The organism is Devosia psychrophila, assembly GCF_000971275.1.
Classification (GTDB): domain Bacteria; phylum Pseudomonadota; class Alphaproteobacteria; order Rhizobiales; family Devosiaceae; genus Devosia; species Devosia psychrophila.
This window is the reverse complement of sequence record NZ_LAPV01000228.1, coordinates 1-57671: the sequence shown is the minus strand read 5'-3', so window position 1 is coordinate 57671 and position 57671 is coordinate 1. Positions and strand designations below refer to the sequence as shown.

Here is a 57671-nt window from a genome sequence, read left to right as displayed (position 1 = left end):
AAGCGCTTTTTCTCGATCAGGAAGAACCGGCTTCCGAGACCACGAACAAAACTGCGATCGTGCGAAACGAGGATACAGGTCGCGCCGTGCGCGAGGATTTCATCTTCCAGAGCCTCCTGCCCCGGGATGTCGACATGATTGGTGGGCTCATCCAGCAGGTAGAAATTGGGCTGCTTCAGGCGAATGGCCAACAGACCTAGCCGGGCGCGCTGGCCAAATGATAGCTCCGTCATCGGACGGTCCTGCTTTTCCAGCGCAAAGCCGGCGGCTGCTAGCAGGCTCTTGCTGCGCTGATCGCCCTCATTGAAGCTGCTGGTGATGTAGCCAAGGGGCGACGCCTTGGCGGGCAGGAAGCTCATGGCCTGATCGACATAGCCCGGGACCACTTGCGGGCTGACGCGAATGCCCGGCGTTTCGGCGCCCTGCATGGCGCGGTGCACAAGACCGATGAACTGCGACTTGCCGGTGCCATTGCTGCCCAGGATGACAAGGCGGTCGCCCTGGAACACATGCAGCTTGTCGATGCGGAACAGCTTGTCGCCGACCGGGCTGGTGACTTCGACATTTTCCAGCGCCAGCATGACCCTGGCCTGGGCGCCGCTATTGCCCAGCTTGATTTCGCCGCTGCGCTCCTTGTGCAGCGACAGCACGGCGGTTTCAATCTTGGCGGCCCGTTCGCGCAGGTATTTCGACTTCACCACTAGCAGGTCGCTGCCCGAGTTGATGCCGATATTGGTCAACTTGGCGGCCTGCTTGCGCAGGCGTCCGACCTCCTTTAGGTCCTTTTCGCGCTTGGCCTCTGCCGCTTCGTCCAGTTCGGCCAGGGCGATGCGGGCCTTGCTGTAGGACAGCGGAAAATAGTGGCTGGCATCGGGTCGCAGGAACAGCGTGCGGTTGGTGGTGGCGTCGAGGAATTGCCGGTCATGGCTGGCGATGATGACCGGGATGTTGCGCGCCGCCTGATTGATCCAGTTTTCAAGCTGGAACAGCTTGCCGAGGTCGAGATGGTTGGTCGGCTCGTCGAGCAGCAGCGCATCCGGCTGCAGCACCCAGCAGCGGGCTATCAGGGCGATGCGTTGCCACCCACCGGACAATTCAGTCAGCTTGCGGTTACGCATGGCAGGCGGCGTTTCGAACTCGTCGAGCACCACGTCGACGCGCCAGCTATCGGTATCGCGGTCGGCCGGCGGCAGCGCTTCCAGCACGGCGTCGTAAAGCGTCAGGCCCATGCTGGCAGGCGGCATGTCCTGCTCGACATAGCCAACGGTCAGGCCGCGCGAGCGGGTGATGTCGCCGGAGGTCAGTTCGCCCTGCCCGGCCATGGCGCGCAACAGCGTTGTCTTCCCGCGGCCATTGCCGGCAACGAGGCCGACACGGTCGCCATCGGCGATGACGAAGTTCAAATTTGCAAACAGCGTGTCGGTGGCCACGAGGCCGGCGTTGCGGAGGCTGATAGAGCCCATAATCATATCTCACTAGTGCAGCGCGAAGGCGCCAAATGCCGTGGGGAGGCGGTCAAAACCGCCACGGAGGGCAAACCGATGGTGAGACAGAAATACAGTCGTACCAGTACCGGTCAGCCCTGCAGCGAAAGCCACAGGGCGCAGACAGGGCCACTTGAACGGCGCGTAAAAAGCAAAGTCATTCCGCGCCCTCCCTGAGTTTGTGTGCTGGCGTCAGCGATCCATAACCGCCGTAGGGACGGAAATCAATCAGCGCAGATCAGAGAAAATAGAACATGGTCGCGACCAGCGCGATAACCCCATAACGCGGGGCGGTGAACTTGGCCAACCGGTACGCAATACCTGATCCGGCATGCGGCCAAACACCGAAGACGATTGAGCCGGCAGAGATCGGATACGCAGAACTAGGATCCCGATCGGCTCGCATACGGAAACTCCAGACAAAAACCGTATGTGACGTTTCTAGCAGTCTGCGTTTAAGAAAGTGCTTTCAAGAGACAAACAGAACGTAAACCGAGCGCCCGATCTTGGGACGGGTTTGTATCTATTCCAGAAATTATGGGGCGCGGCGCAATTGCTGGCGTCCCTCGACGCGACCGGTGCAGATGTTGAAATCCAGCAGATAGACCACGCCATCACGGGTGGCACGCACCTGGATGTTCCGCTTCATCACGACATTGAGCGAGATATTGGTGTAGCCGAGGTCAGCTACGGCATCGCGGATTTGCCGGTCATTCATGCAACTGAAGCGTTCAGGAGCATAGAAGTCGCTTTCCTGGTCACCAAAGAACACCCCGAAGCCGGGCGACTGGGCCTGGGCCGGCATCGATAGACCGGTGCCGAGCAGCAGTACCGTCATGGCAATCATCGCAAGTCTGGACATTGTAGCCTCCTTGAAGCGGACCGATCGTTCATCTTCCCCATTGCGGCTTAACGCATGCGGAATTTGTCGTTCATCTTCCGTTCAGTTTTGTGGAGAACTCCGCATCTGTGGGCAGGTTCCCTGCCCGGCTCGGCAACCCTCTGCGATATGCTAGAAGGCGAAAACGCCTGATTCGGGCGCAAGACGGAATGTGCATGTCCAACGCAGAAGACCTTTTCGGCGCCGAACCCGAACGTATCAAGCCTGAGGCATCCAAGCCTGCGCCCAAGGCCGCGAGCGTACCAGGTTCGTATACGGCTGCAGATATTGAGGTGCTGGAAGGACTTGAGCCGGTCCGGCGGCGTCCCGGCATGTATATCGGGGGCACCGACGCCAATGCTTTGCATCACCTGTTTGCCGAAGTCATCGACAACTCCATGGACGAGGCAATCGCCGGCCACGCCACGCGGATCGAAGTGCATCTGGGCGAAGACGGCTTCCTCACCGTCTCCGACAACGGCCGCGGTATTCCAGTCGAAAACCACCCGAAGTTTCCCGGCCGCTCGACACTCGAGATCGTCCATACCGTGCTGCACGCCGGCGGCAAATTCGATTCAAAAGCCTATGAAACCTCAGGCGGCCTGCATGGCGTCGGCGTTTCAGTGGTCAATGCGCTGTCAGACAGCCTGATCGTCGAGGTCGCGCGCGAGCAGCAGTTGCACCGCTTGGCCTTCTCCCGCGGCAAGCCGCTGGGCGAAATCGAAGCCCTCGGCCGCGTACAAAACCGCCGCGGCACCACCACGCGTTTCCATCCCGATCCACAGATTTTCGGCGATCACGCCCATTTCTCGGCAGCCCGCCTGTACCGGATGACGCGCGCCAAGGCATACCTTTTTGCCGGCGTCGAACTGCGCTGGAGCTGCGACGCCACGCTGGTAACCGAGGACGCGCCGGCCAAGGCGGCGTTCCATTATCCCAATGGTCTCAAGGACTTCATGACGGCCCGTATCGAGAGCGAAACGCGCATCGTCGACGAGCTGTTCTCCGGCAGCCACGGCAAGCCCGGCACCCATGGCGCCGTCGAATGGGCCATCGCCTGGACGCTGGGCGACGGTGGTGTCTCTTCCTATTGCAACACGGTGCCAACGCCCGATGGCGGCACCCATGAGGCCGGCTTGCGCGCGGCTATCCTGCGCGGACTCAAGAACTATGCCGAGCTGACCAAGAACAAGAATGGCGCCCTGCTGACCGCGGAAGACGTGCTGGCCCATTGCAGCGCCATGCTGAGCGTCTTCATGCGCGAGCCGGAATTCGTCGGCCAGACCAAGGACAAGCTTGCCTCGGGCGAAGCCACGCGTATCGTCGACAATGCACTGCGCGATGCATTCGACCACTGGCTGGGCTCGTCGCCCAACCAGGCCGGCAAGCTGATGGACTGGGCGGTAGAGCGCGCCGAGGAACGCCTGCGCCGTCGCAAGGAAAAAGAGATCGACCGCGCCAGCGCCACGCGCAAGCTGCGCCTTCCTGGCAAGCTGGCCGATTGCTCGCAGGGCGCTAAGGAAGGCGCGGAACTGTTCATCGTCGAGGGTGACTCGGCCGGTGGCTCCGCCAAGCAGGCACGCGACCGCAAGAGCCAGGCCGTGCTGCCGTTGCGTGGCAAAATCCTCAACGTGGCCGGCGCCAGTCGCGAGAAGATGCAGGCCAGCCAGTTGATCTCGGACCTGATCCAGGCACTGGGTTGCGGCACGCGCGATCGCTACAGCGACGACGACCTGCGCTACGACAAGATCATCATCATGACCGATGCTGACGTCGACGGCGCCCATATCGCGACCTTGCTGATCACATTCTTTTTCCAGGAAATGCCGAAGCTTATCGATGGCGGGCATCTCTATCTCGCCCTGCCGCCGCTGTTCCGCATCACGCAGGGCGCCAAGACGCTGTATGCGCGCGATGAGCCGCACAAGGTCGAATTGCTGGCAACCGAGTTTACCGGCAAGGGCAAGGTCGATATGACCCGTTTTAAAGGCCTTGGCGAAATGCCCTTCGCGCATCTGCGCGAAACGACCATGTCCAAAAAGAGCCGCACGCTGCTGCAAGTAAAGGTGCGTGACGATCTCGAAGCCACCAGGATCAGCGTCGATCGACTGATGGGCACCAAGCCCGAAGCCCGCTTCGACTTCATCCAGGAAAACGCTGCATTCGTGACCGATCTGGACGTTTAAGACTGTCGCCACTGCCTCAAAGGGATACGCCGGGGGCGCTCGATAACCCTAACCGTGCCAAAAGCGTTGACAGACAAGGCCTTTGCGATATGGTCCGCGCCGCTGGAGCATTTCCTGCCGGACGGCCTGTTTCATCGAATTCAGCCTGTTCTCGCCGAATATGCCTCAGGGCCATTCCGTGGTTTCTCGCAGTACTCTCGCAGTTCCTGCAGTCGTCCGGTGGCCACCCCCAGTTGTGGATGCGTTCGCGTACCGACTTTCCGGTCCACTGCTGAAAACCCCGGCGCACCGTTCGAATGTCTCGGACTGGACTTGGCCCCGGGCCACATATCTGAGTGGAATTACCCAACTTGACTGATTTTTCCGCGCTTGGCCTGTCCACCAAAGTAACCGATGCCGTCACGGCAGCCGGCTACACGACGCCGACCGAAATCCAGGCCCAGGCCATACCGCACGTCCTCGAAAAGAAGGACGTCATCGGTATTGCCCAAACCGGCACCGGCAAGACGGCGAGCTTTGTGCTCCCGATGCTGCACTTGCTGGAAAACGGCCGTGCCCGCGCCCGCATGCCCCGCACGCTCATTCTCGAACCGACGCGCGAACTCGCGGCCCAGGTCAGCGAGAACTTCGAAAAATATGGTAAGAACCATCGTCTGACGATGGCGCTGATCATCGGCGGCGTATCGTTCGAAGACCAGAACAAGAAGCTCGATCGCGGCGTGGACGTATTGATTGCCACCCCCGGTCGCCTGCTCGACCAGATCGAGCGCGGCAAGATCATGCTGAACGGCGTTGAAATTCTCGTCATCGACGAGGCCGACCGCATGCTCGACATGGGCTTCATCGACGACATCGAAAAGATCGTCAATCGCCTGCCACCCCGCCGCCAGACCATGCTGTTCTCGGCAACGATGGACGCCCAGATCGAGAAACTGACCAAGAAGTTCCTCAAGGATCCGGTCCATGTGCAGGTGTCGCGCGCTGCTTCCACAGCCGATACCATCGACCAGAAGCTGGTCAAGGTCGGCTCGAAGCCCGAAGAAAAACGCGCCACCCTGCGGGACTTGATCCAAGGCGCCACTGCGCTGACCAATGCGATCATCTTCTGCAACCGGAAGCGCGACGTCGCCACGCTGGCGCGCTCGCTGGAGAGGCACGGCTTTTCGGCCGCAGGCCTCCATGGCGACATGGACCAGAAGAGCCGCACTGAAACACTCGACGCTTTTAAGGGCAATCGCCTGACACTGCTGGTGGCCAGTGACGTAGCCGCCCGCGGCCTCGATATTCCAGCTGTGAGCCATGTGTTCAATTTCGACGTGCCCGTACATGCCGAAGACTATGTGCACCGTATCGGCCGCACCGGTCGCGCCGGCCGTTCGGGCGTCGCTTACACATTGGTGGCGCCTGCCGATGGCAAGCATCTCGATTCGATCCTCAAGCTGATCCAGAAGCCGATCGACTATCTGGAAACGACCGGCAAGGCTGCGCCCGTTGCTGCCGCTGCCGCCACGGCAGATGAAGAAGGCTCCGCCGAACGCCCTGCCCGCGTGGCACGCTCGCGTCGCGGCGGTCCGCGCAACCGCACCGATGCCGAGGCGGCTCCCGCTCCGGCGACTCGTCCGTCGCGCACTCGTCCGGCTGCCGTAGCCGCCGTCGCATCCGAACCCGTCGAACCCTCGGCCGAGGAGGCGCCAAATGCGGCTCCGGCGCCAACTGCACGAAGCGGCCAGCGCAATCAGCGTCGTCGCGGCACGACACGGGCAGAAGCCGGAGCAGCAGCTGTCGCCGAGTCAGTTGAACGCGCCGCCGAAGTCGCTGAAGAAGCACTCATCGCTACTTCGGAAGCAGCTCCCGTCGAAGCCGCACCAAAGTCCGATCGTAACGCGCAACGTCCTCCACGTGCCCGTGGCAAGACGCGCGCCGAAGCCGAAGCCGATGATTCGGAATCGTTCAGCACTTCGCCGTTTGGCAATGACGGCCCAGTCCCGGCCTTCTTGTTGCGGCCTACGCGCATTTCCAACTAGATCTGTCTCGATTGACTGTGGGCTAAGCCGCTTTATTGCATTGATACAGTTGTGTTTTGTCGTGCCTGCGCGGTATCTAACAAATAGGGAATCGGTGCGCTGTTAGCGCATCGGGCTGAAACGTAACGACACGCGAGGGACGCAGTGTCTGATCAGGAATTCAATCGCGCACTGGGCTATGCCAATTCGGCATTCGACCTGCTCAAGCGCAGCGGAATCCCGCCTTACCCACAGTTCTACGAGCTGCTTTTCACCTATGCGACGGGCGTAAACCCGACGCTGAACAACCGTATCAACGCCATTTTCCGAGCCGGCAATACGCCCTCCGCCAATCTGGCCGAGACGCTGTACAACGAATTTCTGAAGTCCGACGTCAACGACCGGATGTCGGCGGTGTCCGAGCGCATGCATGCCCGGATCGACGCGGTGCACGAAGCCATCGATGGCGCCATGATTACCGCCAATGCCTATTCAGGCTCGCTGCAGACCGCGAGTGGCGATCTGGCACGCGATATCTCGCCAACGGCAATGAAGGCGCTGGCCGACCGCTTGCTGGCCGAAACGCGCAACATGCAGGAAACCAACGCCTCGCTAGAGGAAAAGCTCGAAGCGTCGCGCGACGATATCGCCTCGCTGCAGCGTGATCTGGACGATGTGCGACGCGAATCGCTGCTCGACCCGTTGACCAAGATCGCCAATCGCAAGAGCTTCGACGAGGGTATGGACACGGCAATCGCCGACGCCAAAATAACCGGCGATCCGCTGTGCCTGATGATCATCGACATCGATCACTTCAAGAACTTCAACGACAGCTTCGGACACCAGACCGGTGATCAGGTGCTGCGGCTGGTGGCGATGACGCTGAAGTCTAACATCAAGGGCAAGGACCTGGCGGCACGCTATGGCGGCGAAGAATTCGTGGCCATCCTGCCCTCGACCGATCTCGAAGGCGCCATCATCCTGGCGGAGAATATCCGCAAGGCGATCCAGGCCAAGGAACTGCTCAAGCGGTCCACCAATGAAAAGCTTGGCCGGATCACTGCGTCCTTCGGCCTTGCCGCGTATCGTCGTGGCGATACCGCAGGCTCGTTGATCGAGCGTGCCGACCGGTGCCTTTACGCCGCAAAGCATGCCGGCCGAAACAAGGTGTTCAGCGAGAACCAGCTGAGCGAACTGCAGTCAGCCCTTCCCGGCGTCTCCGCCGCCTAGGCTTTGGGCTGCAACTCCACGCCCAGCCCTGCCAGCATGTCCCAGTATTCGGGGTAGGTCTTGCCGGTGCAGGCGGGGTCCAGAATGGTGATCCCCGACAGTTTGAGGCCTGCGAGAGCGAAGCTCATGGCGATGCGGTGATCGTGATAAGTCACGATGCGCGCCGGCTGGCTGCGACTGGCCAGATTGGTATCCGATGCGACCAGCAGGTCATCGCCCTCCTCCGTGGCGAGGCCCGGCAGGATGCGGTTGAGTTCATTGGCTACGGCGCGGATCCGGTCGGTTTCCTTGACGCGCAGGTTGGCTATGCCGACAAAGCGGACCGGCGTGTTGTTAAAGGCGGCGACCACGGCCAGCGTCGGCACAGCATCCTGCATCTGCGAGCCGTCGATCACGGCAGGCATGTTGGGAAACTGCGCGATAACGGCCTGCGCCAAAGCGTCAGGCTGGGTGAAGGCGTCTGCAGCAACGCCAAGGTCGATCTTGCCGCCGGTGAGCGCCTGAGCGCCCCAAAGATAGGTCGCGGCGGAGGCATCTGGCTCGACCAGCAGGTCGGCGGCCTGGTATCCAGTGGGCTGGACCAGCCAGGTGCCGGCGTCCAGCTGCTGGACTGTGGCGCCGAAGCTGCGCATGGCGGCAAGCGTGAGGTCGACATAGCCGCGAGCACCGATGTCGCTGCCGGTGAGCGCGACGGTAATTGGGCCATCGCCCAGCGGCGCCGCCATCAGCAGTGCCGAAACATACTGGCTGGACAGTCCGCCATCGATCTCGACGCGGCCGGAGCCGAAACTGCCTTTGCCGCGAATCGTGACGGGCGGGCAGCCGGTTGGCGACGTTGCGTCGATGCCGAGGGACTGCAGTGCCGTCACCAGCGGTCCGATCGGGCGCACGCGCATCTCGTCGTCACCATCAACGATGACTTCCCCGTCCACCGTCGCTACGGCGGCGGCGAGGAAGCGCGTGGCGGTGCCAGCATTACCGAGGAACAGCGGACCGGCCGGTGCCCGCAGCCGGCCGGTGCTGGTGACGGTAAAACTGGTAGCGCCAGGCTCTTCGACGGTGACGCCCATCTGCCGCAAGGCTGCGGCCATCAGCGTCGTGTCCTTGCTTTTAAGCGCCCCTGTGAGACGGCTGGTGCCATTCGCCAGCGCAGCCAGCAGCAACGCCCGATTGGTAATAGACTTGGAACCCGGCGGGCAAACGCGCCCGACAAGCGGACGATTGGGCGGGACAATGGTGAGCGCAGGCGGGAGCGGGTTCAGCATGATGGCCGGATCAATGCATCATGGTGGGGCGCGGTGCAACTGTTGTTGGGTAACAGGGTACCCGCACCAGAAGCTACGCCGTAGCGCGCGCCTCGGCGATAGCCTTCAAGTCCGCCGCCTTCAGCGTGACGCTCTCGCCGCAGCCGCATTCGCCGGTCTGGTTGGGATTCTTGAACGTGAATCCGGCGCTCATCTTGGCGGTTTCGAAGTCCATCACGGTACCCAGCAGGTACATGGTGGCCCTGGGGTCGATCCAGACGTTGACGCTCTTGTCGGTGACGTGGTCGTCGCCCTTCACCGGTTCGGCGACGTAGTCCATCGTGTAGGCAACGCCAGCGCAGCCGGAATTCTTGATACCAATGCGCAGGCCAATGACAGGCTTGTCGGAATCTTCGATGATCTCGGTGATGCGTTCGGCAGCGGCATCTGTCAGCGACATGATCTTGAAGGCCATGGTCAAACTTTCTATCGGCATTTCACGATATGTAGGACGAAACGCCTCAGATTACCACCAGTTCAACGCGACCTGGGCTTCTTCGCTCATCCGCGTCGCGTCCCACGGGGGATCGAACACCATGTTGACAGTGACGTCCTGGACGCCTTCGACGCCGCGGGCAGCATTCTCGACCCAGCCGGGCATTTCACCAGCCACGGGGCAGCCCGGGGCCGTCAGCGTCATGTCGATGGTCAACTTGCGGTCATCGTCCAGATCTACCTTGTAGATCAGGCCAAGCTCATAGATATCGACCGGAATTTCCGGGTCATAGACGGTCTTGAGCGCCCCGATCAGGTCGGAAGTGATGCGTTCCACCTCCGATTCGGGCAGGCCGCCGCCAACCGTGGGCGTGATACGGTTTTCGGGAATGGTCGGGGCGGGCGCAATTACAGGTTCGTCGGTCATAAGGTCACCAATTCAGGCGAAAAATTTCTGGGCGCGTTCAATGCCGTCCACCAGCGCGTCGACGTCGTCCTTGCCGTTATATAGGGCGAAGGAGGCGCGGCAGGTAGAGGTGACACCGAAACGTTTGAGCAGCGGCATGGCGCAATGCGTGCCGGCGCGGACGGCAATGCCGTAGCGGTCGAGAATGGTCGAGACGTCATGGGCGTGTGCTCCGGCGATCTCGAAGCAGAAAATGCCGCCCTTGCCTGGAGCCGTGCCGATCAGGCGCAGCGAATTGATGCGGCTGAGGCGCTCCTGGGCGTATTCGGCGACGGCATGCTCATGTGAGGCAATGGCCTCGCGACCGAGTTCGCTCATGTATTTGAGCGCAGCGCCGAGGCCGATGCCTTGGACAATCGGCGGCGTGCCTGCCTCGAAACGGTGCGGCGGTTCGTTGTAGGTGACGGTGTCCATGGTCACCACATCGATCATTTCGCCACCGCCCTGATAGGGCTGCATCTCGGCCAGAAGGTCGTATTTGCCATACAGCACGCCGATGCCGGTCGGACCATAGAGTTTGTGGCCGGTCATGACGTAAAAATCGGCATTGAGGTCCTGCACGTCGACCGCCATATGTACAGCGGCCTGGCTGCCGTCGACCAGCACCGGAATGCCCCGCGCATGGGCGATCTCGATGACCTGCTTGAGCGGCGTCACAGTGCCCAGCACGTTGGACATATGGGTGATCGCGACCATGCGGGTGCGATCGGTCAGCGCTGCTTCAAAGGCATCTATATCGAAGCTGCCGTCGTCGCGGACATCGAACCACTTGATGACGGCGCCCTTGCGCTCGCGATGGAAGTGCCACGGCACGATATTGGAGTGGTGCTCCATAATCGACAGGACGATCTCATCGCCTTCGCTGATGCGCGGACCAGCAAAGGACTGCGCAACCAGGTTGATCGCTTCGGTGGCCGAGCGGGTGAAGATGATCTCTTCGGGACGGGCTGCGTTGAGGAACGCCTGCACCGCATGGCGGCCGCCTTCGTAAGCCTCGGTCGCCCGGTTGGCCAGCGTGTGCAAGCCACGATGGACGTTGGCGTATTCATGGCGGAACGCATAGTCCATCCGCTCGAGCACCTGCACCGGCTTCTGTGCCGAGGCGCCGCTGTCGAGATAGACCAGCCGATTGCCGTGTATGACCTCGGAGAGGATCGGGAAGTCGGCACGAACATTTTCGACATCGAAGGTCATTGGTTCACTGGCTCCGGCAGTCTGCTCCCCTCCCCCTTGAGGGGAGGGGTCGGGGGTGGGGGTCCATCAGTGACCCACACAACTACCCCCTCCCTCGGTCCCTCCCCTCAAGGAGGAGGGAAGGACAAGCTCGAAGTCTTTCGTCCCTACTTCCCCAGCAGCCAGCCGTCGATCACGCCATGCAGCGCCTCTGCCAGCGCCTCATCTTCGATCGGGTCAACCAGTTCATCGAGGAAGCCGCGGACCATCATGGTCTCGGCTTCTTCCTTGGGGATGCCACGGCTCATCAGGTAGAACATGCTGTCTTCGTCCAGCTTGCCGCAGGTCGAGCCATGGCCGCAGACGACGTCGTCGGCATAGATCTCGAGTTCGGGCTTGCTCAGGATTTCGGCTTCGTCCGATAGCATCAGGCCCTGATGCATGAACTTGGCGTCGGTCTTTTGCGCATCGCGCGCCACCACCAGCTTGCCCTGCACGATGGACTTGCCACGCCCGCGGGCAATCGACTTGAACAGCGGCTGCGACGTGGTGTGCGGCACGGCGTGCAGCGCATCCATGGTGATGTCAGCGTGCTGCCCGTCGGAAACCAGGTTGAGGCCGGTGATGTCACCATGGGCGCCTGTACCCTCGTAGCGCGGGAAGACGTGCGTGCGGGCGAGCCCTGCCCCGGCATGGACAACCAGCGTGCGGAGGTTGGCGCCCTCGCCCACATGGTACTCATTGGTCGCGAAGTGGCTGACGGCGCGGGCCGACAGGTCCACGGTGATGTGGGTGAGCCTGGCGTCCTTGCCAAGCGCCACATAGGTGGCGTGGTTGCCGACATGGGCCGCGTCGGAGCCCGAGAAGGTCTCGATGATGGTGGCAGAAGCGCCATCGGCCACGAAGATCTTGACCGAGTCGGCAGCGTGAGCGGCCAGACCCTCGATGCGGCGATCGATCTGGATCACGGTGTCGACGGAGTTTTCCAGCGTCAGCGTCAGGCTCTGCCTGGCGAAGGCGCCATTGAGATGAACCAGCACGTCGTCGCGGGTCGACAGCGCAGTGCCCGCGGCCTTGCCGACGATGACGCCGGCGGGCGCGGTAGCGTGGGACTGGATCATGCCATTGGCGATCATCAACTGATAGGCGCCGGCGATGCGCAGAGCCGGAGCACTGGCTTCATTAGCGGCCTGCGCCAGTGGCGGGATCGCCTTCAGCAGCAACTTGAGATCGGTATAGTGATAGGCCTCGACGCGGCGGGTCGGCAGGCCGGCGACGGTTATCCGCTCGGCGGTAGCGTCAGCGCCCACGCTCTTGAGCTGCTCGATCAAAGTATTTTCGGCTGCACCGAGCCGGACGGGAAAAGCGATTGCCATGGATCAGGCCGCCGCGCCGTCGAAGTCGGCATAGCCCTTGGCTTCGAGCTGCAATGCCAAATCCTTGTCGCCGCTTTCAACGATGCGGCCATCGCTGAACACATGCACCACGTCGGGTACGATGTGGTTCAGCAGCCGCTGATAGTGGGTGATGACCAGCATCGAGCGGCTGTCGGAGCGCAGCGCGTTGACGCCTTTCGAGACTACCTGCAGCGCATCGATATCGAGGCCGGAATCGGTCTCGTCGAGCACGCAGAGCGCGGGCTTCAGCAAAGCCATCTGCATGATTTCCGCACGCTTCTTCTCGCCGCCGGAGAAGCCCACATTGAGTGGGCGCTTCAGCATGGCGGTGTCGACCTGAAGCTGGGTGCCGGCTTCCTTGACCAGGCGCATGAATTCGGGCGTCAGCAGTTCAGCCTCGCCGCGCGCCTTGCGCTGGGCGTTCATTGCGGCCTTGAGGAAGGTCATGGTGGCGACGCCGGGGATTTCAATCGGGTACTGGAACGCCAGGAACACGCCGGCAGCCGCACGCTCGTTGGGTTCCATCTCGAGGATGCTCTCGCCGTTGAGCAGGATTTCACCCTCGGTGACCTCGTAGTCGTCCTTGCCGGCCAGCACATAGCTCAGCGTCGACTTGCCCGAGCCGTTGCGGCCCATGATGGCATGCACTTCGCCTGCAGGAATGATCAGGTTGACGCCCTTGAGGATTTCACGGTCTTCGATGCGCGCGTGAAGGTTGCGGATTTCAAGGATCGGTGTGGTCATGTCTAACTCCGGGTTCGGCTGCCATCTCGGCGCCGGTTGGTATCTTAAGGCCCCTCACCCACCCTTCGGGCGACCTCTCCCCCAAAGGGAGAGGTGAGTGCTGGCCGTGTCGTTATGTTCTTGACCTCTCCCTTTGGGGGAGGTCGGCGCGTAGCGCCGGGCGAGGGGCCTTTTCCAGGCGCCCTGCCCGACTGATTACCCCACACTGCCTTCAAGGCTGATGGCGATCAGCTTCTGGGTTTCGACCATGAATTCCATCGGCAGATGCTGCAGCACGTCGCGGACGAACCCGTTCACGATCAGCGCCACGGCGTCCTCTTCGGACAGGCCGCGCTGCTGGCAGTAGAACATCTGGTCGTCGGAAATCTTGGACGTGGTGGCTTCGTGCTCGAACACCGCCGTGCCGTTACGGCTCTCGATATAGGGAACCGTGTGGGCGCCGCACTTGTCGCCGATCAGCAGCGAGTCGCACTGGGTGAAGTTGCGGGCATTGGTCGCCTTGGCATGGGCCGAGACCTGGCCGCGATAGGTATTATCCGAGAAGCCGGCTGCGATGCCCTTGGCGATGATCCGGGACGAGGTGTTCTTGCCCAGATGGATCATCTTGGTGCCGCTATCGACCTGCTGGCGGCCGTTCGAAATGGCGATTGAATAGAACTCGCCGCGCGAACCGTCGCCGCGCAGGATGCAGGATGGGTACTTCCAGGTGATGGCCGAACCGGTTTCGACCTGGGTCCAGGAAATCTTGGAGTTGGCGCCACGGCAATCACCACGCTTGGTGACGAAATTGTAGATGCCGCCCTTGCCGTCCTTGTCGCCGGGATACCAGTTCTGGACCGTAGAATACTTGATCTCGGCATTGTCCATGGCAACCAGTTCCACAACCGCGGCGTGCAGCTGGGATTCGTCGCGCATCGGGGCGGTGCAGCCTTCGAGGTAGCTGACATAGCTGTCGGCTTCGGCGATGATCAGCGTGCGCTCGAACTGGCCAGTCTTCTTTTCGTTGATGCGGAAATAGGTCGACAGCTCCATCGGGCAGCGGACGCCCTTGGGGATGTAAACAAAGGAGCCGTCGGTAAAAACGGCCGAATTCAGCGTCGCATAATAGTTGTCCGAAACAGGCACCACCGAAGCCAGATACTTCTGGATCATCTCGGGATATTCTCGGATTGCTTCCGAGATTGAGCAGAAGATGATCCCGACCTTAGACAGTTCCTCGCGGAACGTCGTTACGACCGATACCGAGTCCATCACAGCGTCGACGGCGACGTTGGGACGCTCGACGCCAGCCAGGATTTCGCGCTCGCGCAACGGAATGCCCAGCTTGTCATACATGGCCAGCAGGGCGGGATCGACCTCGTCAAGGCTGGTCGGCGCCGGCGTCGATTTGGGCGCGGCGTAATAATACATGTCCTGCAGGTCGATGGCAGGATAGTGCACCTTGGCCCAGGTCGGCTCGCTCAGCGTCAGGAAGCGCGCATAGGCTTCGAGGCGCCAGTCGAGCATCCACTGCGGCTCGTTCTTCTTGGCGGAGATGAAGCGGACGGTGTCTTCGCTCAGGCCCTTGGGGGCCATGTCGGATTCGATTATCGTCTCGAAACCGTATTTGTACTTGTCCACGTCGAGCGAGCGAACCGAGTCCACGGTGGCGCGGTCGATGTTTTCCTTGAGCGTCGGGATATCGTCGTAGTTAGCCATTGTGGCTTCTCCTTTTGCCCCTCGGCGATTCAAGGTCGCCGCGAGCCGTATAACGAAATGCAGCGCTAAGCTGCCTGACCCTGCCGCGCCCGATGGCGCTGGAGGATCGATTGGTAGCCGACGACGAACGCGTCGACGTCGTCGGACATGGAATTCCAGCCCAGGCTGACTCGCAGGGCACAGTCAGCTAGCTCGGGCGCAACGCGCATGGCGGCCAGCACATGGCTTGGACCGACCTTGCCGGACGAACAGGCCGAGCCGGACGAGACCGACAGGCCGAGCAGGTCGAGGCCCATCATCGCCGTGGCATTGTTGATGCCGGGCACCGCGAAGTTGGACACATTGCCCAGGCGGGTCTCGCCGAACACGGTGAACCCAGGTATCGCCGAGCCTAGCTCTGCCTCAAGGCGAGCAATCAGCCGCTGAACATCAGCCGATGCAAGCCGGCCTTCGATGGCTGATGCGGCTGCGCCAAAGGCCGCGATCAGAGCGACAGCTTCGGTGCCGCCGCGCCGGCCCTGCTCCTGCCCGCCGCCCGGAACGAGGCGGACGACATCAGCATGAGCCTTGACCAGCAGCGCGCCAATGCCGGCCGGCGCGCCAATCTTGTGACCGCTCACAGCCATCATATCGGGTGCGGAGGCGGCGAATTCGAGGGGCAGCTTGCCAAATGCCTGTACGGCGTCGATGAACAGTGTGTGACCGGTCGGGCCAACGATGGCGTTGATGCGGGCAATGTCCTGCACAACGCCGGTCTCGTTGTTGACCCAATGCAGCGCCACCAGCAGGTTGCCCTGAGCCTCCGCGACGACGCTGGCGAGTTGATCGAGATCAATACTGCCGCTGGGCAAAAGCGCGATGGTGATGACAGGCAAGCCCGTCGCTTCGGCGGCCTTCGACACCGCAGCATGCTCGCCGGCGCTTATGACCACAGCCTTGGCCGAGAAAGCTTTGGCGCCAGCAACTACGGCCTGAGTGATGGCCTCGGTGGCCGAGCCGGTAAATACAACCTGCTTGCGTTCGGCACCCGCGAGGGCTGCCACCTGGGCGCGGGCTGTCTCGACAAGATTGCGCAGTGCGCGTCCATGGCCATGCACTGATGAGGCATTGCCCGTCAAATCCAGGGCGGCAACAAGCGCCGCCCGCGCTTCGGGCAGAAGCGGGGACGCAGCATTGTGATCGAGGTAGATCGCCGCTCTGGTCATCGGTTACCCATGTGGCGCATGTGCGCCGCTCATAGCTCTCATGCCGAGGCAGGGGCGCCAATGTGCCGCCAAACCCAAACACTTCTTGAATTTTGACGCCCAACTTCATTACAAGGGGCGCACTTGCAGGCCGCAGCGCGGCCAAAACCCGAGTTTCGAACAATTCTAAACTAGATTTTGCGAGCCATGTTTAGGAGTCTGGACTGGCTTAGTCAAGCCGCCAGACCGCCACACGGGGCGTCGCAAACCTCACCAACAGAGCCAAACGGCCGGAAGAACAAGACCATGCCAGAAGTGATCTTCAATGGCCCCGAGGGGCGTCTCGAAGGCCGTTACCAGCCCGGCAAGGAGCCTAATGCTCCGATCGCGATCGTGCTTCATCCCCATCCCCAGTTTGGCGGGACGATGAACAACCAGATCGTCTACAACCTGTTCTACATGTTCGCCGAGCGTGGCTTTGCCGTGCTGCGCTTCAATTCGCGCGGTGTCGGTCGCAGCCAGGGCCTGTTCGACCATGGCATTGGTGAGCTCAGCGATGCCGCAGCGGCGCTGGACTGGCTGCAGGTGATCAACCGCGAGTCGCGCGGCTGCTGGATTGCCGGCTTCTCGTTCGGCGCCTGGATCGGCATGCAGTTGCTGATGCGCCGTCCGGAAGTGGAGGGCTTCATTTCGGTGGCGCCGCCGGAAAACCTCTATGACTTCTCGTTCCTTGCCCCCTGCCCGTCTTCGGGCCTGATCATCCATGGCGACAAGGACCGCGTGGCGCCGCCATCGTCCGTCCAGAAGCTGGTGGACAAGCTCAAGACCCAAAAGGGCATCGTCATCGAGCAGCAGATTGTCGAAGGCGCCAACCACTTCTTTGAAGGCAAGATCGACGAACTCACCACCCGCTCGGCCGATTATCTCGACCGCCGCCGGGAGGAGATCGCCGCCGGCGGCGGGCGCTAAGCTATAGGCGCTTACTGCGATCTGTCGGAAGGGACCTCATCCTGAGCCTGTTGAAGGACGGGGTCCCGTGCACCCGACCCCGTGGTTCGACATCCTGAGCATGTCGAAGGATCACCATGAGGTCTCACAAAGCTTTCATGGTTGAGACATGACCAAGTTCAAATCCGAATTCCTACGCGTCCTGCATGAGCGCGGCTTCATCCACCAGACCTCCGACGACAACGGGCTGGATGAACTGTTCGCCACCGAGACCGTCACCGCCTATATCGGCTTTGACCCCACGGCATCGTCGCTGCATGTCGGCAGCCTGATCCAGATCATGATGCTGCACTGGCTGGAAAAGACCGGCCATCGCGCCGTGGCCCTGATGGGCGGCGGCACCGGCATGGTGGGCGATCCGTCCTTCAAGGACGAAGCGCGCAAGCTGATGACGCCCGAGACCATCGAGGCGAACATCGACGGCATCAAGCAGGTGTTTTCCAACTACCTGTCCTTCGGCGACGGGCCCAAGCAATCCCTGATGCTGAACAATGCCGAGTGGCTGATGCCGCTCAACTACCTCGAATTCCTGCGCGATGTGGGCCAGCACTTCTCGATCAATCGCATGCTGAGCTTTGACTCGGTCAAGCAGCGGCTCGATCGGGAGCAGTCGCTGAGCTTCCTCGAATTCAACTACATGATCCTGCAGGCCTATGATTTCGTCGAGCTGAACCGGCGCTATGGCGTACGGCTGCAGATGGGCGGCTCGGACCAGTGGGGCAATATCGTCAACGGCATCGACCTGGGCCATCGCCTCGGGACGCCCCAGCTTTATGCGCTGACCTCGCCGCTCCTGACCACCTCGTCGGGCGTGAAGATGGGCAAGTCGCTCAATGGCGCGATCTGGCTCAACGCTGACCTGCTGTCGGCCTATGACTTCTGGCAGTACTGGCGCAACACGGAAGACGCTGACGTAGAGCGCTTCCTCAAGCTCTACACGACCCTGCCGCTGGACGAAATCTCGCGCCTGACCTCAGGCGACATCAACGAAGCCAAGAAGCGGCTGGCTACGGAAGTAACAGCGATGATCCGCGGTCGCACTGCGGCCGAAGAGGCAGCCGAGACGGCACGAGCCACGTTCGAGACTGGCGCAATCGACCTGTCGCTGCCAACTGCGACCGTAACCCATGCCGAACTAGCCAACGGCCTAGGCATTCTCGCCGCTCTAGTGACGGCCGGCCTTGCCGGCTCAAATGGCGAAGCCCGCCGCCACATCCAGTCCGGCGCCGTGCGCGTCAATGATGCCGTGATCGAAGACGACAAGCTCAGCATCGGCGACAACGCCCTGCTGCCCGAAGGCGTCATAAAGCTCTCGGTCGGCAGGAAGCGGCACGCGTTGATCAAGCCGGTTTAGTCGGAGTCACTCTCGAACTCTGAAGGCGCAATCTTCGGATTGCGCCTTTTCTATTCCGCCGGCGGCTGAGCCTTCGCCCTGAACTCGAACAGTTCGCGGAAGGCGCCGGGGACCAGGGCCGAGAGCGGATTGATGCGGAATTGCGGTTTGTCGAGCGGCCCTTGCACAGCGAAAGTTACGCCGAGTAAGCCTTCGCCCTCGCGCCCGCCGAGCAATGGCCCCAGTATGGGGATTTGCTGGAACGCATTGTTGAGGCCGAACAGCGGTACATAGGTGCCAGTTAGATCGTATTGGCGCTGGTCGGTGTAAATGTAGCCCCGCATGGTGCCGCCAACGGAGTCACCGGTGACCATGGCATTGGTGACTTCGACGCGGTCGGAGCGGCGCTGGAACTCGACCTGTGCGACATCGAAGTCCAGCCGGTTCCGGCGGGCGATGGCGGTGCGTGAGTCCGAATGATTGCCCAGCACCTCAGCTACATTGGCTTCGTCGACGATGGCAAAATTGCGCATCACCAATTGTCCGCCTTCCGCATCGAGGTCGCTATCCGTGGTCAGCACCAGGTTGCCGGAGCCTCCGGCCAGTTGGGAGTAAACTCCGAGCAGCCGCAGGATGGTGCCAGCGTCATTGAAGGCGACCGACAGCGTCCGACCACGCGGGGCCGGGTTGGTGGTGACCGAGATGCCATTGCCGTCGCTGAATTGCGCCGTCAGGTTAGCCCGGCGCATGTCGCCGCCGCGCATCAACAGGTCGAGATCTACGTTGAACGCGGTAGTTGCGTAATAGCCCAGCGCCCTGTCGAGCTTCACCTTCAGCGAGATGGCCTGGTTAAACTGCGTCGACTGCACGCCGCCGGCGCCCTCGCCCAGCCCGAAGAACTGCCGCAGCATGGGTTTCAGGTCGAGCTGGCTGCCGCGTATCTCCAGGGCATAACCACCGTCGATCGGGGCCACCTCGAGCTGCGCACTGTCGTCGCTGCTGAGCCCAAACTGGCTGAAGCTGGCCGCCTGCAGCCCTTTGGTTTTGTCATAGGTTATGTCGCCCTTGGCGCGCACCGTGCCGAACGACAGGTCGATGTCATTGAGCTGGGTGATGTCTTCGCCCGGCGTGACGGTTACGCTCAGCGTGCCGGGGGTGCCCACGGCCTTGCTGATGCCGATATCCTTGATGGTGAGCGCGGCATCCTTGAGATCGACCGCCATTTGCAAAGCGCCATCGGCCAGGGGCTGCGCCACGAAGCGCACTCGGCCCGACAGAAATTCTGAAACGTCGAACCCCATCTTGGCGAGGTCTGCGACTTCCATGTCGGACGACAGCCGGAAGCTCGGACTGGTACTCGGCGTGCCGGCAATCTCGATATCAGCATGCATGCCGTCGATTTCGGCACTTCCGCCCAGCTGATATCCGTCCTGGTTGGCGCTGAAGGCCAGTTGGCCATTGCTGATCTGGCGTTCCTCTATCGGCTGGGAGCTAGCGAAGTCGGATACCGTCCCGTTGACGACATAGTCGATATCGATCGGACGGCCCATGGCCTCGTCAGCAGGGGTGATGGTGGCAACGAGACCGATATCGACCGATCCTGTGACGGCAGCGAGATCGATTGGCAGCTTGCTATCGTCGAGCAGGTCCAGTTGCTGATCCCTAGCCAACGCCAGCAAGGCCGGGATCGGGGAGGCGATATCGCCGGACACTTCGATGATACCGACGGCCGGGTCGGAGTTGTCCATGACCAGCGCCGGATTCTTGACCTGTATTTCGCCGCCCGCCGTCATCAGCCTGCCGCCACCTGCTGAAATCGTGAGGTCTGCGTCATCGACTTGCAGCCGTGTCTCGCCGTCGATGGCAATGGCCGCCATTTCCGCGGTTGGCGTAATGGCGACGCCTACGCCGGTCATATCGATCTGCATGCTGCCGTCGGGGATTGGTTTGTCCTCCCCTGCGACACCCATCGAGCCGACCGGGAAATGGAAATCGAGACGAGCCTTGGTTACCGTGCCCTCGGTGACATTGCGCACGAACCAGTTACGACTGTCGCGTCCCAGCACGTAGGGCCACAGCCGCTTGAGATCGTCGGCACTAACACCCTGCCCCATCATAGCCATGTCGATCCCAAGGCCCGCCTGCAGCATGTCGACGCGGCCGGTAGCCTCGACCGTACCTTCCCCCTTGCGAGCGATCAGCCGGTCGATGCCCAGCGCTCCATAAAGGGGAGCCGACCAGCCCGAAAATTCGACACTGTCCAGCGGCTCGACTGGCGCTTCCATATCGCCCGGCTGCAGCGCCACATCGCGTGCCTTGAGCGACAGGCCAATGGTCGGCCCGAAGTTCGGATCGAGACCCATGGCGAAAACGCCGGACAGATAGGCTTTGCTTTTGCCAATCTGCAGCGCCGATTCCTTGAGAATAAACTGGCCCTGTTGTGGCTCCCAGTTGATATCCATGATCGACGTCGCGATTGGAAAGTAGTCGGTGCCGATACGCAGTTCGGTGCCGGTCAGGTCGACCTTGAAATGCCCGTCCACCAGCTTTCCCCCGGCTGGCTGGAAGTTCACGTCGATCGACAGCGCACCTGCACCCCGCATTGCGGCCATGCTGGTGGAACTGTCGATGAACGGCAGTAGGGCCGCAAAATCGATATTGGAAACGTCGGCCTCCAGACGCGAATTTCCTGCATCGTCCACAGTTCGCGACAACCCGCCCGTCATGGTGCGCCCGCCCAGGCTGGCCGAAAAACGACCGTTCGTGTGAAGGCGATCAGGCGTCGGGCCAATCTCTAGGTTGATTGCTTCGAAGCGACGAAACAGCCCATAAACGGCGTCGATCATGTCCACGGTGCCGTCGCGGATCACCAGCTTGGAGAACCGCCCCTGCGCAGCCTGCTCGACGATGTCCGCTATGCCCTGCTCGCTGGCCTCGAGATTGTAGATCAACCAGTCATTGTCGGAGCGGAGTACCACCGGTTGTTGGCTGCTGCTGGTGTCTACGCCATTCGACGAGATGGCGATGGCGGGAAAGGCGTCGTCGCCCTCCTGCACGCGCACCGTCGGCACACCGCCCTGCGGGTCTTCCTCCAGCGCGAAACTGGAAATGCGCGGGCCGGAAAGATCCTGCACCATCTGAACGCGCGGACGCACGATGGTGATGGTGGCGCCCGGCTGGCCGACCAGCGCCCGCACCGGCGAAAAGCCGATCTCCAGCGCCTCCATGCTGACCGTGGAGCCGGCCTTGCTGTCTGTTAGCGTGACCGGCGTAAACTGGATGACGGGCCAGACCCGATTTTCAAGCGCCAGGTTCATCTCGCCCAGCGATAACCGGCTGCTGCCCGGTAAGGCCGCCTGGATCAGCGACCGTACCGCCTCGCCGCCAAAGGGCAGCCGAACCGGCGTAAACAGCAATACGATGTAGAGCAGCAGCAACAGCACGGACGGAATGCCAAGCGCCCATACGGCAAGCTTGGCCGCGTGGCGCATAGGGTGCCGCTTGCGCTGGGCAGGCGCTGCAACCGGACTATCTGCTGGAGGGGTTGTCTCGCTCAATTGCTTCCAGGTCGAGGCTTGGCCGTGGACTGCTGGCCCCCTCAAGAATCAACCGCAGAAGGCGGTCACTTGCCCAATGATACCGGCTGCAATATGGCACCGATATCTACATGAGAGCCTGAGACTAGCAGGCAAGGAGTAAACATCCTGATGCCGGATTTAACCGAAGGCGTTGCCGCCCCCAACTTCACCTTGCCGCTCGATGACGGTAGCACGTTCCAGCTTTCTGCCGAGCTGGGCTGGCCGGTGGTGCTGTACTTCTACCCGCAAGACGATTCGGGTGGCTGCAGGGACGAGAATATCGAGTTTTCGGAACGCGCCGGGGCGTTCGCCGCACTCGGTGCGCGGCTAGTCGGCGTTTCGCCGGATAGCCTCGAAAGCCACGGCAAATTCCGCAAGAAATATGGCCTGCAGGTACCGCTTGCTGCAGACCCGGATCGCCTTGCCATCGAGGCGTTCGGCCTGTGGAAGCTGAAGAAGCTCTATGGCCGCGAGTTCATGGGCCTGATCCGCACCTCGTTCATCATCGGGGCCGATGGCAGGGTAGTCCGGATCATCAAGGCTACGCGCATCCTTGGCCATGCCCAGAAAATGCTGGAAGCGCTGCGGGCCGAGGTCGGCAGAACGCCGCCAAAATAGCTTTTATTAACCACGCCCGGTCATACTTCGCTCAGCATAATTCTTGCCGTCGCGGAGTTCGTAGCGTGCGTAACCAGGCCAACTTCAGGCGTTCCGACGGTGAGCATGATCCGGCCCGGATTCGGCATCAGGGCATTCACCCCGCCCTGTTCTATGGCATGTTTGCGCTGCTGCTCGCTGGCAATGCGCTGGTCGGCACCGCATTCCTGCTCGCGCCCGATATCAGCAAGCTGCTCAGCGGCCAGAATGAGCAGGTCATCGCGGCCTACGAAGATAGAATCGCCCAGTTGCGCGTCGAGGTTGATCGCCTGCACTCGCGCAGCTATGCCCAGGCCGGCGACATGAACCTGCAACTGCAGGAATTGGCGCAGCAGCAGGAAGTGCTGCAGGAACAGCATCAATTGGTCCGCGTACTGGTCGACAAGGCCGGCGAGCTTGGCATCGAAGCGGCGGCCCCTGCCACCGGCGACATGGCCGACCTGACGCCACTCACCGCTACCGGTAATCCGGATGTCGATGCCACTGCCGCCGCCGTCGCGCAAATGATGGGAGAAACCCAGTTTGCCATGACTTCCATTGCCGAGACCGCCACGCAACGGACCGACGATATCGTCTCCGAACTGGATGGCCTCGGCATCCAGGTCGATCTGCCGGATTCACTTGATGGCGTCGGAGGACCGCTCCTCGCCGCCGAAGACGGCGAAGAAGCAACGCCGATGATCGACGATGCCAATGCCGTCATGGCCGCACTACTGCGCTACAAAGTAGCGCGCGAAAGCATCGACAGCGCACCGATCCACATGCCGATCAGCGGCAATTTCCGCCAAAGTTCGGGCTTCGGCAATCGCACCGATCCATTTACCCGTGGGCGGGCCTTTCATGCCGGCCTGGACTTCGCAGCCCCCAAAGGCACCACGGTGTTCAGCGCCGGCAAGGGCGTCGTCAGCTTCGTCGGCAGCAAAGCCGGCTATGGCAATGTAGTTGAAGTAACCCACCCGAATGGTCTGCTGACGCGCTATGGGCATCTATCGGGTTTTCTCAGCGTGGAAGGCCAGGCGGTCAACACCGGCACGCCGATCGCCAAGGTCGGCTCCACCGGCCGCTCCACCGGCCCTCACCTGCATTTCGAAATTCGCAAGTCAGACGTCGCTATCAACCCCAAGGCCTTCATCGACGCCGGCAAGCGACTGCTGGCCATGCTGGGTTAGCTGACGGCTACCTGCCAGCAGTACACGGCACCATCGTCCGGATCGACCCGTCCCCCGGTGCGCACAAAACCGTTCTTCTCTAAGGCTGCCTGCGACCGCAGATTATCGACCGCAGTTTCTGCCACGACAATTGCGATTCGTTTGTCGGCTCTGGCCAGCACCAGAAGTATGCCTACGGCTCTCGTTGCAAATCCGCGTCCACGACGCTCGGGAGCGATGCCGTAACCGATCTCGACTACGCCAGGACTGACAAAGCATTTCGTGATTGAGCAGAGCCCAACCACCTCCTCATCGCTAACAATCAGCCAAGCCGCTGGATCGATCTGAGTTCTGACGGTCCTGGCAAGGGCCCCCAACATTTCGATGACCTCACGAGCATCGATGCCACCGTCGGGCAAGTGAAACCCGACCGGAGCCTCATTGGTCGCCAAAGCCGCGAAATGGACATCGGTCGCGGCCACAAGTCGGATCGCTCCCGTGCCCGGTTCGCTCATTCGGCGACAACGTCCGTAGCGACACCAACCCGCTGGGCGAGCGCCGCTTCCATGAAGTCATCGACATCGCCGTCGAGCACGACCGAAGGCTGGCCGCTTTCGACACCGGTGCGCAGGTCCTTGACCATCTGGTACGGCTGTAGCACGTAGCTTCGGATTTGGTGGCCCCAGCCGATATCGGTCTTGCTGGCGGCCTGGGCGTTGGTGGCCTCTTCCCGCTTCTGCAATTCGGCCTCGTAAAGCCGCGATTTCAGCATGGCCATCGCCGTTGCACGGTTCTTGTGCTGGCTGCGCTCCTGCTGGCAAGCCACGATGATGCCCGAGGGCACGTGGGTGATGCGGATGGCCGAGTCGGTGGTGTTGACGTGCTGTCCGCCGGCGCCGGACGCGCGATAGGTATCGACCTTGAGGTCGGCTTCGCGGATCTCGATATCGATGGAATCGTCGACCACGGGGTAAACCCAGCAACTCGAAAAGCTGGTGTGGCGGCGCGCCGCCGAATCGTAGGGGCTGATGCGGACCAGCCGATGCACGCCGCTTTCGGTCTTGAGCCAGCCATAGGCGTTGTGACCCGAAACCTTGATGGTAGCCGACTTGATGCCAGCCTCTTCGCCGTCGTGCATTTCCAGCACTTCGACCTTCATCTTCCGGCGTTCGGCCCAGCGGGTGTACATGCGCAACAGCATGTTGGCCCAGTCCTGGCTCTCGGTACCACCGGCGCCCGAATGGATTTCGACATATGCGTCATTGGCATCGACTTCCCCTGACAGCAGCGTCTCTATCTGGCGGCGACGGGCGTCCTGCCTGAGTGCGATCAACGCACTCTCTGCGTCCTTGACGATATCGGCGTCGCCTTCGGCCTCGCCCATCTCGATCAGTTCGACATTATCGCGAATGCCGGCTTCCAGCTCGCGCACCGCCTTGACGGCCACGTCGAGTTCGTCGCGCTCGCGCATTTTTGCGCGGGCCTTTTCAGGATCGTTCCAGAAGTCGGGGGATTCAGTTTCGGCGGTCAGCGCGTCGCGGCGGAGTTCTGCAGTATCCCAGTCAAAGATGCCTCCTCAGCAAGGTCAAAACCTGCTCGATTTCGGCGACGGTCTTTTCGATTTCCGTACGCATTGTTCTACCCATCATTGTTCGATGGAGCATGTAGACGAGGCCACCGGCAGGATCAACCCGCCAGCGGCCTGTGAAGCATTGCGCGAAACTGCCTAGAACTCGTTCCAATCGGACTTCAGAGCGGACGAGCCTTCAGTGAGATAGACCCGCGATGCAGCTGATGCCTGTCTGGCCGGGCGCCTGATGGCCGCGACCCGACGGGTCGGTTGCGGCGTGTTGGTCACGAAAATTTCGACAATTGTGTCGAGTTCATTTGCCTGTGCCTGGGTTTGTTCAACCGCTGCATTCGTTTCTTCCACCAGCGCCGCATTATGCTGGGTCATCTCGTCCATCTGGCGGATTGCTGTGGTGACTTGATCGATTGCAGTAGACTGTTCCTGGCTCGCCTGGGCGATGCCCTGGATCAGCACGTCATTTTCCTTGATGCCATCCAGCATGGCGGTGAGTTTGCTGGTGGCTTCGGCCACGAGCTTGCTTCCGCTGGACACTTCCGTGGCCGATTGCTCGATCAGCTTTTTGACGTCGGATGATGCGCTGGCGGCAGATTGAGCCAGGCGACGCACTTCCACGGCCACCACCGCAAAGCCCTTGCCGGCATCGCCTGCCCGCGCCGCTTCGACCGAGGCGTTTAGCGCCAGAAGGTTAGTCTGGAAGGCGATATCGTCGATCAAGCCGATTATGTTGGAGATCTTGGCCGACGACTGGGTGATGCGTTCCATGGCGGTGTTAGCCTGGGACATCACGCTGCCGGTCTGCTCGGCCGTGTTGGACACGCTGCGAGACTTGCTGCTGGCGCTGTCTGCGCGCTTGGCATTGTCGCTCACCGTAGAGGCGAGCTGGTCCATGGCCGCCGAAGTTTCCTCGATGGCTGCAGCCTGGCGGCTGGTGCGCTCGGATAGATCATTGGCACCGGCAAGCAATTCGGTAGTGGCTACCTTTAAAGTGCCTGAGGTTTCGCGAATGCGATCGACGATCGAGGCGAACTTGGCCAGCGTGGCATTATAAGCGGAACGGCCGTAAATATCCGACTTAAATCCAGATCACGGATTTGTTCCGTTTAGCCCTTTGTAATATTTGCGAACGGCTATGTCGCGCTTCACCAGCGAAATGCGGCGCAGAAAAAACATGCCGTTCATCTGATCGATTTCATGCTGCGCCACGCGGGCGACGAAGTGTTCAACGGTATCAGAATGCTGCTGCCCGTTGGCATCGTCATAGGTGAGATCGACCCGGCGCGAGCGCTTTACCGGCGCTTCGATGCCCGGCATGGACACCGAGCCTTCCGGCGCTATGTCAGTCTCATCCGACTGCCGCAGGATTTCCGGGTTGTATAACAGGCGATAATCGCGCCGGGTCGTATCGGCGGAAACGCTGATGACGACCAACGGTTGATCGAAACCCAGATGCGCGGCAGCAAGGCCATAGGCTTGCACCTCCTGGGCTGCCGCCAGCAGCGCTGCACCGGCAGCCAGCATTGCTGCATCGACGGGGCGAGGCGCCGCTTTGATGCACAGTGCAGCGTGCGGATAAATGACGAAAGGCGGCACTAGAATAGCCCGCCACGTCCCGCATTGGGGGTGTACCACTGGCCCGTTGTGGGGTCGTAGACCGGCTGGCCCCCGACCTGGGCCGGCACGCCACCGGTCTGATCCACAAACCCTGAGTCATACTGCTGCTGCATCTGCTGCTGGCGCTGGATGGCATCAACCGTATTGACGTCGATGCCGATCACGGAGGTCATCAGGTTTGGTCCGGTACCCGGCTTGAAGGCTTCCTCGATGCCGGCTTCGCCCTCGAACGCCTTGACGCCTGAATTGGGATTGATCCAGGCATTGGTCATGCCGGAAGGTTCGACAAAGGGTGTCGCCGGCTTGCCTTCGAGCGCTTTTGCCATGAACTGGGTGAAGATCGGCACGGCAAAGGTGCCCCCGGTAACCGAGCTGCCCATCGAACGTGGCTGGTCGTAGCCGACATAGACGCCGACGGCGAGTTCGGGCGTGAAGCCGACGAACCAGGCATCCTTGTAGTCATTGGTGGTGCCAGTCTTGCCGGCGACCGGACGGTTGAGCGACTTGGCGGCGGTGCCGGTGCCGCGCTGCACCACGCCCTCCAGCATCGAGGTGATCTGGTAGGCGGTCATCGGGTCGAGCACCTGCTCGCGGTTATCAACAATAGTCGGCTCGCCCTGCCCGGTCCATTCTTCGGCCGAGCAACCTTGGCACAGGCGCTGGTCGTGCTTGTAGACGGTCACGCCGTAGCGATCCTGCACACGGTCGATCAACGTCGGCACAATCTTGCGGCCGCCATTGGCAATCGTGGCATAGGCTGCGGTCATGCGCATGTCGGTGGTTTCACCTGCACCCAACGCCATGGCCAGCACCGGTTGCATGGTGTCGTAGATGCCGAACAGCCGGGCATATTCCGAGACCAGCGGCATGCCGATGTCCTTGGCCAACCGAACAGTCATGACGTTACGGCTACGCTCGATGCCGCGGCGTAAAGTTTGCGGTCCATAGAACTCCTGCGCATAGTTCTCGGGGCGCCAGATCGAGCCATCGCCGTTGCGGATTTCCACCGGCGCGTCGAGCACGACCGAGGCCGGCGTATAGCCATTGTCAAGAGCAGCCGCATAGACGATCGGCTTGAAAGACGAACCAGGCTGGCGCAGCGCCTGCGTGGCGCGGTTGAACTCGCTCATGGCATAGGAAAAGCCGCCGACCATGGCCAGCACGCGGCCGGTGCGCGGATCCATGGCGACAAGTGCACCCTCGATCTCGGGCACCTGTTCGAGCGTATAGATCCCAGTCTTACCGGATACCGGCGAGACATAAACCACATCGCCGACCTTAAGGATCGACTGCAAAGGCTTGGAGACCCACTTGATTTCCGGTCCTGAGAGCGTACCCACGGTACGCTCGTCGCCCACGGTATTGTCGGCCAGACTGTCTGGGCGCAGCCCGATGCTGGCCTCGTTGCCATTCATTGCCAACACGACGGCGAGCTGCCATTCCGGCACGTCGCCCAGCGGGACGATCTTGGCGACGTCGGCGCCCCAATCAGCGCCGATCTCGATACTGGCGACCGGAGTACGGAAGCCCTTGGTGTGATCGTAGGAAATCAACCCGTCCATCAAGGCACGACGGGCATATTCCTGCAGCCGTGGCTCAAGCGTAGTGCGCACGGACAGGCCGCCGCCATAGAGCTGATCCTCGCCATACAGCTTGGCCAATTCGCGGCGAACTTCCTCGGTGAAATACTCGGCCAGATAGAGCTGGCTGCCACCGGCGCGCGGGATGACGTTCAGTGCTTCGTCCTTAGCCACGGTAGCTTCTTCAGCCGTCGCATAGCCATTCTCGACCATGCGATCGATGACCCAGTTACGGCGCTCGATGGCGGCCTGCGGGCGGCGGAACGGGTGGTAATTGTTCGGACCCTTGGGCAGCGCGGCGATATAGGCTGCTTCGCTCAAGGTAAGCTCGTAAAGCGCCTTGTCGAAATAGTTGAGCGCTGCGGCAGCAACGCCGTAGGAATTCAGGCCAAGGAAAATTTCGTTTAGATACAGCTCGAGGATGCGATCCTTGGAAAAGGTAGACTCGATACGGATAGCCAGCAGCGCTTCCTGTATCTTGCGGTCCCAGGTCTGCTCGGAGCTCAGGAGGAAGTTCTTGGCGACCTGCTGGGTGATCGACGAGCCGCCGCCTTGGATCGAATTATTGCCGTCCATGCGGGCCAGCAAGTTGTCGCGCGCCGCGCGCACCAGACCGTCGAGGGCAATGCCGCCGTGGCTGTAGAAATCCTTGTCCTCGGCCGAGAGAAACGCATTCACCAGCAGCGGCGGCACGGTCTCGATCGGCTGGAACAGGCGGCGCTCGCGGGCGAATTCGGCCAGCAGCGTGCCGTCGGCCGCGTGCACGCGCGTCGTCACTGGCGGCTGGTAATCCTTGAGCACGGTATAGTCGGGCAGTTCGGCCGAAACCGTGGTGAGATAGATAGCGGCAGCACCAATGCCCGCCAGCACGGCAAACATTCCAAAACCGAAAATCCAGCCAAGCAAGCGCAGCATATAGTTTTTTCTCTCTCGGCGGCTCGTTCGAACCTCCGTAAACCAATCTCTTAGCGCTTGCCCCAACGCGCCGGATTCACCGCAGAATCATAACAGATCGTGGCACCAAAGTGCATCACAAGCCGGCGTAGCAATTTGACGATACGCGCTGGCTATGACTGAATTGTCACATCACTCTTCAGGCACCAGACTGTCGAAATAAGTCGAAATACCGCGGGCCAAGGCCTCTGAAGTCCGATCCTGCCACTCGCCGCGCAGCAGATTGGCCATGTCGTCGGCATTGGAGAGGAACCCGAGTTCCACCAGTACGGACGGCACGTCTGGCGCCTGCAGCACCAGGAAATCGGCCTGACGCACCGGGAAGCGCCGCAGCTCGACGCTGGGTTCGAGCTGGTGGACGATGGACCGTGCAGCAACGAAGGACTGGTGTCGCATTTCGCGCCGCATCAGGTCGAGCAGGATGTCCACCACTTCTGGCGCCATCTGCGGCATGGCAAAACCGGCAATGATGTCGGTCTTGTTCTCGTTGTCGGCCAGCACCTTGTCGAGCACATCGGTGGCATTCTCGTCGCGCGTATAGACGCTGGCGCCGCGAATCTCGGGTTGCTGGAAGCTGTCTGCGTGGATGGAAATGAACAGATCGGCCTTGTTGGTGCGGGCCAGAGCCACGCGCTCCTCAAGCCGGAGGAAAGTATCATCCTCGCGGGTCAGCGCCACGTCGAAGCGGCCGGACGACACCAGCAGTTCCTGGAGGCGCAGCGCAAAGGCCAAGACGATGTCCTTCTCCTTGATCCCGCCAACGGTCTCGGCACCGCTGTCGATGCCGCCGTGGCCGGGGTCGATAACCACCAGTGGCCGCGTGGCAATCGGCAATTCAGAGCCGCCAGCCGGCGTCGAGCTATCTTCAGCCGGCGGCACTGCCGTGCTGGAAGCCGTCGCATCGCGTGCAACGTTGGCCGCAAACTCCTCGGCGGTAGCGGGAATCACATCGACCACCAGCCGCGCCGGCTGGCCTTCGAAGGGATCGAGAACATAGGCTTGCTGCACCTGGGCCGGCGCGGATAGCGTCAGGAGAGTGCGCACCCGGTCCGGCGCCGCCTGTTCGACCATGTATTCGCTGATCATGCTGGCCTCCCCGGCCGGCGTACCAGCAGGCACGGGCACCGAAAAGGTCGCGGCGCGAACATCGATGGCAATGCGATCGGGATCGCTGAGCGAGACCAGCGCAAATTCGGTCTTGGCTGCGAGGTCGATGATGAGACGGGCGCGTTCCGGCGTTGCCGACACACGCACGTCCATCACGTTGGGCAAAGCAACCGGCGCGACGGCGGCAGCCGCGGGCGCGTCCTGCGCCTGGGAAACACCCATGAGCAGAATGCCCGTGAGAATTGCCAGCAGCAGCGCTTGGACAAACTGTCGAACGGATTTCAGCAAGCGCGGACCGGCCCCAATATCGTGTCTGCCGCATCTGCCATGATGGTCGGGCGATTCTGCGGCACGACTGCTCTTATGCGATGATTTGGGCAGGCGGCCAATAACCTCGTGCGAAATGCCCTGCCGGCGGCGGTTTCGACTTTCCTGTTGCCATTGTGACGCAACATCCCTACACGCTTGAGGGGAAGCGCTTGCTTTCTGCAGTACCAGTTTAGATGGCCGAAGGGCCTCTTGCCGCGGTGCAGGAAGTGGCCGGATCAGGGGAACGAAGAGCCCCGAAATCTGGTTCAGAAGCGGCAAATCCAGCGCTTCGCTTTGAATTTCGGTCCTCCATGGACCGGACGGTTGCCGTAAGGCAATCCAATAGGAAGAGGTCAGATGGCCCGCAAGCGGACAGAACGCGACGCGATCGAAAATACCGATTGCCGCTTCGTCACGCAGCATCTTCCGGCCATGACCACATCGACCGGCGCGATGAAGGCAGAGCTTCTGCGCGCCACACCCCCCAAACCATTCGCCTCGCACAGCGCCACAGCAAGGATGCCGGTTTCCCGGCGGCCTCTTGTCGGCGCGCGAGCGCGCGGAGTTCAATATGGCTATCAAGAGAATGCTGGTGGATGCCATCCACCCCGAAGAAACCCGGATTGTCGTCACCACCGGTAACAGGCTCGACGAATTCGACTTTGAATCGGCCCAGCGCCGCCAGTTGCGTGGCAATATCTACCTCGCCAAGGTAACGCGCGTTGAGCCTTCGCTGCAGGCTGCCTTCGTGGAATATGGCGGTAACCGCCATGGTTTCCTCGCCTTTAGTGAAATCCACCCGGACTATTATCAGATCCCGGTTGCTGACCGCGAAGCCCTGCTGCGCGACGAAGAGGCAGAGGACGAGCATCACGATGAGGCCGAAGAGGCTATCTCGTTGCCGGAAGGCGTAACCGAGCCCGACGCCGAGGCCGATCCTCAGGATAGCGAGGAAGACAGCCATATCGAGCAGGCGCCCGCCAACAGCGAGCCCGTCGAATCGATCGGTGGTGCCGATGCACTGGAAGAAGTTCCAGAGCGTCGCCGCCAGAGCCAGAACCGCCGGCACTACAAGATCCAGGAAGTCATCAAGCGCCGGCAGGTCATGCTGGTGCAGGTGGTCAAGGAAGAGCGCGGCAACAAGGGCGCGGCTCTCACCACCTATCTGTCGCTCGCCGGCCGCTATTCCGTGCTGATGCCAAATACCGCCCGTGGCGGCGGCATTTCGCGCAAGATCACCAACGCTGCCGATCGCAAGCGCCTTAAGGAGATCACCTCGGATCTCGAAGTACCGCAGGGCATGGGCGTCATCCTGCGCACGGCCGGCGCTTCGCGCACCAAGGCCGAAGTGAAGCGCGACTTCGAATATCTGATGCGCCTGTGGGAAAGCGTGCGCGAACTCACCCTCAAGTCGCAGGCACCATGCCTCGTCTATGAGGAAGGCTCGCTAATCAAGCGGACCATTCGCGACCTATACAACAAGGAAATCGACGAGGTCTTCGTGGCCGGCGACGCTGCATTCGCCGAGGCCAAGGACTTCATGCGCATGATCATGCCGAGCCACGCCAAAAACGTGCAGCTCTACAAGGATGATCAGCCGCTGTTCTCCAAGTATGGCATCGAAGCCCAGCTCGACTCGATGTTCTCGCCGACGGTCACCCTGCCCTCCGGCGGCTATATCGTGATCAACCCGACCGAAGCACTCGTCTCCATCGACGTGAACTCGGGCCGCTCCACCAAGGAGCACAATATCGAGGATACGGCACTCCAGACCAATCTGGAAGCGGCCGAGGAAGTCTCGCGTCAGCTCCGCCTGCGCGATCTGGCTGGCCTGATCGTCATCGATTTCATCGACATGATGGAGAACCGGAGCAACCGGGCCGTCGAGCGCAAGCTCAAGGATTGCCTCAAGGACGATCGCGCCCGCATTCAGGTCGGCCGTATCTCGCACTTCGGCCTGATGGAGATGAGCCGCCAGCGTATCCGCTTTGGCGTCGTCGAAAGCTCGACCCACAAGTGCCCGATCTGCGACGGCACCGGTCTGGTCCGTTCGGTCGAATCGCTGGCGCTGATGATCATGCGCCAGATCGAGGACCATGTGCTGCGCCGCCAGGGCCAGTCCATCAACGTCCGCGTACCGATCGACGTCGCGCTCTACATCCTCAACTTCAAGCGCGAGACCCTGATCGCGCTGGAACTTCGCAACCAGCTGTCGATCACCATCACGGCTGACGGCAAGTTGACGGGCCACCAGTTCGCCATCGAAAAGGGCGAAGCCCGCGTTATGGCTTATGCCGAGACGCGCGTCACCGAGCATGTCCGCGTCGATAACACCATCATCGAAGACGAGATCGACGACGAAATCTTCGAAGACGAGGAAGAAGTCGAAGAGGCACCCGCCGCTGAAGCAGCAGCCGCTTCTGCCGAAGCTGGTGAGGGCGAAGGCCGTCGGCGTCGTCGTCGTCGCCGCCGTGGTGGTGAAGGCCGCGAAGAAGGTGGCGAGCGTCCGCCGCAGCAGCAGCGTGCGGCCCAGGCGCCGAGCGTCGAAGGCAATGTTGCTGAAGCTGACGAGGCCGACGAAGAGGGTGATGAAGAGAACTCTGCCCGTCCGTCCGGCGAAGCCGTTGGTGACGACGAGCCCCGCAAGCGTCGCCGTCGCGGTCGCCGTGGTGGCCGCCGTAACCGTCGTGATGGCGAAGACGGCGTTCGCGTCCCCTCGCCAGCCGGCGAAGATGAGCTGACCGAGGCACAGACCGACGCGGTTGCGTCTAATCTGCTCGCCCAGGATGCCATCGTCGCTGCCGAACCGGGGCTTGCCGATGCAACTCCCGCCGAGGCAGCCCCGACTGAAAAACCAAGGCGCACGCGCCGCAAGAAGGTGGATGAGACTGCTGAGTCCGCACCGGCCGAATCGGCTCCTGTGGAAGCTGTGGTTGAAGCGGCCCCCGCTGAAGACGACAAGCCAAAGCGCAAGCCACGGTCCCGCAAGCCCAAGACTGAGGCCGTGGAAGCGGCGGAAGTCGCTCAGGCGGCAGTCGCCGAGGTCGCAGATGCGCCCGTCGCAGAGCCAGTGGTAGCACCGCCTTCCGTAACACAGGCTCCAGCCGAAGCGCCCAAGTCGCGCCGTGTGAAGAAGGAACTGCCGGCCGATGGCCTGGTCGTTTCCTCCAGCGCACCCAAGGCAGAGCCGGAAGTCGAAGGCGAACCTGCCGAGGAGCCCAAGAAAAAGGGCGGTTGGTGGCAGCGCCGCCTGGGCCTAGGCTAGAAACAAAAGGGCGGCCTCCGGGTCGCCCTTTTGGTTTGTGCCCCTGAGATCTAATGGCGTCTAGACGCCTGGGGAAAGTCTACTGGTCCAGCGCGACTACCCCAAGAACTTGCCCATCCGCTCCAGCGCCAGTTCCACGCTCTCGCGCTTCCCCGCATAGGAGAAACGGACGTAGCGGTTGCCGCCAGCACGGTCGAAGTCGATGCCCGGCGTGACGGCCACGCCAGCTTCGTCGAGCAGCGTCTCGCAAAAGCCCATCGCATCGTTGGAAAAGCCCGAAATGCCGGCATAGGCATAGAAAGCGCCCTCTGACGGCGCGCCGATTTCGAAGCCGAGCGCATGCAACCCATCATTAAGCAGCGTTCGGTTCCTGGCGTAACCGGCCTTCTGCTCCTCGGCATAGTCGCGCTCGCCCAGCGCCACGGTCGCCGCGATCTGGCTCAGCGTCGGGGCCGAGATGAAGAGGTTCTGCTGCAGGATTTCGGCGCGGCGCACCAAGTCGTCGGGGAGCACCATCCAGCCGATGCGCCAGCCGGTCATGCAATAGTATTTCGAGAAGCTGTTGATGACGATAGCGTCGCGCGTCAGTTCCAGCGCGCTCACCGAAGGGCCGGTATAGTCGAGGCCGTGATAAATCTCGTCCGAGATCAGCCGCACGCCCAGCCGCTGGCAGGTCGCGATGACGTCGGCGAGCCCTGCCCGATCGACGGTCGCGCCGGTCGGGTTGGCCGGGCTGGCGAACAGCAGTCCCTCGAACGGCGTATCGGCATGGGCCGCCGCAATGTCCGCACCGGTCAAGCGCCAGCCATTTTCGGCGCTGAGCGGAATTTCCGCGATGCCGAAGCCCAAGCCCAGCAGCGAATTCACATAGGCCGGATAACCCGGCCTGGTGATTGCAATACGGGCGCCGGGCCTAAACGCCGTATGAAACGCAATAATGAAACCCGAAGACGACCCCATGGTGCAAAGCACCGAATCTGGGTCAACGCTGACGCCGTGCTGCGCCGCATAGTAAGCGCCCAGCCCTTCGCGCAGTTCGCTGAGCCCCTTGGCATTGGTATAGCCCTGCGCCAACGGCAGGGCCCGGCCCACCGCTTCGATGACGCGGGGTGCCGGCGGTGCGCCCGGTTCGCCCACTTCGAGGTGGCAGACCGTACGTCCGGTCGCTTCGATGGCCTTGGCGCGCTTGAGGATTTCCAGTGCATGGAAAGGCATCAGGCCATCGGCAGGCAGTGCGGTCATGGAGCTTCCTCAGTTCTGCAACCGGCCTAGCCCGTTCCAACGGCCCTCTCAACTACAATTGATGCATGGCTTGCTTACCCGTTCACTCCCCGCTGCCAATATCGCCTGGCCTCTGCTAGAAGCGGGCAACTCGTCTGGGAGCACTGCATGTCGCGCGTCACTTTTGCCCTCGTCGCCCTGGTGGGCATTATGGCCGGGGCCCTGGGCTATTCCGTGCTCAACAAGCCTGCGCCGCAGACCGATACGGTTGCGGTACAGGCATTGATCAACGAGGCGCTCACCCAGTATGACGCCAAGCGTGTTACCGACGCGCCGGTTGTCATCCCCTCTCAGGATGTGGCGCAGATCGACCCAGCGACGCTCAACCCGATGATCGAATCATTTTTGATGAGCGATCCGAAAATCCTGCAGCGCATGTCGGTGGCGCTCGATACCACGGTGCGGGCGGAAGAACGTGCCCAGGCCGGTGGCGCCATCGCCTCGATGCGCGACAAGATTTTCAACGATCCGGGTCAGGTCGTGCTGGGCAACCCAGATGGCGACGTCACGCTGGTCGAGTTCTTTGACTACAACTGCGGCTATTGTCGCAACGCCCTGCCCGACCTCGCCACCTTGCTCGCCGAAGACCCCAATTTGCGCGTCGTGCTCAAGGAATTCCCCATCCTCTCCAATGAATCCATCGACGCGGCGCGCGTAGCCGTGTTGGTCGGCGAATCTGAAGTCGATTACTGGACCTTCCATGAGGCGCTGTTCACCAGCCGTGGCCAGGTAGACAAGAGCGTCGCGCTGCTGGCGGCCGCCGATCTGGGCCTGTCGTCCGTATCGCTCGAGCTCGACATGAACAGCGAGGCCGTGGCGAATAAAATCCAGACCTCCTACGAGATCGCCAAGGCGCTCAACATCACCGGCACGCCGACCTACATCATCGGCAACGAGGTCATCCCGGGCGCCATCGGCATCGACGAGCTCAAGACCCGCATCGCCAACATGCGCGAATGCGGCGAGACACTATGCGAGGGTTAAGTCCAACTTTGCTCTCGGCTTTTGCCTTTTAGGTGTATTTCGTATAACCGGGCTTGCGCCGGTTCCAGGTGCCGGTGCAAAAGGCAAGAATCATGGCTAAGCGCGTTCTCGTCCTCAACGGCCCGAACCTCAACCTGCTCGGTACCCGCGAGCCCGATATCTATGGCGCGGAAACGCTGCAGGACGTCGAGGCTTTGTGCCAGCGGACCGGCGAAGAATTCGGCCTGACGGTCGTTTTCCGCCAGTCCAACCACGAGGGTGAACTAATCACCTGGATCCACGAGGCCCGCCAGACTGCGGATGCCATCGTCATCAATCCGGCGGGTTATTCCCATACATCAGTCGCCATCCACGATGCGCTCAAGGGCGTGGGCCTGCCGGTTGTCGAAGTCCATATTTCCAATATCCATCAGCGTGAGAGCTTCCGGCATCATTCCTATGTGTCGGCTGTCGCCTTTGGCGTCATTTGCGGCTTTGGCGTCAACGGGTATAGAATGGCGCTCACAGCGCTTGCCGAAAAACTCAAATAGAGATCAACGCGTCCAGCGCGGGAGACGACAAGAATGACCAAGTCATCGCAAGTGGATCAGGACCTGATCCGAACCATTGCCGAGCTGCTCAACAAGGAAAATCTCGCCGAGATCGAGATCGAGCAGGAGGACTTCCGGGTCCGCATCACCCGCTCATACGCCAACGAGGCCCCGGTCTACGCACAGGCACCGCAGTATTATGCGCCCCAGGGCGCTCCTACGCCGCTGGCTCCGGCCGGTTCGGTTCCGGCTGCCGCGCCTGCGGCCGTTGAAGACCTTGCGTCCAATCCAGGCACCCTGACTTCTCCGATGGTCGGGACTGCGTACCGCTCGCCAGAGCCGGGCAAGCCTACTTTCGCCGAAGTCGGCACCAAGGTGACCGAGGGCCAGACCCTGCTGATCATCGAAGCCATGAAGACCATGAACCAGATCCCGGCGCACCGCTCCGGCACCGTGACGCGGATTCTCGTCGAAGATTCCCAGCCGGTGGAATACGGCGAGCCGCTCGTCGTCATCGAGTAAGGGGAGCTCCATGTTCCAGAAGGTCCTCATCGCCAATCGCGGCGAAATCGCCCTGCGCATCCTGCGCGCCTGCAAGGAGCTCGGCATCCAGACCGTGGCTGTGCATTCCACGGCCGACGCCAATGCCATGCATGTGCGCCTTGCCGATGAAAGTGTCTGCATCGGTCCGCCCGCCGCCAAGGACAGCTATCTCAACATCCCCTCGATCCTCGCGGCCTGCGAGATAACCGGCGCCGATGCGGTACATCCCGGTTACGGTTTCCTCTCGGAAAACGCCCGTTTCGCCAAGATCCTCGGCGAGCACAAGGTGACCTTCATCGGCCCTTCCGCTCACCATATCGAGATCATGGGCGACAAGATCACGGCCAAGAAGACTGCCGTCGAGCTGGGAATTCCCGTGGTTCCCGGCTCCGCTGGCGCCGTCGAGAGCGACGAAGAGGCACTCACGACCGCTGCCGAAATCGGTTATCCGGTGCTGATCAAGGCAACTGCCGGTGGCGGTGGCCGCGGCATGAAGGTCGCCAAGTCCGAGAAGGACGTGCTGGAAGCCTGGTCGACCGCGCGCACCGAAGCCAAGGCCGCCTTCGGCAACGATTCCGTCTACATGGAAAAGTACCTCGGCAAGCCACGCCATATCGAAGTGCAGGTTCTCGGCGATGGCCTGGGCAATGCCGTCCATCTCGGCGTCCGCGACTGCTCGCTGCAGCGCCGCCACCAGAAGGTTTGGGAAGAGGCCGGTGGCCCAACCATTGCGCCAGATGAACGCGACAAGATCGGCGAGATCTGCGCCGCCGCCATGCGCAAGCTGAAATACTCCGGCGCCGGCACCATCGAGTTCCTGTACGAAAACGGCGAGTTCTTCTTCATCGAGATGAACACCCGCCTGCAGGTGGAACATCCGGTTACCGAACGCATCACCGGCATCGACATCGTCTATGAGCAGATCCGCGTCGCCTCGGGCGAAGCCCTTTCGATGCGCCAGTCCGATGTCAGCTTTTATGGCCACGCCATCGAAGTGCGCATCAACGCCGAAGACCCGCAGACCTTCGCGCCGTCCCCCGGCACCATCACCTTCTACCACCCTGCCGGTGGCGTCGGCGTCCGCGTCGATTCGGCGGTCTACCAGGGCTATAAGATCCCGCCCTATTACGACTCGCTGATCGGCAAGCTGATCGTCTACGGTCGCACCCGCGAGGAATGCCTGCAGCGCCTGCGCCGCGCCATCGACGAATTCGTCATCGACGGCATCAAGACCACGCTCCCCCTGTTCCAGCGCCTGATCCGCGAGCCGGAAATCCTGGCCGGCAATTACGACATCCACTGGCTGGAAAACTACCTGGCCGAGAACAAGGTCTGATTTTTATTTAGCCGGCGATCGTGTCGCGGCCGCCGGGCTGCACCTCCCCCTTGACGGGGGAGGTTGGGAGGGGTGCGAGAGCCCCGATATTTGGGCCAATCCGCCCCCTCCCTTGATCCTTCCCCGCAAGGGGGAGGGTATCGACTGACGCGGATCGGTGCGCACCATGTCTAAGCCCAGCCCTTTCGACATCGAAATCACCCCAGAACTGATCATCCGCGCCTATCGCGCCGGGATTTTCCCGATGTCGGAAGATGCGGCGGACGACGATATCTTCTGGGTCAGTCCTGAGATGCGCGGCATCCTTCCGCTCGACGGCTTCCATCTATCCACCAGCCTGCGCAAGGCGATCCGCAACTCGGGCTTTGAAGTCCGCGTCGATACCGATTTTGAGGCGATCATCGAGGGCTGCGCCACGGTGGGCGCCGATCGCGACAGCACATGGATCAACCGCACTATCCGCTCCGTCTACGGCGAGCTGTTCCGTCGCGGCGTCGCCCATACCGTCGAAGTCTGGGACGGCGCCGACCTGGTGGGCGGGCTCTATGGCCTTGCCATCGGCGGGGCCTTCTTCGGGGAATCAATGTTCCACCGGCGCACCAATGCCAGCAAAATGGCCATGGCGCATCTGGTCGAACGCCTCCATGCCGGTGGCTTCGTTCTGCTCGATACCCAGTTCGTGACCGACCATCTGGAATCGCTCGGCGGCATCGAAATCTCCCGCGCCCAGTATGAGGAGCGCCTCGCCGACGCGCTCCTGCTGTCTGGTGACTGGAACGCCTGGGACGCTACTGCGCCAGCCTGAAAGCCACTTCGGTCACGGGAAAGCCGGGCGGGTCTTCGCTTGCGTCCCTGAGGTAGATTTCCATTCGAGTGGCGCCAAGGAAGCGATTCCCGACGACAGTGCCATCCAGTTTGTGGCCGTTGGCCTTGGCCCAGCTGTCGAGTTTCATGTTGGCGTCGTGCAGCTCGTGATAGGGCGCAGTGGCGGTGATGGACGCATACCGGCCGCCCGGTAGCGTGCCGGTGGTGACCGTTGCGTCGCCAACCAGCAAGGTTTTGGTCGGCATGCCGACCTGCATTTCCATTTTTCCGCCCGGAAAGAAATTCACGTAGTTGAAGAACGGCGCGCCGTCGGTCTTGCCGCCCTGCGCTTCGATCCAGGCGATGACCTCGCCGATCAGCGGCGGCGCCACACTGCTAATTTCGAGCTGACTCAGCGTCATGGCCATGGCGGCAAAAGCCTGGGCGGGTTTTTCGACTATTTTCGGTTCGGTCAGCATGTCACGCTCCTCTCGTGTCAACCAACGCCTCCACCGGAGGCTAGCATCGACACGACGATGAAGGGCGGGCAGATTCGACAGCTCGCTGAAAAAACCTAGCGCTGATCCGGCGAGGGTACATCTGTGCTGACTTTGCACTCGACCAGCCAAACGTCGTAAATCGCGTGGTCGATGGCATTGAGGGCCGGGCTGTCGGCGAACATCCAGCCCGAGAAGATACGCTTGGAGACGCCGGTGAGGCTGCGCTGGTCGACTTCGAGAAAAGCCGAGGTGCGCTGGGCCTCGGTGCTAGGTCGGCTGTAGCAGGCGTGCGGGGTGATTTCCAAAGCGCCGAACAGCACCGTCTCGTCAATATAGACGTCGAAGCGGGTGATGCGGCCGGTGATCTTGTCGAGGCCGGCAAAGCTGGCCACCGGGTTGGCGATTGGCTGCGCCACGGCCGGCGTGGCGAGGCCAAGCAGCGCCAGTCCCCCGATGGGAACCAGCGTCTTGGCAAATCTCAGGACGGAGGAGCGGGCGAGGCGCAAGGCGCCGGCGCCCTTATTCAGGCGACCAGGCGTCGTAGTCGCCAGTTACGCGCGGGCGTTCGCCCTTGTTGAGCAGGCTGCCGTCGGGACGATAGGCTGCGGCGGTGCCAGTCAGGTTCTGCTCATGCGGCTTTTCCCAAGACTTGGCGACATAGCCATCCTTGGTCGGCGGCACGTCGGTCCGGTGATGCATCCAGCCGTGCCAGCCCTGACCGATGGTCGAGGCATCGGCATAGCCGTTATAGGTCACGTAACGGCGATCGGCCTTCTTGTCCTGATAATACTTGTTGCCGAATTCGTCGCTGCCGACATAGTCGCCGAAGCGCCAGATCCACAGCCGGGTTCCCCAGGTCTGGCCGTTCCACCAGACGAAGATTTCACTCAGGAATTTCTTGATACCGGATTTAGCCACGTGTCGATTCCGCCGTCGAAAATTCGAGTTGCGCAGGGCTTATCATGGGTCACCGGCAGAGCCTAGCCAGAATTGCCATCAACAGTGCAAGCTCACCATTCTTGTGCCAGTTGAGTAGAAGGCGCAACGCCGCAACACTCTCCAATTCTGCGTCGCGGTCATAGCTTCGAGAATACACACCGGATTCAATTGATGCCCGCTTCCATCTCCGAACATCCGGCCCTGCCCTCGCGCCTCGCAGTCCTCGGCGAGTGTGCGCAGGTCACGCTGGGCCGCTCAGGCGCCAAGGTCTGGCGGATCGAGCATGGTGCTGAAACGCTGTTCCTCAAGGCCGAAGCCACCCATCCGCTCAGCGAACTGCCTGGTGAGGCCCACCGCCTGCAGTGGCTTGGCGGCACGCCAGTGCCGGTCCCCGAGGTAAGGGATAGCTTTGCCGAGGACGATTTTAACTGGTTGCTCATGACCGCCATGCCCGGCACAGACCTCTCCCAGTTGACCGCGTCTCCCAATCAATTGCGTATCGCCCTGGCGAGCGGTCTGCGCGCGCTGCACGAGCTCGATACGCTTGATTGCCCATTCGATCACCGATTGAACGTCCATCTGGCGGATGGTGCGGCCAATCTTGCCGCCGGCCGGGTGGATGAAACCGACTTCGATGAGTCTCGCGACGGCTGGACGGGGCGGCAGGTGCTGGACTGGCTGTTGGAGCACCGCCCAACGAGCGAAGACCTTGTCGTGACGCATGGCGATGCCAGCCTGCCCAACATGATGTCGCGGGACGGCGCTTTTGCCGGAGTGATCGATTGTGGGCGGCTGGGCGTGTCCGATCGCTGGCAGGATCTGGCGCTCGCCTGCCGCAGCCTGATTTACAACTGCGGCCGGGAACATGTCGCCCCGTTCCTCGCGGCCTATGGCGCCGAATGGGACGAAACGCGCTATCGCTACTACTGCACCCTCGACGAACTGTTCTGAACCGCTTGTCACCTATTGCTGGTGTCCGATCGGTACGAGCCTATGCCAGCGAATGCACGACCACTACCAATGGTGGTCAAATCCCCAAGTGACACAATCGCGCCCATATTTCTGCGCTTGACACCATTTGCGTGTCGCGATTCTGTCATGTTCAGACGTGGTGAATGCCAGATTAACACGCAAAGAAAGTTGGCGATCTCTGAGGAATCCCGTGGCCTTAGCCCGGACTCCTACGCCTCGTTTTCTGCTTCGACCCCGGCTCTCCAAATGGCTCAATTCCACCAGCCAACTCCCCTATTTTCCTTGCACTTTGTCCCCGTAATTCACATATTACCCCTACTAGTACTCGTGTTGCATGGCTGCCAGACCACTAGCCCTTGTGATTTGTGTCGTTGACGCGTGCTCTGAATCGGCAGAATGTTTTGACAAGGCCAGCAGCACTCGTGTTGCAGGCAAGCCCTGGGTAGGAGCGCTGGCAATCAGACCGGCGCCGGGCCTGGGCACAGGCAAAATTTTGGGCCCGCTTGCGGGTCCGGTTGGTGAAGCGTCAACACAGATTTGGATGAGAAGCCGTCAGTCGGCTCGCGGGCACCTGTGTGCTCGTTACATTGGGGAATACGAATGCGCATTGAACGCCGGTTCACAACCGCTGACCAGGATCGCTACGCGTCCATCGACTTCCGCTCGGCCACGAGCGAGATTCGCAATCCCGATGGGTCGGTGGTCTTCAAGCTCGAAGATATCGCCATCCCCACGACCTGGAGCCAGGTCGCGGCCGACATCATCGCGCAGAAATATTTCCGCAAGGCCGGCGTCGCACAGGCGCTCAAGAAGGTCGAAGAAAACTCCGTGCCGTCCTGGCTATGGCGCTCCGTCCCCGACGAGGCTGCGCTCGCCAAGCTGCCCGAAGACAAGCGCTATGGCTCCGAACTCGATTCTCGCCAGGTCTTCGATCGCCTTGCCGGCACCTGGACCTATTGGGGCTGGAAGGGCGGCTACTTCGATAGCGAAGCCGACGCCCTCACCTTCCGCGATGAACTCGCCTATATGCTGGCCACCCAGCGCGTAGCGCCGAACTCACCGCAGTGGTTCAACACGGGCCTGCATTGGGCCTATGGCATCGACGGCCCCGGCCAGGGCCACTTCTATATCGACCCCTTCACCAACAAGCTCGTCTCCTCGAAAAGCTCCTACGAGCACCCGCAGCCGCATGCCTGCTTTATCCAGTCGGTCAGCGATGACCTGGTCAATGAAAACGGCATCATGGACCTCTGGGTCCGCGAGGCGCGCCTGTTCAAGTACGGTTCGGGCACCGGCACCAATTTCTCGGCCCTGCGCGGCTCGGGCGAGCGTCTCTCCGGTGGCGGCAAGTCGTCGGGCTTGATGAGCTTCCTCAAGATCGGCGATCGCGCTGCTGGCGCCATCAAGTCGGGCGGCACGACGCGTCGCGCCGCCAAGATGGTGGTGCTCGATATCGATCACCCCGATGTGGAAGAATACATCAACTGGAAGGTCAAGGAGGAGCAGAAGGTCGCGGCCCTCGTGACCGGCTCCAAGGTTGTCTCCAAGCACCTCAAGGCGATCATGAAGGCCGCCGTCAACTGCGAAGGCAGCGGTGACGATTGCTTCGACGTGGCCAAGAACCCTGCCCTCAAGCGCGAAGTGCGCGCCGCCAAGAAGGCGCTGGTGCCGGAAAACTACATCTACCGCGTCATCCAGTTTGCCCGCCAGGGCTACACCAACATCGACTTCCCGGTTTACGATACCGATTGGGACAGCGAAGCCTACCTCACAGTGTCCGGCCAGAATTCCAATAACTCTGTCCGCGTCACCGATGACTTCCTGCGCGCCGTCGAAGGCGACAGCGACTGGAACCTGACCTCGCGCAAGGATGGCAAGACCGTCAAGACGCTCAAGGCCCGCGATCTGTGGGAACAGGTCGGTTATGCCGCCTGGGCATCGGCTGATCCCGGGATCCAGTATCACACCACCATCAACGAATGGCACACCTCGCCCGAAGCCGGTCCGATCAATGCATCGAACCCCTGCTCGGAATACATGTTCCTCGACGACACCGCCTGCAACCTGGCCTCGGTTAACCTGCTGCCCTATCGCAACGCCGACGGCTCGTTCAACACCGCCGCCTATGAGCACACTGTCCGCCTGTGGACGATCGTGCTCGAAATCTCGGTGATGATGGCGCAGTTCCCCAGCCGCGCGATTGCCGAACGCTCGTTCGAATACCGTACCCTCGGCATCGGCTACGCCAACATCGGCGGCTTCCTGATGACCTCGGGCATTCCCTATGACTCCGAGGCTGGCCGCGCCATTGCTGGTGCCGTCACCGCGATTCTGACCGGCGTGTCCTATGCCACCTCGGCTGAAATGGCCAAGGAGCTCGGCCCGTTCAAGGACTACAAGCGTAACGCCAAGCACATGCTGCGCGTCATCCGCAACCATCGCAACGCCGCCCACGGCAATGCGGCTGGCTACGAAGGCCTCAGCATCACCCCCGTCCCGCTCGACCACGCTTCGCTGATCGATGCGAACCTGAGCGAACGCGCAAGACAAGCTTGGGACAACGCTCTGGCGCTCGGCGAAAAGCACGGCTACCGCAACGCCCAGGTCTCCGTTATCGCCCCGACCGGCACCATCGGTCTGGTGATGGATTGCGACACCACCGGCATCGAGCCCGATTTCGCGCTGGTCAAGTTCAAAAAGCTCGCCGGTGGCGGTTACTTCAAGATCATCAACCGTGCCGCTCCCCCGGCCCTGCGTACGCTGGGCTATGCGGAACATGAGATTGCCGAAATGGAGGCCTATGCGGTCGGCCACGGCAATCTGAACCAGGCACCCGGCGTCAATCCATCGACGCTACGCGCCAGGGGCTTCACCGACGAAAAGATCGCCGCCCTCAATGCCGCGACCGCTTCGGCCTTCGACATCAAGTTCATTTTCAACCAGTGGACCCTCGGTGCCGATTTCCTCAAGAGCCTCGGCGTTACCGACGAGCAGCTCAGCGACTTCACCTTCGAGCTGCTGCCCTTCCTCGGCTTTTCCAAGAAGGACATCGAGGCCGCCAACATTCACGTTTGCGGTGCGATGACGCTGGAAGGCGCGCCCCACCTCAAGTCCGAGCACCTGCCGGTGTTCGATTGCGCCACGCCATGCGGCAAGATCGGCAAGCGCTACCTCTCGGTCGAGAGCCACATCCTGATGATGGCCGCCGCGCAGCCCTTCATCTCGGGCGCCATCAGCAAGACCATCAACATGCCCAACGACGCCACCGTCGAAGACGCCAAGGAAGCCTACATGCTGTCCTGGCGCCTGGCCCTCAAGGCCAACGCGCTGTATCGCGATGGCTCAAAACTCTCCCAGCCGCTGAATTCATCGGTACTGGCTGCGGCCGACGAGGAAGACGATGAAGACGTCGCGGAAAACTTCGCTTCGATGAACGCCGACGCCCGCATCCCAGTGATTGCCGAGCGCATCGTCGAACGCATCGTCGAGCGTGAAGTCGAAATCCGCAGCCGCGAAAAGATGCCGGATCGCCGCAAGGGCTACACTCAAAAGGCCGTCGTCGGCGGACATAAGGTCTATCTGCACAGCGGCGAATATACCGATGGCCGCCTCGGCGAAATCTTCATCGACATGCACAAGGAAGGCGCCGCCTTCCGCGCCATGATGAACAATTTCGCCATCTCCATCTCGATCGGCCTGCAATATGGCGTGCCGCTGGACGAGTTCGTGGAGGCCTTCACCTTCACCCGCTTCGAGCCCGCCGGCATGGTCATGGGCAATGACCGCATCAAGAACGCCACGTCGATCCTCGACTACGTGTTCCGCGAACTGGCCGTCAGCTATCTCGACCGCGACGATTTGGCCCACGTCAATCCCGATAGCCCGACCTCGCTCGGCAAGGGCGTCGGCGAAGACCAGGCCCCTTCGCAGCCCGCAGCCGCCCCTGCCCCAATGCCCGCCGAACGCTTCGTCTCCCGCGGCATGACCCGCGGCAAGGTGAACAACAAGTCTTTGATGATCGTCCCGACAGCCGAGGTCTCCTCGTACGGCACTGTTGTCTCGATGAGAACGTCCTCACCACTAAAGGCTGACGCATTTGCTCGGGCCCAAGACGAGACATTGCTACGGCCGATGGCAACTCCGGGTGCTGAAGTTTCAGTCGACCCAGTGGAAATGGGTTTCTCCCTCCCCGAGAAGTTCTACGACTTGGCCGCAGCCCGCCGCGAAGAATCTAAGGCCCAAGGCTATACGGGTGACGAATGCAGCGAATGCAATAACTTCACCATGGTTAGAAACGGCACCTGCCTGAAATGCCAGACTTGCGGCGCAACGACCGGGTGCTCCTAAATATAACAATGCTCTGAAGTACACCGACTTTATAGTCGACCCTTTAGACGAAGCACAAATTGAAGCCACTGCAAATCAGTGGCTTCAACTATCAAAATTTATATTTGGCACTGACTATTTCAATATGGTGCACTTTATCCGCAGTGTAATTCAGCCAGAGGTAGGAAAGAGCGAAAAACTGCTCATAAACGTCCAACCAAACGGAACGGCCGGACCACCAGCCAAGGTCACTTTCGACCCACTCACCCTCCATGTACGCGCCAGTACATGGCGCATCGCAGAGTTCCAGAATTCGCCGCTCGAACGTTATATTTTAGGCCATGAATGCGGCCATATACTCTTGCATGATGGACGAGCGAAGGGATTTTCCAGTGATCCGGCGAGTAGAGTTTCTTCGGTGGAGAAATTCCGATCGGCGGAATGGCAAGCAGATAGATTCGCCGATTTTCTACTGATGCCTACAATTGTCGCAGAGCGGTATTCCAGTGCGCATCAGCTTGGTATTCGTGCTGGAGTTCCAGAGCAGATGGCCAAAGAAAGACTGTCTCAAATTGAGCAATACTGGCGATTATATGGGCGGCCCTATGGGCTCGACTACTGCACCAATTGCTTCTGCAGTGATACAGCACGCATTGGCTCTAGAACAAAATGCAAGTCATGCGGAATAATTGGCACTCTAGAGCTGTAAACGTTCATAATCTTGCGGTCAAAACAGGAGGTCGAAACGGTGAGCACAAATCCACCCGTGATTTCAGCCAGCTTACTGGCAGAGTATTGTTTTGCTTCGGCGGCACGCCGCAGGGCAATCTTGGAGCTTATGCACGACGACACTTTTGAACCGTTTAAGCTGTGGTACGGGGAAGTTCCCGGTGCCTATCGGCAGTATGTAGCTAGCCAATGCCGTGATGACGGACGGCTGAAAGGCCTAGAGGAACAGCTAGTCAAGCGAGAAGCAAAAAGCGACGAGGATGATAAAAAGGCTCTGAAGCAACTCGATGCCCTCGAGCACATAAGGCATCTAGATCATTCCGAAATCCTACTCGCCGCCCATGCTTTTCCCTTCGATCATAACGTTCGCAATTTCGCCATATCGAACGTCACCGTCCGAGTTAATCCAACCAACGTCTTAACCGCGCCCCGACTGGGACGCACGGCTTTCGATGTAGGTGTGCTCAAGCCCCGCCTGATGGCGAGCCGAGTTCTTCCCGAAGACGAGGGGCGTTCGTTTGCAGCCATTCTCCATTGGTTTGCAGAGATCGAACTGGGGCATGTTGGCATTGCCGAACCTAGCCTGTGCGTTGTGTCGGATGTATTCGCTCGCAAGCTTCACTTTGCTCCCCTCAAGCACAAGCAAATTCGCCGAGCCATCGAAGCGAACTGTCAAGAAATAGCTGATCGCTGGCCTAGTTTCACGCCAAAATCTACAAGTGCCTCTAGGCTTACAGCGTAATAGTAAGTGCAGGTTTTCGGCGGCAGTGCCAACACCACCCCCGCGGTGTCATTCCGGCGAAGGCCGGAACCCATCCTGAGATGATCGAGCGCCCCGTGAGCGCGGAAAACCTCAGGCTGGGTCCCGGCCTTCGCTGGGATGAAATCGGAGCTAGAGTGGCGCACGGTGGGCTCGTGAAGCGCCACACCTAAGGCTCACGGACCGAGGTCGCCACGAGGTTCCTGTCGAACCACCCGTCAAAACAAAAGTGTGGTCAACTCACCCGACTTGGTCGGGCATCAGCCTATCCACCCCCAACGATGTCATTCCGGCGAAAGCCGGAACCCATCCTGAGATGATCGGGCGCGCCGTGAGCGTGGAAAGACCTCAGGATGGATCCCGGCCTTCGCCGGGATGACACCGGGGACGGGATAGCATCGCGACAGTGTCTAAACCCAAGCGTGCGATGGCATCGCAACGGACACCGGGCCCGGTCAGCCAAACACATCAGCCGACAAATCCCGCCAATCTGGGTTCATCTCCTCGATGATCCGATCCTTCCAGGCCCGCTTCCAGTCCTTGATGCGCTTTTCGCGGATGATGGCGGATTCCGGGTCGTCATGAACTTCGTACCACACCAGCTTGTCGCAACCCCACTGGTCGGTGAAGCTACCCTTGAACACATGGTTCTTATGCTGCCAGACACGACCAGCCGGATTGCCAGTCACGCCAGTATAGACCGCGCCATGTTTGCGATTTGCCATGATGTAAACCATGTAAGTCTTGCCCATGAGCGATATCAAACATGGTAACCCACCAGTTACAATGCCGTTAATGTTCACCAGGGCCAACACCCCCACAAGGTCATTCCGGCGAAGGCCGGAACCCATCCTGAGATGATCGAGCGTGCCGTGAGAGTGGAAAGACCTCAGGATGGGTCCCGGCCTTCGCCGGGATGACATCGAAGTTGGGGGAACATGGGAGTTAAGTGCGATCACCCCTCAATCACCCCCTCACTCCTTTCCCTCCCTAACCACCTCCACCACCAGCGACCCCGCCGGCAGCGACCGCAGCAGTTCCTCCTCCGGCTTGGTGAGAAACAGCCACGCCGCCCAGTCTTCGGGCTGCAGCACGCACACCTGCCGGTCATGCACCGGCGCGATGTCAGGCCCCGGCTCCGTCGTCAACATGGTGAAGCTCAGCGCGCCGTCGGCGTCTTCGCTCCACAGCCCGGCAATGCCCATCACGGCGGCCCCCTTGAGGGCGAAGCGGTGCTTGGTCTTGGGATATTTGGTGCCGGTGAATTCAAAGAATCCCGACAGCACCACGACACATCGACGAGAATCCGCAAAGTGGCGGCCGTCCGACTTGAAGTTGAAGATCGGCCCGGCCTTGGGTCGCGGCGGCGGAAAGCCGAAGCGCATCGAAACCAGCTCGACGCCATTGCCCGACGCGCGCAGCACCGGCCCCATATCGCCGATCCGCACATCGTCAGCCGCGACCAGCGCCGCGTCATCGCCCGCCGCCAGTTCCAGCGCCGCAATCGCCTTGCGGTAATCGGCCGGGCTCACATGCTGTTCATAGTCATTGCACATGGCCCCAGCAAAACACGCGGCAGCACTGTCGGCAATTGGCTGAAACCCCGCGCGCAAAAATCTTATCCCCGCGCCCTCCCCAAGCGCTTATTCTGCTCGCATCTCTCCGGGACGCGGGTGGTACTGCAGCGACCAGTAGCCGGAGAGACCGCCGGGAGGGTGAGGGTCGCGCCTCCCCTGGGCTGCGTGGAGGTGACAATCGGGCGGGCGCTACGGCAAACGCTGGGGTCACGATCCGCCTTCCGACAAAGTCCCGGCGCCCCGAGGCGTCTTGCGTCTCATATTATCTAACTACTCAGAGGCGAAAGTCGCCTCGGGGCCCACTCGTATCTCACCGGCAGCCAAACTGGCCGACCGGCGCAGCACCGTGCCCGGTCGCCGCCAAGACGGGCTATCAGTCCTGCTCGCGCCCGGTACCTTCCCGCCCATGCGCAAACTGCGTCATCCCCTCAAACTCCGGCAGCCACGCCTCGCGCCGCACTACCCAGCTTTCATAAGTCGGCCTGAACTGATCCGGCGCATCCAGCGTCCCGAGATGAACCTCCACCTCGTCCTCCCACCGCGCAAACACCGATGAACCGCAGCGCGGACAGAAATGCCGGTGGTTGTAATGGCGGGTCTCGCCAGTGACTGTCACCGCGTCCTGCGGAAAAATCGCCGCCGCATAAAACAGCGCACCATGATGCTTGCGGCAGTCGAGGCAATGGCAAATCGCCACCCGATAAGGCTCGCCGCGCGCCACGATGCGAACATCGCCACAAAGGCATCCGCCGGCAAATACTTGCTCCATGTAGGTCTCCTCCAGCCAGCACAACGGACATCCAACCCCTTGCGTTGCCGCCATGCAAGTCAGGCTTTACGTCCGCCTTATGCCGGCATGCCGCATTCGATATGGCAGTTTTACGGCCCGCCGCCGCACACTCCGCCCGCAACCAATCGGAGTGCATCATGATGCGTTTTCCCTACCCCCTCTATCTGCAGCAGCACAAGGACCCGCAGGAGGCCGGCCAGCAGACCGACCAGATATCGAACTGGACGCTGGCCTGGATCTGCGCCGCCTTCTGGGGTGTCATCCTCGCCATAGCGCTGCTGGTTACGCTGTAGGAGCCGCGTCATGCAAAAACCGTTGAAGCATTTCCAGACCTTCGCTCGCCTGCATGATGGCAGCCACGACGATGCCGCCGCCCTCTGGGCGCTGTCCGACGGCCTGCCGGGCGGTCTTGGCGGCGAGCGCCCGGTATGGCCGGCGCTGATCCAGGCCGAAGACTGCCATGTGCTGGTGGCGACCGAGTGCCAGCTGATAATTGGCGCCGCCGTAATCTGGCATCACAAGGATTCGGCTGCGGCGCGGCTGGCCTGGCTGGGAGTCTCGTCGGCAGCTCAAGGCTTCGGCGTCGGACAATTGCTGGTGGAAACGGCGATTGCGCGGGTCGGCATCGAAGGCGCTGCGGTCATCACCGCCCATCTGCCAGCCGAAGCGACCTCGTTGCACGGCCTGCTGGTCGACGCCGGCTTCATTGCACGCGACAATGGCCAATTGCGCCTGCCCATCGGGCGCAGCATGCGATGAGCCCGCATCTTCCCAAAACCACCGGCGCCACCAATTCCGACAAGGGCGTCCTGCTCATCATCGCGCTGGTCTGCGTTCCCGTCGCCATCTGTGCCGGCTGGCTCGCGCTGCTTTCCTGACCCGGCCGGTTCAGCAAATTTATCCCCGCCTCGACAGCCTGTGGCATCATCTCCCCATTCCCGCCCCCGCTTTTGCGCAAGGGTTGGGGAGACCGGCGGCCTAGGCAATCGTGACCACTTCCAGCTCATGCTCGCCGACGCTCACTGCGTCATCCACGGCCTTGCCCATCAGCGCCTGGGCGATCGGCGAAACATACGAGATCGACCCGGCTTTCGGGTCGGCCTCGTCCTCGCCGACGATGCGATAGGTCTGCACCCGGCCGTCGTCGCGGCTGAAGGTCACCGTGCTGCCGAAGGCCACCACGGCATTGCTCTCGGGGGCCGGGATCAGCTGCGCGGTGCGCAGCCGTTCGGTGAAATAGCGCAGGTCGCGAAACGGATTGGCTGCCTGTCGCCGCCGCTCGTTGACGTCCTCGATTGTCATGGCGGCATCATACTCGGCCCGCGCTTCGGCAAGCTGCCGCTCCAGCGCCTTGCGGCCCGCCGCCGTCACCAGGTTTGGCGCGTCCGAAATCGGCCGATCCGGCAGCATGGTCTCCGCCGCCGTTTCGGCACTGTCTTCCTTGGTGAAAGCAACGCTCACGCGAAAATCCTCGTTTACCAGACCACGGCGTGGGTTTGCCCCGTCGCCACGTTGACGAAGCCATTCGGCGCCAGCGGCGACGGCGCCACCAACACCCAGCGCCACGGTGCGCAGGTCAATGTGGCAAAAGCCAGCCGTTCTGGAAAACCGGGCCACCAGCGTGGCGAAAACGTCGGCTCATACATCCACTCGACGCTCTCACCGGCACGATACAGCCCCTGCATTTCGGCATCGAGCTCATGCGCCGGACGACAGGTCATCAACCCGCCAACCTCATAGCGCACCGTCGAGACCAGTTCGCCCCGAACCACCAATGCCCAGCCGCCCTGCGTCTCCCGCAGCGCATTCACCGCCCTGGCCATCGCCCCATCCGACGACCCGACAACCCAGATATTGTGCTTGTCATGCCCCATCGAACAGGCCAGCGCCGTGTCCTCGGTCTTGGGGCCAGTCCCCAACCAGAACATGGCCGACGTCTTGCCCTCGCTCGAAAACCGATCGACAATGGCAAACTTGGTGATATTGCGCTCGGCATCGCGTTGCACCAACCCATCCACCACCGCCAGTTCCGTGGTGATGAAATCATCCGCCCAGTGAAACGGCCGCAGCAGCGCCGCCATCACCGTCTCCCGACCCTCCGGCGCCGCTACAGCAAAATTCGCCGCCGTGATCTCACGTTCGATCTTTACAGTTTGCGTCGCCCAATGCGGCCACTCGATCCGGGGCAAAGCGCCCACATAGGCAGGACCCTGCGACACCTGTTCGCCATCAGCCCACACCTCGGCGATAGACAAAGTTGTTAGATCATCCAGTAGCACCAGGTCGGCAAAGCGCCCCGGCGCAATCGAGCCAACCCAAGGCGTCAGCCGCATATGCCGTGCCGGATTGATGGTCACCAACTGAATGGCAATCTCGGGCGCCAAGCCCGCCTCTATGGCCAGCCGCACATTATGGTCCGTCGCGCCCAGCTTCATCGTGTCCGAACAGGATCGGTCGTCGGTACACAGCGCGAACTGCGACCAATCCTGCTGCCCGTCGGCCAAAAGCCCGCTGAAGATTTCCTTCAGCGAATGCGGACGGATTTCCATGAACAACCCGCGCCGCAGCTTGTCCGCGACCTCTTCCACCGTCCAGGCCTCATGATCTGAAGCCATGCCGGCCGCCGCGAAGGCGTTGATATCGTCGATCGCCCGCATGCCCGCCGCGTGACCTTCCACCACTCCGCGCTGCTCGAACGTAGCGCGGATCATGCCCCACAACCGCTCATATGACGGGTTCTCGGGGTTCCACACCGCCGGCCAGTCCATCACCTCGTCGAGCCCCGCCACCATCAACTGGCTGCTCAGAAAATCGCGCTGCTCGTCATAGCCGAAATGGCCGCCACCCCACTCATAGGCCGTCGGCGGCACGGCCGAACCGGGCAGCGGGAAAATCTTCATCGGCGATCCCGCAAGGCGCGCCTTGAGCCAGAACTCCAGATTATGCGGCCCATCGACGTTGGAAAATTCGTGGCTGGCCTCGCAGGTCCAGGTGCAGCCACGCGGCAGCACCAGCGCCGCTTCATATTCCGGCGTCAGGTGGCTCGATTCGATATGTTTGTGCACCTCGCCAAAGCCCGGCACCGCGCTGAGATGGCTGCGATCGACCCGCTCGTCCACCGTACCCGTATATTTCCCTGTCGGGCCAACCCAGGCGATGCGGCGCCCGGATACCACGATCTCCTGATCGTCGTGCCAGCGGCGGCCATTGACGTCGAGCAGACGGCTGACACGGATGGCCCGTGTCGCCCCGCGCTTGCCCAGCGCCACCAGCGCCAGATGTTGGCGGATACGCACCTCGTCGGCAGCATTGATCAGAAGGTCGTCCGGCAAATCAGTCAACTTCAGTCGGCCCTCATCCAGCGCCTTGATGACCGCGGTGGCGCCCTTAGTCTTTAGGCCCGGCAATCCAGTTGATAAACCTCAAAAGCAATCTCCAGCCCAAACATTGGGCTTGCAGTGACATCGCCGCAAAATTAGGCTTCGAGCGGGAGCATGCCATTCTAAACCGATCGTCGCTTTGCGTGGCCGCGATGCAAACAGGAAGCCGTCAATGAACAAAATTCTCGTCACCGCTCTGGCGATTTCCGCCACGGCCATGCTGTCCGCTACACCCGCCCTGGCGCAGGGCAAGACCCTGACCATTTCGTGGTGGGGCTTCAACGGCGAAAAGCTGGAATCCATCGTCCTTGCGCCCTTCCGCGCCCAGTGCGGATGCGAGATTGTGTTCGAGACTGGCAATAATGGCGAACGTCTCAACAAGATCCAGATCCGCAACGGCGCTGGCGTCGACGTGGCCTATTTCTCCGACAGCTTCAGCCAGCAGGGCATCGAAGCTGGCCTGTTCCAGAAGATCGATCCGACAAAGATTCCGAACCTCGCCGGCATCTACGACCTTGCCAAGGACCCACAGGGCGGCTACGGCCCGGCCTACACCATCGGCCGCGTCGGCATTGTCTATGACACCACAAAGGTCACCACGCCGATCACCTCGTGGAACGATTTGTGGCGCGAAGACCTCGCCGGCTCGCTGTCGCTGCCCGGCATCACCACCACGGCTGGCCCGATGGTCGTGATGAAGGCTGGCGATCACGCTAGTGTCGATGCATTCGCCGATGAAGACGCAGCCTTTGCCGCTGTCGCTGAGCTCAAGCCCAATGTAGTCAAGAACTACAATACTGGCTCGGAAATGATCAACCTGTTCTCGACCGGCGAAATCAGCGCCGCCATCGCGCAGGATTTCACCCTTGGCCAGATCCAGGCTGCGGTGCCGACCGTCGAATGGGCCGACCTGTCCGAAGGCGCCATCGTCACGCTAAACACGGTCAATATCCCGACCGGCGCCGCCGAACCCGAACTGGCCTATGAGTTTATCAACTTCATCCTGTCGCCCGAAATCCAGCAGCAGCTGGCCGAACAGGGCGTAGATGCCCCGGTGGTGACCTCGGTCGAACTGACGCCCGAGCAGGCTTCGCTGTGGACATATGGTGCAGACCTGATTGCCGGCCTGCAGCGCATCGACTACGCCAAGATGAACGCCGCCAAGGGCGGCTGGGTCGATCGCTGGAACGAAATTTTCGGCATGTAATCGCCTTGACGGGGCGGCTCCGGCCGCCCCGCCCTCCTTCTGCAAGGCCAAAAGAATGAAACGTTTTGCCGGCTGGAGCCTGGCCTTTCCCGCGACCCTGCTGATCGTGGTCTTTCTCGTGCTGCCGGTTCTGGCAACGATTTGGACAACCTTCACCACCCCCGCCGGTCCCTTTGCCACCTATCTGTCCTTCTTCGGCAGCAGCTTCCGCCGCACTGTGCTGTTCCGCACCATCCAGGTGTCACTCGCCGTCACCGCCATCGCGCTGGTCGTTGGCTTCCTCACCGCCTATGTGGTGTCGCGCGCACCGGGCTGGCTCAAATCCATCCTGATCATCGCTGCCGTATTCCCGCTGCTGACCGGCGTCGTGGTCCGTTCCTTTGCTTGGCTGATCATCCTCGGCAAGAACGGCATTCTCAACTCCACGCTGCTCAACCTGGGCCTGATCAGCGAACCGATCACCATGCTCTACACGCAGGGCGCTGTGATCGTCGCCATGGTCTACCTCTTCGTGCCGCTGATGATCCTGACGCTGGTCGGCGTGCTCGAATCCATCCCCGATGACCTGATCCAGGCCTCGGCATCGCTGGGCGCCAAGCCGTCCGCCACCTTCATGCAGGTCACCTTGCCACTGGCCGTTCCCGGTCTGATCGTCGGTGCCGTGCTGGTGTTCACCGGCAGCTTCACCTCCTACGCCACGCCGCAATTGCTCGGCGGCGAACAAGTGATGATGATGGGCACGCTGATGTACCAGCAGGCCATGGTCACCTTCGATTGGGTCGCCGCTTCGACCATTGCCGCCGTCATGGTCGTTATCACCATTGCCATCGTGGCCGCGATGAACGCCGTTGCCCGCCGCCTCAACCCGATGGCCACCTGATGACCCGGAACATTCACCCACTGCTCATCGCCGGCACAGTGCTGGTCTTCATGTTCCTCGTCGGGCCGCTGATCATCGTGCTCGGCGCCGCCCTTAGCGACACCACCTATCTGACTTTCCCGCCACAGGGCCTGTCGCTGCGCTGGTTCGAGAATATCTTCCAGATCGACGCCTTCCGCCGCACCATCTTCACCAGCCTGCAGATCGCGTTGCTGTCGACCACCATCGCGCTGATCATCGGCATTCCTGCCGCCTACGCGCTCAATCGCCACCGCATCCAGCTTCCCGGCTGGCTCTCGACGCTGTTCATCCTGCCGGTGCTGGTCCCCGAGCTGGTGCTCGGCTTCTCGCTGCTGAAAAATCTGGCCGTACAGTTCAATTCGCCGATCTACATTTCCCTTCTGTTCGGCCATTCGCTGATCGTCCTGCCTTATGTGGTCCGCGTCATCTCAGCCTCGCTGGCCTCGTTCGATTTTTCCATCGAGGAAGCCGCCATCAGCCTCGGCTCACCACCGCTGAAAACCTTCTTCACCATCCTCTTGCCCAATGTCCGCTCCGGCGTCATCGCGGCCTTCATTCTCGCCTTCATCACCTCGATCAACGACGTTTCCATCTCGATCTTCCTGACCGGGCCGGGTCTTTCCACCCTGCCGATCCAGCTGCTCGCGCATATGGAGCAGTTCTTCGATCCCACGGTAGCCTCGGTTTCGGTGCTGCTGATGCTTCTCACCGTGGCCGTGATGGCCGTCGTCGAGCGTACGCTCGGCCTGACCTTCCTGGCCAAGTAACCCATGACCCAGTCCCTTACGCTCGACTCCATCTCTGCTCATTACGGCTCCACCCAAGTGCTGGAAAACTTCTCCCTGGCCGTTGCCGAAGGCGAGCTTGTCTCGCTACTCGGCGCCAGCGGCTGCGGCAAGACCACCACTTTGCGCCTTGTCGCCGGCTTCCTGCAGCCGACCTCGGGCACCATCACGCTGGGCGGTCGCGACCTGACCCGCCTGCCGCCGCACCAGCGCGACATCGGTCTCGTGTTCCAGAACTATGCGCTGTTCCCGCATCTGTCGGTTGCCGACAATGTCGGCTTCGGCCTCAAGCAGCGCGGCATATCCGGCAATGCCAAGACCAAACGCGTCGGTGCCATGCTCGACCGCGTCGGCCTTGCCCACCTCGCCGACCGCCTGCCCGCTGCCCTGTCCGGTGGCCAAAAGCAGCGCGTCGCCCTCGGCCGTGCGCTGGTCATCGAGCCACCGCTGCTGATGTTCGACGAACCCCTCAGCAACCTCGACGCCAAGCTCCGCATCGACATGCGCGTCGAAATCCGCCAGCTCCAGCGCGCTAATGGCACTACCTCGGTATATGTGACACATGACCAGGAGGAGGCCTTCTCGATCTCCGATCGCGTCGCCATCATGCATCAGGGCCGCATCATGCAGCTCGATACACCCGAGCGCCTCTACCAGCGCCCAGCCAATGCCTTCGTCGCCCGCTTCGTCGGCTTCGAAAACCTGATCGCCATGAAGGTGGTCGAGCGCGATGGCGCCAAGATTACCGCCGAGGCGGCCGGCGGTGTCCGGCTCACCCTGCCGCTCGAACAGTTCGGTGAAATTCCGGACAGCTTCATCCTGGCCTGCCGCGCCGATGGGCTGCAGGTCACCGACAACGCCGCCATGGAAGGCATCCCGGCGACGCTGGGCCTGCGCACCTATCTCGGTCGCGCCTACCAGTACCAAGCCGAAACCCCCGCCGGCCGCCTCGGCGGTAATCTTGGCGCCATCGCGCTCGACCACCTTCATGGCGATCAGGTT

Annotated in this window: 48 protein-coding genes and 1 pseudogene (1 of these 49 running past the window's edge); 23 read left to right on the top strand and 26 right to left on the bottom strand. The window is 61.5% G+C overall.

Translation table 11 applies throughout. The features are described from left to right. Both WH91_RS21255 and WH91_RS21250 read right to left on the bottom strand, forming a co-directional pair. Positions 1-1463 carry the 5' portion of an ABC-F family ATP-binding cassette domain-containing protein gene (locus tag WH91_RS21255; RefSeq protein WP_046173006.1) on the bottom strand. Its footprint begins 61 nt before the window's first position, so only the first 1463 of its 1524 coding nucleotides appear in the window; its start codon is at positions 1461-1463; its stop codon lies beyond the left edge, outside the window. Positions 1464-2019: 556 nt separating this feature from the next. Further along, positions 2020-2346, bottom strand: coding sequence for a hypothetical protein (locus WH91_RS21250; protein ID WP_143078101.1), 327 nt, complete (start codon positions 2344-2346; stop codon positions 2020-2022). A gap of 194 nt (positions 2347-2540) precedes the next feature. Between WH91_RS21250 and parE the strand changes: the two genes are divergently transcribed. From parE to WH91_RS21235, 3 genes are all read left to right on the top strand, one after another. Continuing rightward, on the top strand, positions 2541-4550 hold the full coding sequence (parE, locus tag WH91_RS21245) for a DNA topoisomerase IV subunit B (RefSeq protein ID WP_046173004.1): 2010 nt from the start codon (positions 2541-2543) through the stop codon (positions 4548-4550). A 350-nt stretch (positions 4551-4900) separates the two neighbouring features. Continuing rightward, positions 4901-6574, top strand: a complete 1674-nt coding sequence (locus WH91_RS21240) for a DEAD/DEAH box helicase (protein ID WP_082102314.1) — start codon at positions 4901-4903, stop codon at positions 6572-6574. Positions 6575-6718: 144 nt separating this feature from the next. Beyond that, positions 6719-7783 (top strand): GGDEF domain-containing protein, encoded by a 1065-nt coding sequence (locus WH91_RS21235; RefSeq protein WP_052953032.1) that lies wholly within the window; start codon positions 6719-6721, stop codon positions 7781-7783. Here the strand turns inward: WH91_RS21235 and WH91_RS21230 are convergent. From WH91_RS21230 to WH91_RS21195, 8 genes are all read right to left on the bottom strand, one after another. Beyond that, positions 7780-9048, bottom strand: a complete 1269-nt coding sequence (locus WH91_RS21230; protein ID WP_046173003.1) for a 3-phosphoshikimate 1-carboxyvinyltransferase — start codon at positions 9046-9048, stop codon at positions 7780-7782. The genes WH91_RS21235 and WH91_RS21230 overlap by 4 nt on opposite strands. A 73-nt stretch (positions 9049-9121) precedes the next feature. After that, entirely contained in the window at positions 9122-9502 is a 381-nt protein-coding gene (locus WH91_RS21225) for a HesB/IscA family protein (RefSeq protein WP_046173002.1), read from the bottom strand. A gap of 51 nt (positions 9503-9553) precedes the next feature. Then, positions 9554-9949 carry an SUF system Fe-S cluster assembly protein gene (locus WH91_RS21220; RefSeq protein WP_046173001.1) on the bottom strand — a complete coding sequence of 132 codons (396 nt, stop codon included), beginning with the start codon at positions 9947-9949 and terminating at the stop codon, positions 9554-9556. A gap of 12 nt (positions 9950-9961) precedes the next feature. Then, on the bottom strand, positions 9962-11182 hold the full coding sequence (locus WH91_RS21215) for a cysteine desulfurase (RefSeq protein WP_046173000.1): 1221 nt from the start codon (positions 11180-11182) through the stop codon (positions 9962-9964). A gap of 146 nt (positions 11183-11328) precedes the next feature. After that, positions 11329-12537, bottom strand: a complete 1209-nt coding sequence (gene sufD, locus WH91_RS21210; protein ID WP_046172999.1) for a Fe-S cluster assembly protein SufD — start codon at positions 12535-12537, stop codon at positions 11329-11331. A 3-nt stretch (positions 12538-12540) separates the two neighbouring features. Continuing rightward, complete coding sequence (gene sufC, locus WH91_RS21205) at positions 12541-13302, bottom strand: Fe-S cluster assembly ATPase SufC (protein ID WP_046172998.1); 762 nt, start codon at positions 13300-13302, stop codon at positions 12541-12543. 195 nt (positions 13303-13497) lie between these two features. Next, positions 13498-15000 (bottom strand): Fe-S cluster assembly protein SufB, encoded by a 1503-nt coding sequence (gene sufB, locus WH91_RS21200; protein ID WP_143078103.1) that lies wholly within the window; start codon positions 14998-15000, stop codon positions 13498-13500. 65 nt (positions 15001-15065) lie between these two features. Further along, positions 15066-16205, bottom strand: coding sequence for a cysteine desulfurase family protein (locus WH91_RS21195; protein ID WP_046172997.1), 1140 nt, complete (start codon positions 16203-16205; stop codon positions 15066-15068). Positions 16206-16490: 285 nt separating this feature from the next. On the opposite strand from WH91_RS21195, the gene WH91_RS21190 reads away from it, so the two are divergent. Further along, the gene (locus tag WH91_RS21190) at positions 16491-17153 is read left to right on the top strand and encodes an alpha/beta hydrolase (protein ID WP_046172996.1); all 663 of its coding nucleotides are present in this window, start codon (positions 16491-16493) and stop codon (positions 17151-17153) included. 148 nt (positions 17154-17301) lie between these two features. After that, positions 17302-18546, top strand: a complete 1245-nt coding sequence (tyrS, locus tag WH91_RS21185; RefSeq protein WP_046172995.1) for a tyrosine--tRNA ligase — start codon at positions 17302-17304, stop codon at positions 18544-18546. 50 nt (positions 18547-18596) lie between these two features. Here the strand turns inward: tyrS and WH91_RS21180 are convergent, their stop codons facing one another. Continuing rightward, positions 18597-22082, bottom strand: coding sequence for an AsmA-like C-terminal domain-containing protein (locus WH91_RS21180; protein ID WP_143078104.1), 3486 nt, complete (start codon positions 22080-22082; stop codon positions 18597-18599). Positions 22083-22232: 150 nt separating this feature from the next. Between WH91_RS21180 and WH91_RS21175 the strand changes: the two genes are divergently transcribed. Both WH91_RS21175 and WH91_RS22885 read left to right on the top strand, forming a co-directional pair. Then, the gene (locus WH91_RS21175) at positions 22233-22721 is read left to right on the top strand and encodes a peroxiredoxin (RefSeq protein ID WP_046172993.1); all 489 of its coding nucleotides are present in this window, start codon (positions 22233-22235) and stop codon (positions 22719-22721) included. A gap of 65 nt (positions 22722-22786) precedes the next feature. Then, the gene (locus WH91_RS22885; RefSeq protein WP_052953031.1) at positions 22787-23929 is read left to right on the top strand and encodes a M23 family metallopeptidase; all 1143 of its coding nucleotides are present in this window, start codon (positions 22787-22789) and stop codon (positions 23927-23929) included. Here WH91_RS22885 and WH91_RS21165 read toward each other — a convergent pair. The 6 genes and pseudogenes from WH91_RS21165 to WH91_RS24465 all read right to left on the bottom strand — a co-directional run bounded on the left by WH91_RS21165 (position 23926) and on the right by WH91_RS24465 (position 31039). Then, positions 23926-24423: a GNAT family N-acetyltransferase gene (locus WH91_RS21165; RefSeq protein ID WP_046172992.1), complete on the bottom strand. Its 498-nt coding sequence runs from the start codon at positions 24421-24423 to the stop codon at positions 23926-23928. The genes WH91_RS22885 and WH91_RS21165 overlap by 4 nt on opposite strands. Beyond that, positions 24420-25542, bottom strand: a protein-coding gene (gene prfB / locus WH91_RS21160; protein ID WP_143078105.1) for a peptide chain release factor 2 whose coding sequence is annotated in 2 segments (ribosomal slippage) — positions 24420-25472 and positions 25474-25542 — 1122 coding nt in all. Because the reading frame shifts where the segments join, the coding sequence is not laid out codon by codon here. Before prfB ends, WH91_RS21165 begins: the two co-directional genes overlap by 4 nt. Before the next feature lie 92 nt (positions 25543-25634). After that, positions 25635-26462, bottom strand: a complete 828-nt coding sequence (locus WH91_RS21155; protein ID WP_052953030.1) for a methyl-accepting chemotaxis protein — start codon at positions 26460-26462, stop codon at positions 25635-25637. Between the two features lie 120 nt (positions 26463-26582). Beyond that, on the bottom strand, positions 26583-27089 hold the full coding sequence (locus tag WH91_RS21150) for a peptide deformylase (RefSeq protein WP_052953029.1): 507 nt from the start codon (positions 27087-27089) through the stop codon (positions 26583-26585). Between the two features lie 170 nt (positions 27090-27259). Further along, positions 27260-29605, bottom strand: a pseudogene (locus tag WH91_RS21145) (penicillin-binding protein 1A); the annotation flags it as partial. Between the two features lie 171 nt (positions 29606-29776). Continuing rightward, positions 29777-31039: an N-acetylmuramoyl-L-alanine amidase gene (locus WH91_RS24465; RefSeq protein ID WP_052953028.1), complete on the bottom strand. Its 1263-nt coding sequence runs from the start codon at positions 31037-31039 to the stop codon at positions 29777-29779. Positions 31040-31631: 592 nt separating this feature from the next. On the opposite strand from WH91_RS24465, the gene WH91_RS21135 reads away from it, so the two are divergent. After that, complete coding sequence (locus tag WH91_RS21135; RefSeq protein WP_046173015.1) at positions 31632-34325, top strand: Rne/Rng family ribonuclease; 2694 nt, start codon at positions 31632-31634, stop codon at positions 34323-34325. A 96-nt stretch (positions 34326-34421) separates the two neighbouring features. On the opposite strand, the gene WH91_RS21130 is transcribed toward WH91_RS21135, so the two are convergent. Then, positions 34422-35567, bottom strand: a complete 1146-nt coding sequence (locus WH91_RS21130; protein ID WP_046172990.1) for a pyridoxal phosphate-dependent aminotransferase — start codon at positions 35565-35567, stop codon at positions 34422-34424. 147 nt (positions 35568-35714) lie between these two features. Here WH91_RS21130 and WH91_RS21125 point away from each other — a divergent pair, with 147 nt between their 5' ends. From WH91_RS21125 to aat, 5 genes are all read left to right on the top strand, one after another. Next, positions 35715-36590: a DsbA family protein gene (locus WH91_RS21125; protein WP_052953027.1), complete on the top strand. Its 876-nt coding sequence runs from the start codon at positions 35715-35717 to the stop codon at positions 36588-36590. Positions 36591-36682: 92 nt separating this feature from the next. Further along, on the top strand, positions 36683-37120 hold the full coding sequence (gene aroQ / locus WH91_RS21120; RefSeq protein WP_046172989.1) for a type II 3-dehydroquinate dehydratase: 438 nt from the start codon (positions 36683-36685) through the stop codon (positions 37118-37120). 33 nt (positions 37121-37153) lie between these two features. Then, a complete protein-coding gene (gene accB, locus WH91_RS21115) occupies positions 37154-37642 on the top strand; it encodes an acetyl-CoA carboxylase biotin carboxyl carrier protein (protein WP_046172988.1) in 489 nt (162 codons plus the stop codon). Between the two features lie 10 nt (positions 37643-37652). Then, complete coding sequence (gene accC / locus WH91_RS21110; protein ID WP_046172987.1) at positions 37653-38999, top strand: acetyl-CoA carboxylase biotin carboxylase subunit; 1347 nt, start codon at positions 37653-37655, stop codon at positions 38997-38999. A 166-nt stretch (positions 39000-39165) separates the two neighbouring features. Then, the gene (gene aat / locus WH91_RS21105; RefSeq protein ID WP_046172986.1) at positions 39166-39804 is read left to right on the top strand and encodes a leucyl/phenylalanyl-tRNA--protein transferase; all 639 of its coding nucleotides are present in this window, start codon (positions 39166-39168) and stop codon (positions 39802-39804) included. Here aat and WH91_RS21100 read toward each other — a convergent pair. The 3 genes from WH91_RS21100 to WH91_RS21090 form a co-directional block, all read right to left on the bottom strand. Next, positions 39788-40282 (bottom strand): GyrI-like domain-containing protein, encoded by a 495-nt coding sequence (locus WH91_RS21100; RefSeq protein WP_046172985.1) that lies wholly within the window; start codon positions 40280-40282, stop codon positions 39788-39790. The genes aat and WH91_RS21100 overlap by 17 nt on opposite strands. A 95-nt stretch (positions 40283-40377) precedes the next feature. After that, positions 40378-40854 (bottom strand): DUF2155 domain-containing protein, encoded by a 477-nt coding sequence (locus tag WH91_RS21095; protein WP_425285341.1) that lies wholly within the window; start codon positions 40852-40854, stop codon positions 40378-40380. Beyond that, positions 40823-41206 (bottom strand): NADH:ubiquinone oxidoreductase subunit NDUFA12, encoded by a 384-nt coding sequence (locus tag WH91_RS21090; protein WP_046173013.1) that lies wholly within the window; start codon positions 41204-41206, stop codon positions 40823-40825. The genes WH91_RS21095 and WH91_RS21090 overlap by 32 nt, the downstream gene beginning before the upstream one ends. Before the next feature lie 207 nt (positions 41207-41413). Here WH91_RS21090 and WH91_RS21085 point away from each other — a divergent pair, with 207 nt between their 5' ends. The 3 genes from WH91_RS21085 (at position 41414) to WH91_RS21075 (ending at position 48011) form a co-directional block, all read left to right on the top strand. Continuing rightward, positions 41414-42193, top strand: coding sequence for an APH(3') family aminoglycoside O-phosphotransferase (locus tag WH91_RS21085; RefSeq protein WP_046172983.1), 780 nt, complete (start codon positions 41414-41416; stop codon positions 42191-42193). 621 nt (positions 42194-42814) lie between these two features. Continuing rightward, positions 42815-46561 carry a vitamin B12-dependent ribonucleotide reductase gene (locus tag WH91_RS21080; protein ID WP_046172982.1) on the top strand — a complete coding sequence of 1249 codons (3747 nt, stop codon included), beginning with the start codon at positions 42815-42817 and terminating at the stop codon, positions 46559-46561. A gap of 727 nt (positions 46562-47288) precedes the next feature. After that, entirely contained in the window at positions 47289-48011 is a 723-nt protein-coding gene (locus WH91_RS21075; RefSeq protein WP_143078106.1) for a hypothetical protein, read from the top strand. A 473-nt stretch (positions 48012-48484) separates the two neighbouring features. Here WH91_RS21075 and WH91_RS21070 read toward each other — a convergent pair whose 3' ends face one another. The 3 genes from WH91_RS21070 to WH91_RS21060 all read right to left on the bottom strand — a co-directional run bounded on the left by WH91_RS21070 (position 48485) and on the right by WH91_RS21060 (position 50375). Continuing rightward, on the bottom strand, positions 48485-48766 hold the full coding sequence (locus WH91_RS21070; RefSeq protein WP_345840348.1) for a GIY-YIG nuclease family protein: 282 nt from the start codon (positions 48764-48766) through the stop codon (positions 48485-48487). Positions 48767-49003: 237 nt separating this feature from the next. Next, positions 49004-49585: an SOS response-associated peptidase gene (locus WH91_RS21065; protein ID WP_046172979.1), complete on the bottom strand. Its 582-nt coding sequence runs from the start codon at positions 49583-49585 to the stop codon at positions 49004-49006. Positions 49586-49979: 394 nt separating this feature from the next. Further along, positions 49980-50375: a GFA family protein gene (locus WH91_RS21060; protein WP_046172978.1), complete on the bottom strand. Its 396-nt coding sequence runs from the start codon at positions 50373-50375 to the stop codon at positions 49980-49982. 158 nt (positions 50376-50533) lie between these two features. On the opposite strand from WH91_RS21060, the gene WH91_RS24820 reads away from it, so the two are divergent. The 3 genes from WH91_RS24820 to WH91_RS25865 are packed head-to-tail and all read left to right on the top strand — an operon-like array spanning position 50534 to position 51274. Continuing rightward, positions 50534-50689, top strand: coding sequence for a hypothetical protein (locus WH91_RS24820; RefSeq protein ID WP_158409619.1), 156 nt, complete (start codon positions 50534-50536; stop codon positions 50687-50689). Positions 50690-50699: 10 nt separating this feature from the next. Continuing rightward, entirely contained in the window at positions 50700-51155 is a 456-nt protein-coding gene (locus WH91_RS21055; RefSeq protein ID WP_046172977.1) for a GNAT family N-acetyltransferase, read from the top strand. Beyond that, positions 51152-51274, top strand: a complete 123-nt coding sequence (locus tag WH91_RS25865) for a hypothetical protein (RefSeq protein WP_280140233.1) — start codon at positions 51152-51154, stop codon at positions 51272-51274. Before WH91_RS21055 ends, WH91_RS25865 begins: the two co-directional genes overlap by 4 nt. A gap of 100 nt (positions 51275-51374) precedes the next feature. Here the strand turns inward: WH91_RS25865 and greA are convergent, their stop codons facing one another. Together greA and WH91_RS21045 are read right to left on the bottom strand one after the other, a co-directional pair. Then, on the bottom strand, positions 51375-51857 hold the full coding sequence (greA, locus tag WH91_RS21050; protein ID WP_046172976.1) for a transcription elongation factor GreA: 483 nt from the start codon (positions 51855-51857) through the stop codon (positions 51375-51377). A 14-nt stretch (positions 51858-51871) separates the two neighbouring features. Next, positions 51872-53767 carry an adenine deaminase gene (locus WH91_RS21045; RefSeq protein WP_199533565.1) on the bottom strand — a complete coding sequence of 632 codons (1896 nt, stop codon included), beginning with the start codon at positions 53765-53767 and terminating at the stop codon, positions 51872-51874. 181 nt (positions 53768-53948) lie between these two features. On the opposite strand from WH91_RS21045, the gene WH91_RS21040 reads away from it, so the two are divergent. The 4 genes from WH91_RS21040 to WH91_RS21025 form a co-directional block, all read left to right on the top strand. After that, positions 53949-54983: an ABC transporter substrate-binding protein gene (locus WH91_RS21040; RefSeq protein ID WP_046172975.1), complete on the top strand. Its 1035-nt coding sequence runs from the start codon at positions 53949-53951 to the stop codon at positions 54981-54983. Positions 54984-55038: 55 nt separating this feature from the next. Continuing rightward, positions 55039-55863: an ABC transporter permease gene (locus tag WH91_RS21035; RefSeq protein ID WP_046172974.1), complete on the top strand. Its 825-nt coding sequence runs from the start codon at positions 55039-55041 to the stop codon at positions 55861-55863. Continuing rightward, positions 55860-56651: an ABC transporter permease gene (locus tag WH91_RS21030; RefSeq protein ID WP_046173011.1), complete on the top strand. Its 792-nt coding sequence runs from the start codon at positions 55860-55862 to the stop codon at positions 56649-56651. The genes WH91_RS21035 and WH91_RS21030 overlap by 4 nt, the downstream gene beginning before the upstream one ends. Positions 56652-56654: 3 nt before the next feature. Beyond that, on the top strand, positions 56655-57671 hold a 1017-nt coding region (locus tag WH91_RS21025), incomplete at its 3' end, for an ABC transporter ATP-binding protein (protein ID WP_046172973.1).

What these genes read in the sequence shown, in the direction of transcription:
- WH91_RS21130 (WP_046172990.1), bottom strand. Translation starts at nt 35,567, where the DNA reads ATGACCGCACTGCCTGCCGATGGCCTGATGCCTTTCCATGCACTGGAA.
- WH91_RS21220 (WP_046173001.1), bottom strand. Translation starts at nt 9,949, where the DNA reads ATGACCGACGAACCTGTAATTGCGCCCGCCCCGACCATTCCCGAAAAC.
- aroQ (WP_046172989.1), top strand. Translation starts at nt 36,683, where the DNA reads ATGGCTAAGCGCGTTCTCGTCCTCAACGGCCCGAACCTCAACCTGCTC.
- parE (WP_046173004.1), top strand. Translation starts at nt 2,541, where the DNA reads ATGTCCAACGCAGAAGACCTTTTCGGCGCCGAACCCGAACGTATCAAG.
- WH91_RS21100 (WP_046172985.1), bottom strand. Translation starts at nt 40,282, where the DNA reads ATGCTGACCGAACCGAAAATAGTCGAAAAACCCGCCCAGGCTTTTGCC.
- WH91_RS21190 (WP_046172996.1), top strand. Translation starts at nt 16,491, where the DNA reads ATGCCAGAAGTGATCTTCAATGGCCCCGAGGGGCGTCTCGAAGGCCGT.
- WH91_RS21060 (WP_046172978.1), bottom strand. Translation starts at nt 50,375, where the DNA reads ATGGAGCAAGTATTTGCCGGCGGATGCCTTTGTGGCGATGTTCGCATC.
- sufB (WP_143078103.1), bottom strand. Translation starts at nt 15,000, where the DNA reads ATGGCTAACTACGACGATATCCCGACGCTCAAGGAAAACATCGACCGC.
- WH91_RS21085 (WP_046172983.1), top strand. Translation starts at nt 41,414, where the DNA reads ATGCCCGCTTCCATCTCCGAACATCCGGCCCTGCCCTCGCGCCTCGCA.
- aat (WP_046172986.1), top strand. Translation starts at nt 39,166, where the DNA reads ATGTCTAAGCCCAGCCCTTTCGACATCGAAATCACCCCAGAACTGATC.
- WH91_RS21230 (WP_046173003.1), bottom strand. Translation starts at nt 9,048, where the DNA reads ATGCTGAACCCGCTCCCGCCTGCGCTCACCATTGTCCCGCCCAATCGT.
- WH91_RS21225 (WP_046173002.1), bottom strand. Translation starts at nt 9,502, where the DNA reads ATGGCCTTCAAGATCATGTCGCTGACAGATGCCGCTGCCGAACGCATC.
- WH91_RS21055 (WP_046172977.1), top strand. Translation starts at nt 50,700, where the DNA reads ATGCAAAAACCGTTGAAGCATTTCCAGACCTTCGCTCGCCTGCATGAT.
- sufD (WP_046172999.1), bottom strand. Translation starts at nt 12,537, where the DNA reads ATGGCAATCGCTTTTCCCGTCCGGCTCGGTGCAGCCGAAAATACTTTG.
- accB (WP_046172988.1), top strand. Translation starts at nt 37,154, where the DNA reads ATGACCAAGTCATCGCAAGTGGATCAGGACCTGATCCGAACCATTGCC.
- WH91_RS21215 (WP_046173000.1), bottom strand. Translation starts at nt 11,182, where the DNA reads ATGACCTTCGATGTCGAAAATGTTCGTGCCGACTTCCCGATCCTCTCC.
- accC (WP_046172987.1), top strand. Translation starts at nt 37,653, where the DNA reads ATGTTCCAGAAGGTCCTCATCGCCAATCGCGGCGAAATCGCCCTGCGC.
- WH91_RS24820 (WP_158409619.1), top strand. Translation starts at nt 50,534, where the DNA reads ATGATGCGTTTTCCCTACCCCCTCTATCTGCAGCAGCACAAGGACCCG.
- WH91_RS21040 (WP_046172975.1), top strand. Translation starts at nt 53,949, where the DNA reads ATGAACAAAATTCTCGTCACCGCTCTGGCGATTTCCGCCACGGCCATG.
- WH91_RS21065 (WP_046172979.1), bottom strand. Translation starts at nt 49,585, where the DNA reads ATGTGCAATGACTATGAACAGCATGTGAGCCCGGCCGATTACCGCAAG.
- tyrS (WP_046172995.1), top strand. Translation starts at nt 17,302, where the DNA reads ATGACCAAGTTCAAATCCGAATTCCTACGCGTCCTGCATGAGCGCGGC.
- WH91_RS21035 (WP_046172974.1), top strand. Translation starts at nt 55,039, where the DNA reads ATGAAACGTTTTGCCGGCTGGAGCCTGGCCTTTCCCGCGACCCTGCTG.
- WH91_RS21165 (WP_046172992.1), bottom strand. Translation starts at nt 24,423, where the DNA reads ATGAGCGAACCGGGCACGGGAGCGATCCGACTTGTGGCCGCGACCGAT.
- WH91_RS25865 (WP_280140233.1), top strand. Translation starts at nt 51,152, where the DNA reads ATGAGCCCGCATCTTCCCAAAACCACCGGCGCCACCAATTCCGACAAG.
- WH91_RS21135 (WP_046173015.1), top strand. Translation starts at nt 31,632, where the DNA reads ATGGCTATCAAGAGAATGCTGGTGGATGCCATCCACCCCGAAGAAACC.
- WH91_RS21195 (WP_046172997.1), bottom strand. Translation starts at nt 16,205, where the DNA reads ATGACCAGAGCGGCGATCTACCTCGATCACAATGCTGCGTCCCCGCTT.
- WH91_RS21080 (WP_046172982.1), top strand. Translation starts at nt 42,815, where the DNA reads ATGCGCATTGAACGCCGGTTCACAACCGCTGACCAGGATCGCTACGCG.
- sufC (WP_046172998.1), bottom strand. Translation starts at nt 13,302, where the DNA reads ATGACCACACCGATCCTTGAAATCCGCAACCTTCACGCGCGCATCGAA.
- WH91_RS21125 (WP_052953027.1), top strand. Translation starts at nt 35,715, where the DNA reads ATGTCGCGCGTCACTTTTGCCCTCGTCGCCCTGGTGGGCATTATGGCC.
- WH91_RS21070 (WP_345840348.1), bottom strand. Translation starts at nt 48,766, where the DNA reads ATGGTTTACATCATGGCAAATCGCAAACATGGCGCGGTCTATACTGGC.
- WH91_RS21250 (WP_143078101.1), bottom strand. Translation starts at nt 2,346, where the DNA reads ATGTCCAGACTTGCGATGATTGCCATGACGGTACTGCTGCTCGGCACC.
- WH91_RS21175 (WP_046172993.1), top strand. Translation starts at nt 22,233, where the DNA reads ATGCCGGATTTAACCGAAGGCGTTGCCGCCCCCAACTTCACCTTGCCG.